Origin of the sequence: Kitasatospora sp. CB02891, assembly GCF_002803145.1 — a bacterium.
GTDB classification, from domain to species: Bacteria; Actinomycetota; Actinomycetes; order Streptomycetales; family Streptomycetaceae; genus Kitasatospora; species Kitasatospora griseola.
In genome coordinates this window covers 57,672-115,342 of the sequence record NZ_NNBO01000021.1, presented here as the reverse complement: position 1 = coordinate 115,342, position 57,671 = coordinate 57,672, and the positions used below count along the sequence as shown (strand labels likewise).

Below are 57,671 nucleotides of genomic sequence, written 5' to 3'. Positions count from 1 at the left end.
GCGCCGAGCACGTCGGCGGCCCGATCGCCCTGGTGTGCACCAACGGCCGACGCGACCGCTGCTGCGCACTGCTCGGCCGCCCGCTCGCCGCCGACCTGGCCTCCGCCGGCCACAGCGAGGTCTGGGAGGTCACCCACCTCGGCGGTCACCGCTTCTCCCCCACCATGCTGGTGCTGCCGCACGGCTACGCGTACGGCCGGCTCACCGCGGAGTCCGCCAAGGAAGTGCTGGCCGCCACCGCCGCCGGCCACACCACTCCCGCCCACTCGCGCGGCCGCTCGTACTGGCCCCGCCCGTCCCAGGCCGCCGAGCAGGCCGTCCGCGAACTGACCGGGGAGGCCGCCGCCGCTGCGCTGACCATGCGTCAGCTCCCGGACGGCGACGGCTGGACGGTCGAGGTGGCGCACACCGACGGCCGCCGCTGGCGGGCGACCGTGGCGGAGTCCGCGAGCGAGCCGCCCCGGCCCGAGAGCTGCGGCAAGGCCCCGGGCACCCCGTCCCGGATGGACGTCACCGCCCTTGAGGCCCTCGCCGGATGAACGCGGACGGGCCCCGCACCACCCGGTGCGGGGCCCGTCCTGCGACGCTCCGTCAGGCGGCTCCGGCGCCGGTCAGGGCGCGCACCTCCAGCTCGGCGTAGCCGTCCTCGTCGGCGGGCTCCCGGTCCAGCCAGGTGCCGATCGCGCCGGCCAGGAAGCCGAGCGGAATGGAGACCAGGCCGGGGTTCTCCAGCGGGAACCAGTGGAAGTCCATGCCGGGCAGCACCGAGGTCTTCGACCCGGAGACGACCGGCGAGAACAGCACCAGCACCACCGCCGGGATCAGGCCGCCGTACACCGACCAGACCGCGCCGCGGGTGGAGAAGCGCTTCCAGAACAGCGAGTACAGCAGCGTCGGCAGGTTCGCCGAGGCGGCCACCGCGAAGGCCAGGCCGACCAGGAACGCGACGTTCAGGCGCTGCGCGTACAGGCTGAGCACGATCGCGAGGCCGCCGATCACCACGGCGGAGACCCGGGCCGCGATCACCTCCTCGCGCTCGGACACCTGCCGGCCGCCCTCCCGCCGCCAGGCCCGGGCGTACAGGTCGTGGGCGAAGGCCGCGGAGGAGGCCAGGGTGAGTCCGGCGACCACCGCCAGGATGGTGGCGAACGCGATCGCCGAGATCACCGCGAACAGCAGCAGGCCCCAGGTGGAGCCGTCGCCGCCGCCGAGGTCCAGGGCGAGCAGCGGCACCGCCGTGTTGCCCGCCGAGTTGGACACCCGGAGGTCGTGCCCGCCGACCACCGCGCCCGCGCCGAGCCCGAGCACGATCGCCATCAGGTAGAAGGAGCCGATCAGGCCGATCGCCCACATCGTGGAGCGCCGGGCGGCCCGCGCGGTCGGCACCGTGTAGAACCGGCTGAGGATGTGCGGCAGGCCGCCGGTGCCGAGCACCAGCGCCAGACCGAGGCTGACGAAGTCCAGCCGGTCGAGGGCGCTGGAACCGTAGTTGAGGCCCGGCCGCAGGTAGGCCTCGCCCGCGCCGCTGCGCCGCGCGGCGGTCTCCATCAGCGCGCCCAGGTCGCCGTGGAAGCGGGCCACCACCAGCACCGTGAGCAGCACCGAGCCGCCCACCAGCAGGAAGGCCTTGACGATCTGGATCCAGGTGGTGGCGCGCATCCCGCCGACCGTCACGTAGACGATCATCAGGGCGCCGACCGCGATGATGGTCCACGCCTTGGCGGCCCCGCTGTTGGTGCCCAGCAGCAGGGCGACCAGGCTGCCCGCGCCGACCATCTGCGCGATCAGGTACATCAGCGTGACGACCATCGACGACAGGCCGGCCGCGGCCCGCACCGGCCGCTGGCGCATCCGCAGCGCCAGCACGTCGGCCAGCGTGTACCGGCCCGCGTTGCGAACCAGTTCGGACACCAGCATCAGCACGACCAGCCAGGCGACCAGGAAGCCGATGCTGTAGAGCACGCCGTCGTAGCCGTACAGCGCGATCAGGCCGGTCACGCCGAGGAAGGAGGCGGCCGACAGGTAGTCGCCGGACAGCGCGAAACCGTTCTGCAACGGGGAGAAGTCGCGTCCGCCGGCGAAGAAGTCCTCGGCGGCGTGGCCGCGGCGGCCGACCCAGACCGTGATGGTCAGCGTCACCGCGACGACGACGGCGAACAGGGCGACGGCGAGGCCGTGGTTGGGGTGGTGAGCAGTCATCGCAGCTGGTCCTGGGTGTCCCAGCGCAGTTCGAGGGCGGCTCGATCGCGCTTGGTGCGGGCATTACGGGCGTAGAGCCAGGTGAGCAGGAAGGTCGAGGCGAACTGGCCGAGGCCGAGCGCCCAGGCCACGTTCAGCGGCCCGGCGATCCGGCGGCCCAGCAGGTCGGGCATGAACGCCTCGGCCGTCACGAACAGCAGGTACCAGGCCAGGAACCCGGCGCAGGCCGGGAACACGAACGAGCGGTAGCCCCGCCGGATCTCCCGGAAGGCCTCGCTCTCCTGGACCTTCCGGTACACCGCGCCGCCGATCCGGTCCTCCGGCGGCGCCGCTTCCGCTTCCACGCTGCGCCGCGGCGCCACCACCCGGGGCTGGGGGGGCGCCCCGACCCACCAGTCGACTCTCTCCTGCTGCGCCACTTTGCCGACACCTCATCATTTCGGTCACTCCGACCGAACCATGATGGAGTGTCACAAACCACACAACGAAACCCGTGGAGAAACGTTCTCCCCAGCAATCAACAGTGCTGTACGTCTACCAACTTTCCGAAATTCCATGCTTGAAGGCGTATGCGACGGCTTGCGCCCGGTCCCTGACCGCCGTCTTGGCAAAGAGGTTGTTGATATGGGTTTTCACCGTGGCGGGGCTGACGAACAACCTCTCGGCGATCTCCGCGTTGGACAGCCCGGACGCGATCAGCGCCAGCACCTCGGCCTCCCGCTGGGTCAACCCGTCCGGCAGCGCCGCCCGAACCGGCCGCCCGGCCTCGGGCTTCGCGGGCGCGGCGGCCACCGCCGGCCCCGGTTCCGCGACGGGCTGCGCCGGCTCGGCGGCCGCCGGCGCGCCCGACAGCCGCTCCAGCAGCCGCAGTTGGACCTGCGGGGAGAGCCCGGCCGCACCCGAGCGGACGTCCGCCACCGCGCGGGCGATCTCCTCCGCGCCGGCGTCCTTCGTCAGGAAGCCCCGCGCCCCGGCCTGCAGCGCGGAGAACAGCGAGTCGTCGTCGGCGTACGTGGTGAGCACCACCACCTCGGTGCCCGGGTGCTCGGCACGGACCCGGCGGGTGGCCTCCACCCCGTCACAGCGCGGCATCCGCAGGTCCATCAGCACCACGTCAGGGGCGTGTTCGGCGACCAGCCGCACCGCCTCCTCGCCGTCCGCCGCCGAGCCGACCACCGTGATGCCCGGCAGCAGGCCGAGCAGCATCACGATGCCTTCGCGGACCACGGTCTGGTCGTCGGCGACCACCACCCGGATCGGCCCGCCCGTCATCTCCGAACCCGTCACGCCGGCACCCGCAGCAGCACGCGCCACCCTCCGTCCTCGGGGCCCGCCAGCAGTTCGCCGCCGAGCAACTCCGCGCGTTCGCGCATCCCGAGCAGACCGTACCCGCTTCCGCTGTCCCCCAGCATCGGGTCCGCCCCGCGCGGGGCGCCCGAGTTGCGCACCGTCAGCTCCACCGCGCCGTCCAGGTAGCCGAGCCGGACCGCGACCCGGCCGCCCGGCGCGTGCTTGCGGGCGTTGGTCAGCGCCTCCTGCGCGGTGCGGCGCACCGCCAGCCCGGCCTCCGCGGGCACCGGCCGGGGCACCCCGTCCACCGTCAGCTCGGCCCCGGACTGGGTGGCCAGCTCGGCCACGAACTCGGCGACGGGGGCGAACTCGCCGCGCAGCGCGGACAGCGCCTGCCGGGTCTCGGCCAGCCCGTCCTGGGCCATCCGCCGGGCGGCGACCACCCGTTCACGGATCTCGGCCCGCTCGGCGCCGGCGTCCAGCATCAGCCGGGCCGCCTCCAGGTGCACCAGCTGCGCAGACAGGCTGTGCGCCAGCACGTCGTGGATCTCCCGGGCGATCCTGGCCCGTTCGGCGAGCGCCGCGGACTCCGCCCGGGCCACCTGCGCGGCCCGCTCCTGCGCCAGCAGGGCGCGCTGCGCGGACCGGGCCTGGCTGTCCAGCCGCAGCAGGTAGCCGAGCAGCCCGAGGCCGCCCGCCACGGCCAGCATCACCAGCAGCGAGTCGCCCGACCGCAGGCCGTAACCGACCAGCGCCGCGGCGGCGGTGGCCAGGCCCGCGGCCAGCGGCAGCCGGATCACCGCGAGCACCGCGAGGCCGCACCAGATCACCGAGGCCAGGGTCCTGGCCCCGCCCTCGTCGGCCAGTTCGGCGAACACCAGCAGCCCGGCCGCGCACGCCAGTGCGGGCCACAGCCTCCTCGCCCGGCAGGTGACGTACCAGCCGGTGAACAGCCCGGCGGCGGAGGCGATCCAGAGGATCGGCGGCAGCAGCCGCCAGCCCGTGTAGTGCTGTTCGGCGAAGGTGCCGAAGGCCACCGTCGACAGCAGGGCGATCCGGCCGAACAGCCACAGCGCCATCCGGGCCCGCGAGCGGCTCTCCCGGATCGGGACGTCTCCGGCCGGCCAACGGGTCCAGCGTTCCAGGGTGCTCACCGGATGATCCTCTCTCAATGCCGGTGCCGCCGACACCCGGTGGGGTCGGCGGCACCGTGCTGACGCTCCGTCAGGCGGCCAGGGCGTGCTTGTCGTCCAGCCGGTGGGCCCGCCAGCCGACGACCGACGAGCGGACCAGCAGCAGCAGGCCGAGCGACAGCATCAGCACGCTGGTGGACTGGTGGACGTGCAGCGCGGTGCCCAGCGCGTACCAGCCGATCCGGATCGCGATCGCGCCGATCCAGGCGAACACGGTGGCGGTGGAACCCTGGGTCCACAGCGCGCCGTCACCGTCGCGCCAGATCCGCATGGTCCAGCCCCAGGCGCACCCCATGCCGAGCGTGGTGACCAGCGAACCGGCCAGGATCAGCGCGGCGGCGCCCTTGTGGGCCGGGTCGATCAGCACCGGGTCGCGCAGCGCCACCGCGGCGAGGATCACCGGCAGCAGCCAGAACCGACGCTCGGTGTCCAGCCGACGGGCCCGCAGCTGCCGGCCCACCACCAGGACGATCACGGCGACGGCGATCAGGACGTTGGACAGGGCGGTCATTTCGGGTGCCTCCTGGACGGGGTTCTTTCGACACCCCAAACGCTACGGAGAACCGGCCGCCGACTCCTCGGAGCAAGGGTGGAACCCGAAGCCGGAAGGGCTCTCCACCCGTGGGTGGAGAGCCCTTCCGTGCGGCTTCGCTCAGGCGTCGATCCGGGAGCGGTCCAGGGTGGCCGCCGAGTCCACGATGAACTCCCGCCGCGGCGCGACGTCGTTGCCCATCAGCAGGTCGAAGGTCTTCTCCGCGGACTCCAGGTCGCCCAGGTTGATCCGGCGCAGGATCCGGTGCCGCGGGTCCATGGTGGTCTCCGCCAACTGGTCGGCGTCCATCTCGCCGAGACCCTTGTAACGCTGGATCGGGTCCTTCCAGCGCAGCCCCTTGCCCTGGAACTCCAGCAGGGTGCGCCGCAGTTCGGCGTCCGAGTAGGTGTAGTGGTACTTCTCCTGGCCGCGCTTGGGGTTGGTCAGCTCGATCCGGTGCAGCGGCGGCACCGCGGCGAACACCCGGCCCTGCTCGACCATCGGCCGCATGTAGCGGTGGAACAGCGTCAGCAGCAGGGTGCGGATGTGCGAGCCGTCGACGTCGGCGTCGGCCATGAAGATGACCTTGCCGTACCGGGCCTGGTCGATGTCGAAGGTGCGGCCGGAGCCTGCTCCTATGACCTGGATGATCGCCGCGCACTCGGCGTTCTTGAGCATGTCGCTCACCGAGGCCTTCTGGACGTTCAGGATCTTGCCGCGGATCGGCAGCAGCGCCTGGAACTCGGAGTTTCGGGCCAGCTTGGCGGTGCCCAGCGCCGAGTCGCCCTCGACGATGAACAGTTCGCTGCGGTCCACGTCGTCGGTACGGCAGTCGGCCAGCTTGGCGGGCAGCGAGGAGGTCTCCAGCGCGGTCTTCCGGCGCTGCGCCTCCTTGTGCTGCCGGGCGGCGACCCGGGTCCGGGCGGCGGCGACGACCTTCTCCAGCACGGCCCGGGCCTGGAGCTTCTCGTCCTTCTTCGCGGAGGTCAGGAAGTTCTTCAACTCCTTGGCCACCACCGCCGCCACGATCCGGTTGGCCGCCGAGGTGCCCAGCACCTCCTTGGTCTGCCCCTCGAACTGCGGCTCGGCCAGCCGGACGGTGACCACCGCGGTCAGGCCCTCCAGCGCGTCGTCCTTGGTGATGTCGTCCTCGGCGACCCGCAGCAGCTTGCTGGACCGCAGCACCTCGTTGACGGTCTTGGCGAGCTGCCGCTCGAAGCCGTTGACGTGGGTGCCGCCCTTCGGGGTGGCGATGATGTTGACGAAGGACCGCAGCGTGCTGTCGTAACCGGCGCCCCAGCGCAGCGCGATGTCCACCCCGAGCTCCCGGGTGACCTCGGTCGGGGTCATGTGCCCGAGCTCGTCGAGCACCGGGACGGTCTCCTTGAAGGTGCCCTCGCCGCGCAGCCGCAGCACGTCGGAGACCGGGCGGTCGGGGGCGAGGAACTCGCAGAACTCGCTGATGCCGCCGTCGAAGCGGAAGGTGTCCTCCTGGACCTGCTCGCTCTCGGTCAGCCGCTCGTCACGGACCACGATGGTCAGGCCGGGCACCAGGAAGGCGGTCTGCCGGGCCCGGGCGTGCAGCGACTCCAGCGAGAGCTTGGCGTCCTTGAGGAAGATCTGCCGGTCCGCCCAGTAGCGGATCCGGGTGCCGGTGCGGGTCTTGGCGAACCGGCCCTTCTTGGTCAGGCCGCTGCCGGCCGTGAACTTCCCGTCCGGGCCGTCCTCGGCGAACGCGCCGGGGGTGCCGCGCCGGAAGCTGATCGCGTGCGTGGCGCCGGACCGGTCCACCTCGACGTCCAGCCGGGCGGACAGCGCGTTCACCACCGAGGCGCCGACGCCGTGCAGACCGCCGGAGGCCGCGTACGAGCCGCCGCCGAACTTGCCGCCCGCGTGCAGCTTGGTCATCACCACCTCGACGCCGGACAGCCCGGTCTTGGGCTCCACGTCCACCGGGATGCCGCGGCCGTTGTCCCGCACCTCGACCGAGCCGTCCTGGTGCAGCAGCACATCGATGTGGTCGCAGAAGCCGCCGAGGGCCTCGTCCACCGAGTTGTCGATGATCTCCCACAGGCAGTGCATCAGACCGCGACTGTCGGTCGACCCGATGTACATGCCCGGCCGCTTGCGGACCGCCTCCAGCCCCTCGAGGACGAGCAGATGCCGCGCGGTGTAGTCGGACCCGCCCTCACCGGTCACCAGAGAGGACGGGACGGTCTTTTCTCCACTCACGCTCTGCACTCCTCCATGATGTTGACGGACACCCCGCATGCTCTCAGCAACTGAGACTTCGGCCGCCGAGGCCCGCGCGCCTTGTACGCGCTGCGCGAACACGACTCCCACCGCGGACGCGGCCCCCACCCTGCCATCTCCTGCCGACACCACGGGTCCTGGCGGACCGGGGCGGCCGGAGAGGGCGGCGGAGCTGCTGTGATGCGGTCAAACGGGGTCCGGGACGGGGCTTATGCTCCAACCCAGCGGAGGATTATGCTACGCGGACCTCGCACCCCGGCCCGATCGGGCGTTCGAGGTGATTGGCAGACCATCGGAATCGGTACGCATGAACCACCGGTGCCCGGGGCACGCCCTCATCAACGAGACAGCAGAATCCTCAAAGAGAAAAGCCACGAGCGGGAACGAATTCGACCTGGTTGGATGTTGATCCTGGTACACAGCTCGTCGAGCTAGAGAAGAGGCGACGTGACTACTGTTCTGACCCCTGCGAGCCCGCTCACCGCGGCAGACCGCTGCGACCGTTGCGGCGCTCAGGCCTACCTGCGCGTCGTCCTTTCCAGCGGCGGAGAGCTGCTGTTCTGCGCCCACCACGGGCGTAAGTTCGAGCCCGAGCTCAAGAAGATCGCCGTGGAGATACACGACGAGAGCGACCGCCTCTCCGGCACCGCGGCAACGGCTGCCGAGAGCGAGCGCTGACGCTCCCGCTCGAACCCCGAGCTGCCTGAGCGGCCGGGCGGCCCACCCTCCGGGATGGGCCGCCCGGCCGTGGCGTTTTCCCGGCCGTCGCGGCAGGTCGTGTCGGGCACGTCACAGCACGTTCTGCACGGACTCCGCCACCGCCGAGATCCGGGTGTACACCCCGGGGTGCTCGGCCTCCGCGCAGCCCGCCCCCCAGGAGACCAGGCCGGCCAACCGCCCGCCCACCACCAGTGGGCCGCCGCTGTCGCCCTGGCAGGCGTCCCTGCCGCCGCGCTCCTCCCCCGCGCACACCATGCTGCGCGCGTCGTACGCGCTGTCCCGGCCGCCCGGGTAGGCGTGCCCGCAGCCGGCGTCCGAGATGATCGGCACCGTCACCTGCCGGAGCGTGTTCGAGTAGTTGCCGGTGCCCCGGGTGTCGCCCCAGCCGAACACCGTCGCCGGCGTGCCCTCCTCGTACGGCCGGCTCTCGCCCGGAGCCACCATCTCCAGCACCTGCCGGTCGTTCTGCGGCTCGGCCAGCGTGAGCACCGCCACATCGCGGCTGTTCGCGGCGAAGCTGTAGCTCGGCTCGATCCACACCCCGCTGACCGCCACCTCCCGCCCCGCGGTGCCCCGGAGGTCGTCCCGACCGACGATCACCCGCAGCGAGGGCCGCTGGGTCGGCCGACCGGTGCTCTCGTCGTAGAAGCAGTGCGCGGCCGTCACCACCTTGGTCGGAGTGACCAGTGCCCCACCGCAGAACTGCCCCGAACGGGCCGAGCCGAACTGCGGACGGCTGGACAGCGCCACCATCCACGGATGGTCACCGGTGCTCGCGCCCGTCCCCCCGACGATCCGCCGCTGCGCGACGGCCTGGCCGGCCGCACCCAGCGCGATCAGCGGGACGGGCAGGGCGGCCACGGCGACGAGCGCGACCGCCCGGCGGCGGAGCCGAGGCGCGGACGGGTCCAGGATGGGCACCGGTTCTCCAGGGGTTCGGCGGGCAGGCGTGGGACGTTGCACCGGTCGGAGTGCGACAACCTGCCCAGCGTAGTCATCCGATCACCCAACGTGCCGCGCATGCGCGCACCGGCCACTCCATCGGGCGACGCCCGGACATGCGAACGGGCCCCTCCGCCGGTGGCGGAGGGGCCCGTCCAGGTGACTCGGGCTGACGGAGGATCAGTCCAGGTAGTCGCGCAGCACCTGGGAACGCGACGGGTGGCGCAGCTTCGACATGGTCTTCGACTCGATCTGACGGATGCGCTCGCGCGTCACGCCGTAGACCTTGCCGATCTCGTCCAGCGTCTTCGGCTGACCGTCGGTCAGACCGAAGCGCATCGAGACCACGCCCGCCTCGCGCTCGGACAGGGTGTCCAGCACCGAGTGCAGCTGCTCCTGGAGCAGGGTGAAGGAGACCGCGTCGGCCGGGACGACCGCCTCGGAGTCCTCGATCAGGTCACCGAACTCGCTGTCGCCGTCCTCGCCGAGCGGGGTGTGCAGCGAGATCGGCTCGCGGCCGTACTTCTGGACCTCGATGACCTTCTCCGGGGTCATGTCGAGTTCCTTGGCCAGCTCCTCCGGGGTGGGCTCGCGGCCCAGGTCCTGGAGCATCTGGCGCTGCACGCGGGCGAGCTTGTTGATGACCTCGACCATGTGCACCGGGATGCGGATGGTGCGGGCCTGGTCGGCCATGGCGCGGGTGATCGCCTGCCGGATCCACCAGGTCGCGTAGGTGGAGAACTTGTAGCCCTTGGTGTAGTCGAACTTCTCGACCGCACGGATCAGACCGAGGTTGCCCTCCTGGATCAGGTCCAGGAACAGCATGCCGCGGCCGGTGTAGCGCTTGGCCAGCGAGACCACCAGGCGGAGGTTGGCCTCCAGCAGGTGGTTCTTGGCGCGGCGGCCGTCCTCCGCGATGATCTCCAGCTCGCGCTTGAGCTTCGGGGCGAGCTTGTCGGCCTGGCTCAGCTTGTCCTCGGCGAACAGGCCGGCCTCGATGCGCTTGGCGAGCTCGACCTCCTGCTCGGCGTTGAGCAGCGGGACCTTGCCGATCTGCTTCAGGTAGTCCTTGACCGGGTCGGCGGTGGCGCCGGCCACCGCGACCTGCTGCGCCGGGGCGTCGTCCTCGTCGTCGTCGGAGAGCACGAAGCCCTGGTCCGACTCCTCCTCGGGGCCCTCTTCCTTGCCGTCGCCGGGCAGGGCCACGTCTTCGAGGAGCTCCTCCTCGCCGACCATGTCCTCGTCGCCCTTGGCGCCGGGCTTGCCGGCCGCGGTCTTCTTGGCGGCGGTCTTCTTCGCGGGAGCGGCGGCCTTCTTGGCCACCGCCTTCTTCGCCGGAGCGGCCTTCTTGGCGGCCGTCCGGGCCTCGGCGAGACCGATGGTCTCGACGACGGTGACCTCACCGGTCGTCACGGCGGCGGCCACGGCCACCGACGGGGACACGGTCGCGTTGGGGGCGATCCGCACCGGGGGCTTGGTCTGGGCGACCGGCGTGCGGGTGGTGACCGCCTTGGTCGCAGTGCGCTTGGTGGTGCTCTTGGCCGCGACGCTCTTGCGCTTGGCGCCGGCCGGCTCGGCCGCGCTGACCATCAGCTCCACCCCCTCCTCAATCAGCACCTGGTTGAGGCTGCGCATGACGTTCTTCCACTTGGTGACCGGGATCTGGTCCGCCTCGAACGCGTGGCGCACGTCGTCACCGGCGATCTGCCCCTGGGCCTTGCCCCGCTCGATGAGCGCCAGCAGTGCCGCGGACTCGGCGATCTCGGGGGGAAGCGAACGGGATGTGCTGGCCGACACGAACAACCTCTCGGACGATGAGTGGACGATCCCGCACCGACCGCCCGAGGGACTCGGGTGGGTGGACGGTGACCGGGGTCTGCAGGACGGCAGCAGCGCCGCGCACCAACACAGCCGTCTGGCCTGTGGTGGTATTCCGGAGCTGCTTCCGCTCCGTACACATCGCTGCCGCCACTCAAGTGTTACGCATGCCCGTCGTGGCGCCCGTCACACCACCCGGCGGCCGGTACGGGCTGCCCCGGGCGGCCTATCGCCGACCGGCTCGCGGGCCGATCTGCCACCGGCCCGCCATCGGCCCGTCATCGGCCTTTCGGAGCCTCTGCGGCCGTTCACTAGCCGGTCCGCGCCCGGCCCGGGCGGGTCCGCTCGGGCCGGCTCGGGCCTCTCCGCTCGGGTCGGCTCGGGTCGGCTCGGGTGGGCGACGGGTGTGGCGCGGGCAACTGTGTGGGACGCGACACGCCGATGGCCCCCCGGCTGCGGGTGGAGCAGCAGAAGGGCCATCCGTTCGGAACGGGCTGGGCTGGACCGCTCAGTGCTCCCGCGGGGCGGGGACGGCGTGCTCGACGTCCGGGTGGACGGTGAGCAGGGCGCGGACGGCGGCCTCGGCGGCGGTGCCGTCACCGGTGCCGAGCGCGTCGACCAGCCGGGTGTGCAGGCCGACCGCCGACTCGGACGGGCGCTCGCAGGTGGTGCCGGAACCGCCGGACACCTGGAGCGCGCCGGCCACGATCCCGGACAGGTGCTCCAGCATCCGGTTCCCCGCCATCTGCAGCACCAGGCCGTGCAGCTCGGCGTCGGCGCGGGCGTAGCTGACCAGGTCGCCCTGGCTGCCGGCCTGGCTCATGATCTCGGTCAGCTCGACCAGCCGGTGCTGGACGTCCTCCCGGCCGTGGCCGGCGGCGAGACGGGCGGCCAGCGGCTCGATCGCCCAGCGCAGCTCGAACAGCTCGCGGCGCTGCTCGTCGCGCTGCGGGCCGAAGGCGCGCCACTCGATGATGTCCGGGTCCAGCAGGTTCCAGTCGCTGACCGGACGGACCCGGGTGCCGACGTTCGGCCGGGCCGAGACCAGGCCCTTGGCCTCCAGCACCCGGAGCGACTCGCGCACCACGGTGCGGGAGACCTCGAAGCGCTGGCCGATCTCCTCCGGCACCAGCGGGCGGTCGGCGCCCAGGTCGCCGGAGACGATCATCTGGCCGAGCTGCTGGACCAGCTGGCCGTGCAGGCCGCGGCCGCGGCTGCTGGTGGTCTTCCGACCGACCCGGGCGAGTTCGTTCTCCGCCCCCTCCCAACGGGGGGCGGGTGGCATCGGGCGGTCGGCGTACGGGAAGCGGTCCAGCTCGGAGGCGGAGATCGACTCGGCCTGGCGAGCGGCGGTCACGGTGGGGTGCGCAAGGGTACTCACGCCATCCTTTGTCGGCGATCGGCGGAGCCGTCTTGAGCATTCTCCTGAAAAGCACACGAAAGGGTGATCGGCAGTGTCTGGATAATTGACTTCTTATCAGCCACAAATGCGCATATCGGTCATCCCGGCTTCATCCCGACCCGAATTCGGCGACGGTTCGGGGCCTCGCTTCACGGCCCCGGCGTGAGGGTTGACGCCGGGTCGGCGGAGCTTGTCGCACCGTCAGCGCCGGTCACCGAATTCCGCGGTGTGCGAGGTTCCTGCGGGAGGTGCCTGCGGGAGGTGCCTGCGGTGTGTGAGGTCCTTGCGGTCCTTGCGGTCCTTGCGGTGCACAGGCACGCCGGGGCCGGGGCTGCGGGGATCACTACAGTGCGCGGCGGCGGAGCTGGGCCGCCAGCACGGCCAGCACCAACAGGGCGGCCGGGGCCAGCAAGGCGACGACGACCACTCTGTCCAGTGCCGCCGCCGTCCGGTCGGTCGCCTCGTGGACGAGGTTCAGGCCGTACTGGAAGGGCAGCAACTCCCCCACCCAGAGCGGCCAGTTCCGGCCGAAGTGGTGCAGCAGCAGACCGGCGGTGGGCTCCAGCAGAGCGGGCGTCGCGCAGGTGAGCAGGAACCCCACGACGGCACTGCGCACCAACGCCGCCAGCAGCAGGCCGGCCCAGCCGCCGGCCACCACCAGCGCCAGGTACGCCGGGAGCGGGCGACCGATCCCGCCCACCGCGAACGGACCCGTCGCCGGGGCGGGCGCCAGGCCCGGGAGGGCCGCCAGATCCGCGGGGCGCGGCTGTGCGAACACCGTCGAGGGGTCCACCGTGCCGGGCAGCGCGAACCGGACCAGCAGGGCGTTCACCACCAGCGTCAGCACCGCCAGCAGGACCGCTGCCGCCCCGACCACCACCAGCTTCGCGGCCAGCGCGCCGAGCCGGCGTCCCAGGCCCACCCGGGACGCGGCCAGGCCCGGCCAGCGCATCTCGTTGCTGTACGCCAGCGCGCCGAGCGCCGCCGCGGCCAGCGCGGTCAGCGGGAGCGGCAGCCACGGGACCACGCCGGCCATCGCGCGCATCGCCCCCGGCACCGCCAACCTCCCGGCCGGGAAACGCTGGACCGCCACCGCCGCCAGCGCCGCGTTCAGCAGCACCGCCGCCGCGACCACCACCCACGTGGAGCGCACCCCGCGCAGCCGACGCACCTCACAAACCACCAACCGCACGGTCTCACTCACTCCCGTTCTCGTCGCCGACGGCGCGCCTGCGCACCGCACTCGCCCCGCTCTCGCCCGCCACCACCTGCGTCCGACCTCCCGCCGGCCCGACCGGCCTGGCCTGGCCCGCCGAACGCAACTCCGCGGCATGGACCGGCCGGAGACGCACATGCGACCGCCCCTGCTCCGGCACCGGCTCCGGCTGCGCCTGCTGCTGCGGCTGCGCGGGTGTTCGTCCGGCGGCCCGTCCGGGAGCCGAGGCGTGACCAACTCCCGTGATCCGGGCGGGAGTCAGCAGCTCCGCGTCGGTCGGGTTGGCGGCCAGCTGCTCGGCGTCGAGCACGATCGGCGTGGGCGCGGCCGGCGTGGGCCCGGCGGGTGCGGCCGACTGCTCGGGGGGCACCCGGCGGAGTGGGGAGGCGCCCCGAGGCGTCCGGCGGATGAGGTCGACGGGGGCCTCGGCCGGAGCGGACGGGGCGGGTGGCGCGGGCGGGTCGGGGACGAGGGCGGCGGCAGCCCAGCGACCGGCCTGCAGGCCGCGGTGGTCGAGGGTGCGGTGCTCGCCGGTCCGGCGCTCGGCGTCGGGTACGGCGGCCGGACGGCCGACGGTGGCGGGCCTCGGGGTGTCGGAGGCCGGGGCCGGGGCTGCCGCCGGGCCTAGGGCGGGAACAGGACCGGCACCAGGGGCGGGGGCGATCCGGGGCCGCTCGCCGGTGTTCTGACGGACCGTCCGGATCACGACCTCTCCGGAGCGGCCCGAGCCGCTGGGCAGAGCGGCCGGGAACGAGATCGGGCGCTGCACAACCCGGTCGGCCAGCTCGTGCAGCAGGACGCCGTTGCGGTAGGCGAGTTCACCGATCTCGGTGCGGCCGATGCCGCTCACCGCGAGACCGGCTCCGCCCTCCCGCCGGACCTGTGCGCCCTGGGCGACCAGCAGGTCCGCGAGGCGGGCCATCTGCGGGCCGCGGACCAGGACTTCGGGGTGCAGCCGGGTACGGCGGAACTCCACGACGGGCTGGTCGGCGGCCAGTCGACCGGCGTCCAGGGTGACCACCCGGTCGGCGAGCGCTGCGGCCTCCTCCGGGCTGCGGGTGGACATCAGCACGGTGCCGCCCGTCAGCGCGAAGGACCTCAGGTAGCCGTGCAACCACTCCTCGCTGCGCGGCGAAAGGCCCTCGGTCGGAGCGTCCAGGAGCAGCGTCGCGGGGTCGCCGAGCAGGGCGGCGGCCAGGGCGAGCCGACGGTGCATGCCGGGCGAGAAGGTGCCGATCCGGTGGTCGGCGACGGGGGCCAGACGGACCTGCTCCAACAGGTCGTCGGCCCGCCCCACCGGGACGCCGACCGCCCCCGCCAACATCCGCAGGTGCGCCCGGGCCCGCTGGCCGGGATGCCCGGCCTCCGGCCTGCCGGACGGGACCAGGACGCCGATCTCCCGCTCCGGACGCCGGATCCGCCGGTAGGTGCGACCGCCGAACAGGGCCAGGCCGCGGCCGCGTTCGAGCTCCACCATCAGTCGGAAGGCAGTGGACTTGCCCGCCCCCTCGTCCCCCAGCAGCGTGGTGACCGTCCCCGGCCGGGCCTCGAAGGTCAGGTCCAGCACCGCCGGGGGATGGCCCCTTCGGTACGTCTTGGTCAGTCCGGTGATTTGGATCATCGCCGCCCGCTCCCTCGCCCGCCGACAGACCGGGGTTCGTCCGCCAGGCCTGAGCCTGCACAGTAGGACGCGGAAGCGTTGAAACCAGGCATTCCGGATGCATCGTGGACGGTGTTAGCGCCTAGCTCACCCGAACAGGGGACAGTGGTCTCACGCCACTGACGCCTCCCCCACGAGCCGTCGCCGTCCCGCCCGCACGGAACCGGCCCATCTCATCTCACGAGCAACTCGTCCTCGGCGACGGCGGGTACGGCCCCGCCGAACTCGGGCGTCAGGCCTCGGGGCGGAGCATCGGCGGGTTGAGCACCGTGGCCCCGCCGGCGGTGAACAGCTGGGCGGGACGGCCGCCCTGACGGGTCGTCGTGCCGCCGGAGGGCAGCAGGAAGCCCGGGGTGCCGGTGACCTTGCGATGGAAGTTCCGCGGGTCCAACACCACGCCCCAGACGGCCTCGTACACCCGGCGCAGCTCGCCGACGGTGAACTCCGGCGGGCAGAAGGCCGTCGCCAGCGAGGAGTACTCGATCTTCGACCTGGCCCGCTCCACGCCGTCCGCGAGGATCTGGCCGTGGTCGAACGCCAGCAGCTCGCCGTCGTTCCGGTCCACACCGAACAGCTCGCTGACCGGCGCCCACCGGGCACTGCTGGCGTCACCGCCCGCACGGGGCGAGGGCAGGTCCGGGGCGAGCACCAGGTACGCGACGCTCACCACCCGCATCCGGGGGTCACGCTGCGGGTGGCCGTACGTGGCCAGCTGTTCCAGGTGCGCACCGAACGGGTTCTGCCCGGCCAGCACTTGGCCCGGCGCGGACTGCGCCCGCAGCCCGGTCTCCTCCGCCAACTCCCGGGACGCCGCCTCGGCCAGACCCTCGTCCGGCCGCACGAACCCACCGGGCAGCGCCCAGTAGCCCTGGAACGGCGCCTCGCCACGCTTCACCAGCAGGGCGCACAGCTCATGGTCGCGCACCGTCAGCACCACCAGGTCAACCGTGACTGCGAACGGGGGGAAGGCCGACGGGTCATAACGCGACATGCCGCCGATCTTAGTCGTCTCTCTGACGATAAACACAGACCACGGCCCTGCTCCCGTCTCCTCCGGCGTTCCTTTCCGTCCCCGTTCCCGCCCACCGGACCGCCCACCGGACCGCCCGCAGGCCAGCCACAGACCGCTCGTGGACCGGCCACAGACCGCCCGTAGACCGTCCGCAGATCGTCAGCTGGCGGCCAGTTGCAGGAACGACGGAGCCTCCTCCACCACTGCGACACCGATCCGGCTGACCCGGACCGAGAACGGCTCGCCGGCCACCCGCAGGCCGGTCAGTTCCAGTGCGCCCAGGGGTGCGGTGCTCGCCGGGCGGGTGGCCACCCGCCCGGACGGGACGTCGGGCCGGACACCGGCCAGCGAGAGCACCAGGTGGACGGCGGCAGCCGCCGACATGGCGGCCGGACGGCAGGCCGCCGGGTGCGGCACCGGTGGGCAGTCGGCGACCTTCTGCTCACCCGCGTACATTTCCGGCAGCCGGTACTCGAAGTGCGCGGACGCCTCCAGCATGCCTTCCAGGAGGATCTCGGCCTCCCGCTCGAAGCCCGCGTCCACCAGCCCGCTCACCGCGAGCGCGGTCTCCTGCACCCGCACCACGCCGCTGCGGTGGCCGAGCGGGTTGAACCGTGGGGACTTCGCGCTCAACGTCCGCAGGCCCCACCCGCAGTCGAACTCGGGTGCCACCAGCCGCTGTGCGAGCAGCCTGGTCTGCTCCCGGTCGAGCAGGCCCTCGTGCAACTCGCCCTCGGCGGCCAGGCCGACGTCGAACAGGTGCACCAGGGTGGAGGCGAGGGCCGGCACCGGCCGGTCCGACGCCAGCAGCGCGGCTGCCGGGCGGCCTCCTGACAGGTCGTCGATCCAGAACTGCGCGCGGAACCGTTCCCTCAACTCGGCCGCCCAGGCCCGCCACTCCGCCGCTCCGGGACGGTCGAACGCCTCCAGCAGGTCCGCACCCTGAAGCGCCGCGCGGTGCGCCTGCGCCTGGACTTCGCACCTGGCCGGACCGGGCCGCGCGGCCCGCTCCTCCGCCGAACGGCCGAGGTCGGTGACGAACCCGACTGGTCCGTCCGGCCCCTCCGCCACTGCCGCGCGCAGCGCCCCGAGGGCGCGCTCCGCGGCCGGCAGCAGCTCGGCGACCTCGGCCCGGGGCAGTCCCCAACGCCAGGCCTCCGCCAGCACAGTGACGAACAGCAGGGTCGCCTCCGTGGCCGTGCAACTCGCCGGCAGCTCGGGACCGCCGTGCCGCAGCGGCCCAGGGATCACGCCGTCCATCGCCTGCGCCGCCGTACCGCTCTCCGCACCGGGAGCGGGCGAACTGCCCGCGCCCTGGGCCGAGCCGGGCTGCGCTGCCGAAGCGCCGCCCGAGCCGCTGGATGAACCACCGGCTCCCGCCGGGCTCCCGGCCGGGGACGGGCCGACCGGGGACGGACTTGACGCACCATCAGCGCCGGCGCTGCCCTCGGCCGTCCGGGCGGTGCCCGCCGGCTGCTGGGGTGCGAGGTGCTGGCGGCGGGCCGTTGCGCGGAGCGTTCCGGCGGCGAGCCGGGTGCCGAGCGGCAGCGTCATCCGGGCCGCCCAGAGCGCATCCGCGGCAGTGAGGCCGAAACGCCATGGTGCGCCCGAGGCGGTGTAGAGATCGGTCGGACGGTCCGCGTCCGCCAGCAGCAGCCCGCCCAGGGTGTCCAGGGCACGGCCGACCAGGCGGGCGGCGCGACGGTCGTCCGCCCGGACCTCGGGCTCCGACCAGGGCAGCGGCACACCCGGGCCGCGCCCCGTCGGTGGACGACCCGTCGACGGGCTCTCCAGCTCCACCTGCAGGTCCACGGACCAGCGGGCCCCGGGCTGAACCTCCAAGTCCCACCGGAGCACGCCCGCGCCGGCCAGCACCGCGTGCGGCGACGGGCGAGCGCTGACGGTGGCCGCGCGACCCTGCCCGGCCCAACGCAGGCCCGAGGACTGGACCTGGCCCGGCAGGTCGGCCGAACGTCGGCCCGCCGCGATGTCGGTGAGCTGGCCCAGGTCGGTGCCCAGGGCGATCTCCAGCGGGATCCGGGCCGGCCGGGCACCGGTGTTCCGAACCGTCACTGTCTCCGCACCGTCCGCGTGCCGCAGCCGTTCGACCGTCAGCGCCGGATCCGGGTCGAGGTCGCCCGGCACCCGGACCGAGCCGAGGAAGCGCGCCGCCGCCGCGGACGTCAAGGTGCCCTGGAGCGGAACCGGTTCCATGCCGCCGAGGCGCAGTTCCATCCTGGCCAGAGTCCGCACTCCGTGCCGGAAGAAGCCGTGGAGGCTCTGGCCCCGCAGCTGCCCGTCCGGCCCGGACGCCGCCATGCCCGGGGCGTTGACGCACAGGATGTCGTGCGCCGCCGAGGGCTGCGGCCGAGGCACCACCGCCGGAGCCGCTTGACGGGCCGTCACCGGCGCGGCCGCACCGGCCACCTGCTCCGACCGACCACCCGGCCCACCGGGCGACGCTCCGGGGGGAGCTGACGGGTGGTCGGCGCGTGGCGCTGCTCCGCCCCGCCCCGGAGCCGGTACCCCTGGGCCCGGCCTGGTCGGGGTTCCGTAGGGCGGCGTGGCAGTCCCGTACGGGGGGGTCGGGGTGCCGTACGGCGGAGTCGCGGCACCGTGGGACGGAGCAGCCCCTGGCGCATACGGCGTGGGGGTGGTGAGGGTGCCGTACGGCGGGGCGGCCCCCGGCGCGTACGGCGTGGGCGCGGTGGGCGTGCTGTACGGAGGTGTGCCGAGCAGCGTTCCCTGCGGCTGGGCAGCAGCGCCCGCAAGTGGTGTCCCGTACGCCGGGGTTCCGGGCCCATGGACGCCGGGGGCAGCGGCACCGGGAACCGCCGGGCCCGCACCGGGCGTCCCAGGGGCGTAGCCGGTGGGTGTCGGCGCACCGGTGGGAGTGCCGTACGGGGGCGTGGCCTGACGGGGATGCGGTGGACCGGCCGAGTGTGGGGGAACAGGGGGAGCCGATGCTCCGGCGGGTGCCGGAGTGCCGCCCGGTGCGGGCGGGTTGGTGGGCGGCAGCGGGTGGGACGCTGCGTGGGGTGGCCTTGAATCGGTCACCAGGCTCTCCTCCCCTCGGCCGACCGACGGCTGCGGGCCCGGCCGGCCGCGAGCGTGCTCGATCGCGGACTGTGCTGCTCTGCCGCCGGAACACGCGGCTCTGACCTGGGCAGGACCCGACTGCCGGTGCCCCGCCCCGGCCGGGGTGGTGTCCCGGCCCGGACGCCAAGGTCGCCCGTGGCCCGGTAGCGCCGGGTCGAGCGACACGTGACCGGTGCCCGACACGGTCGCCCTGGCCGCTACTGGCCCGGCGGTGCCGGTTCGAATGGCGGCGTTCCGCAAGTTGAACGCAGCACACCTGTCCCAGGTCACGCCTGTCCGGCGGACCTCCGGTCGAATGCGGCCACGCACCGCCGTCCCTTCGGCGGTCTGCGGCCGACACCCGGGGTGCCCGCTGTGTCGTGGCGCCGTTCGGGGTTCTCCGCATGTGACGGACGGCCCCCGGCGGCTCCTGTCCGCCGTCAGGATACGGTGCGAGCACGACGACGGAACCACCGGTGACCTCGGTGATCTGCGCCGCAACCAGCCTGTGACCAGCTCACACCTAGGAGTTGCATGTCCTCCCTCAGCCGCATCCCCGGGATCGTCACCACGGACCATGTCTTCCGGGTGCCGCTGGACCACGGCACTCCGAGTGGCGAGGCGATCAAGGTCTACGCCCGCGAGGTGGTCGCAGCCGGACGCGAGCACGACGACCTTCCGTGGCTGCTGTACCTGCAGGGCGGACCGGGCGGCAAGGCCAACCGGCCGCTCGGCCGGGACGGTTGGCTGGACCGGGCGCTCGACGACCACCGGGTGCTGCTGCTGGACCAGCGCGGCACCGGCCGCTCCACCCCCGCCAACCGGCAGACGCTGGCCCGACGCGGCGACGCCCGCCGGCAGGCCGACTACCTGGCGCACTTCCGCGCCGACTCGATCGTCCGGGACGCCGAGCTGATCCGCCGCCAACTGCTGGGCGAGGACGGCCGGTGGAGCCTGCTGGGACAGAGCTTCGGCGGCTTCTGCACTCTCACCTACCTCTCGCTGGCCCCGGAGGGCCTGCGCGAGGCGTTCGTCACCGGTGGCCTCGCCGGTCTCCGCCGCTCGGCGGACGAGGTCTACCGCGCGGCGTACCCGCGGGTCGCCCGCAAGAACGCCGGGCACTACGCGCGATTCCCCCAGGACGTGGCGGCGGTACGGCGAATCGCGGCGCACCTGATCGAGCAGCCCGCGCCCCTTCCGGACGGCGGGGCGCTCACCGTCCAGGCCTTCCAGGCGCTGGGCATGATGCTGGGCAGCGGCACCGGCTCCTACGTGCTGCACTACCTGCTGGAGGAAGCCTGGGTGGAGGGGCCGGACGGGGCGGAACTCTCCGACACCTTCCTGGCGGGGGCGCAGACGCACCTGTCCTTCGCCCAGGGGCCGCTGTACGCCGTGCTGCACGAGTCGATCTACGGGCAGCGCTCGGTCGATTCCGGCGCCACCGACTGGTCGGCGGAGCGGGTGCGCAAGGAGTTTCCCGAGTTCGACGCCGAGGCGGCGCTGGCCGCGGACCGCCCGGTGCTGCTCACCGGCGAGATGATCTACCCCTGGATGTTCGAGACCGACCCGTCGCTGCAGCCGCTGCGCGAGACGGCTCAGCTGCTGGCCGAGCGCACCGACTGGCCCGACCTGTACGACCCGCAGCGCCTGGCGACGAACCAGGTACCGGTGTACGCGGCGGTGTACCACGACGACATGTACGTGGACACGGCGCATTCGCTGGAGACCGCGGACGCGGTGGCCGGTGTGCGGACGTGGATCACCAACGAGTGGGAGCACGACGGGGTGCGGGTGAGCGGCCGCCGGGTGCTGGACCGTCTGATGCGAACGGCGCGGGGCGAGATCTAGCCGCTCGCCGCGCGGGCGGGGGATGAACGTACGCATGTCAGCCTCCGAGGAACTGCTGGTGTCGGGGTGCTCTGCTGCGGGGCCCGGGGATTCGTGGCGGTGCGGCCCCGAGCGCGCGCCGTCGGTGCTCACCGCCCGGTCGGCCGAAAGCGGCTGACGCTGCGTCGGGCGCGGAGGTCGGCTGACCGCCGCCTGGGCTGCCGTCCTCGCCGGGTTCGGAACTGCCCGGCCCGGGCTCGGAGCACTCCCGGCCCGGCCCGGGTTCGCCCGGCCCCGCCTCAGCGGCTCGCACCGGCTCGGTGCCGTCGCGGGGTGTGGGCTCGGGCCGGACGGCGGGTGCTCCCGAGGCGCCGCCGGGCCGTTCGGCTCCTGTCCGCCCGCCGGGCGGCGGGAGTTCGGGGGCCGACGGGAGCCCCGCCCCGCGCAACCGGGTGGTGCGTTCGCTCCGGACCACCCGGAGCAGGGCCTCCGGGGCGATTCCGGAGTTCAGCGATTCGTAGAGCAGCTGGGCCAGGGTGTAACCGGGATCCAGTTCCAGTGCTCTGGCCAGCACGACCCTTGCCGTGGCGGGGTCGCCGGCCAACCAGGACGTCCAAGCCAGCAACGTCATCGGTGGGGCGGCCAGGTGCTCGAACGGGTCGACGCAGCGTTGGATGAGATAGCGCCACAGCTTCTGAGCGGTGGCGAGTTCGTGCGGTTCGGCGTACTCGGCGGCGCGATCGCGGCCCAGTTTGTCCTGCAGGCCGATCAGGAGACGGGCCGTGCGCTTGGTGTCGAGCTCCCGGGCGCCGTTGCGGAACTCGGCCATCGCACTGGCCAGCAGCTCGTCCGTACGCTCGACCGCCGCATGGCGGCCGTCGGGGCCGGCCAGCTCACGGATGAACGGCGGCCCGGCGTCCTCCAAGGCGCGACGCTGCACCTCGCGGAGCGGCGGGCCCACCGGTGCCAGGCCGGCCACGATCGCCTTGCGGCTGCCCCGTGGGGCCAGGCCCGCGAAGGTGGCCGCGACGGCGAGCGAGCTGGGCTGGTGGGCAGCGCGGACCGGAGTGCCGTCCGGCGGACAGCAGTCGACTCCGGTGCACAGGAAGGACCACCAGCGGCTCGCGGACACGCACAGCGCCTCCTTGACGATCACCTGCTCGTTCTGGAAGGCCTGAGTGAGTGCGGCCGCCAGTGGGCGGAGCTCCGCCAGTACGGCCTGAGCGCCCTCGGGCGCGGGCGTGCCGTCGGCGGGATCCCGGCACAGGTAGAGCAGGACTTGGACGGGGCGGCGGTCGCGCTGTTCGGACAGCTCGACCAGTAGTCGGGCGGATTCCTCGGCGGTGCGCTCCCAGGACTCCGGATCGGCCGGAATGTCGATCCGGATCACCCCGCCCTGGTCGAGCGCGGGGCCCTGCAGGCCCACCGCGACGATGCTGTCGTCGGGGAAGAAGCCCAGCAGGTAGGGGAGCATCTCCGCCATGTCGGCGGGGCCGCGCAGCCGGACCGGGAGGTGGCCGGGGAGCGGGGAGTGCTTGGTGGTGCGGTCGTCTGCGGTCATGGCGAAAGCCTGGACCCGATTCCGCCACCACTGCGGATATTTCGTCTGCCCTGTGGATAAACCGGGGGGTTCAGCATCAGCTCCCCCGAATGGCGGACAATTCTGGCCCGAACAGTGCGATCCGGAGGCATATCACCGGATAAAAGCCAGGTTGTCCACAGCCTGGCATTCGCGGTCCGTCCGTGGAGCACGGTATCCATGACCTCATGCAGACGCGCGAACTCCACCCGACCACTCCAGCCGACCGCGACGCCGTCCGGGCCGCCGCGGAAGCGGTGCTGCACGACCTCGCCGGGCCCGCCGCGAGGCTGCGCGAGGACCAGTGGAAGGCGATCGAGGCCCTGGTGGTGGACAGTCGCCGCGCCCTGGTGGTGCAGCGCACCGGCTGGGGCAAGTCCGCCGTCTACTTCATCGCCACGGCGCTGCTCCGCGCGCGCGGCGCCGGCTCGACGGTGATCGTCTCGCCCCTGTTGGCGCTGATGCGCAACCAGGTCGAATCGGCCGCCCGGGCGGGCATCCGCGCCCGGACGATCAACTCGGCCAACCCGGAGGAGTGGGAGGAGATCCAGCAGGAGGTCGCCGACAGCCGCGTCGATGTCCTGCTGGTCAGCCCGGAGCGGCTCAACAACCCCGACTTCCGCGACCATGTGCTGCCCAAACTGGCTGCCTCCACCGGCCTGCTGGTGGTGGACGAGGCGCACTGCATCTCCGACTGGGGCCACGACTTCCGGCCCGACTACCGACGGCTGCGCACCATGCTCGCCGAGCTCTCCCCCGGCGTCCCGGTGCTGGCGACCACAGCGACCGCGAACGCCCGGGTAACCGCCGACGTCGCGGAGCAGCTCGGCACCGGCGTCGGCGACGCGCAGGCCCTGGTGCTGCGCGGCCCGCTGGACCGGGAGAGCCTCAGCCTCTCGGTGCTGTCGCTGCCCGACCCGGCGCAGCGCCTGGCCTGGCTGGCCGACCACCTGGCCGATCTCCCCGGCTCCGGCATCATCTACACCCTGACGGTCGCCGCCGCCGAGGAGGTCACCGAGTTCCTGCGCGAGCGCGGCTATCCGGTCGCCTCCTACTCCGGCCGGACCGAGGACGCCGAACGCCGCGAGGCCGAGGCCGCCCTGCTGGCCAACCGGGTCAAGGCCCTGGTCGCCACCTCCGCGCTCGGCATGGGCTTCGACAAGCCGGATCTCGGCTTCGTGGTCCACCTCGGCTCGCCGAGCTCCCCGATCGCCTACTACCAGCAGGTTGGCCGTGCCGGCCGTGGCGTCGACCGCGCCGAGGTGCTGCTGCTCCCGGGCCGGGAGGACGAGGCGATCTGGCGGTACTTCGCCTCGGTCGGCTTCCCCGCCGAGGAGCAGGTCCGTCGCACTCTGACCGCACTGGCCGAGGCCGGCCGCCCGCTCTCCACGGCGGCGCTGGAGACCTCGGTCGACCTCCGCCGCACCCGGCTGGAGACCATGCTCAAGGTGCTCGACGTGGACGGCGCCGTCCGCCGGGTGCGCGGCGGCTGGGAGTCCACCGGCCAGCCATGGCGGTACGACGCCGAGCGGTACGCCAAGGTCGCCCGGGCCCGCGAGGCCGAGCAGCAGGCGATGCGGGAGTACGTCGCGACCGAGGGCTGCCGGATGGAGTTCCTGCGCCGCCAGCTCGACGACCCGGAGGCGGGCCCGTGCGGCCGTTGCGACCGGTGCACCCATGCCCGGCACTCGACCGAGGTGTCGGCCGAAGCCACCGGCGCGGCCCGCGCCGCCCTCGGCCGCCCCGGAGTCTCCTTCGAGACCAGGCGGATGTGGCCGACCGGCATGGAGTCCCTCGGCATCCCGCTGCGGGGACGCATCCCTGCCACCCAGCAGGCCGAGCCGGGGCGCGCGTTGGGCCGGCTCTCCGACATCGGCTGGGGCAGCCGGCTGCGCACCCTCCTCGACGAACGCTCCCCGGACGGCCCGCTGCCGCGCGAGGTGCTGGACGCCGTGGTCGGCGTGATGGCGGACTGGGCACGCGGCCCGGGCGGCTGGGCCGGGCCGGCCGGTCCGGACGGCGCCCGGTTGGAGCGCCCGGTCGGCGTGGTCGCCCTCGAGTCCTCCACCCGCCCACAGCTGCTGTCCGACCTCGCCGGCGGCCTCGCCTCGATCGGCCGGATGCCGCTGCTCGGCCGGGTCCAGTACGCCACCGGGGAGCCCCCGCACGGGCCGCGCAGCAACAGCGCCCAGCGACTGCGTTCGGTCGCCGGTGCGCTCGTACTCTCCCCAGGGCTGGCCGACGCGCTGGCCGCGGCCCCCGGCCCGGTCCTCCTGGTCGACGACCTGGTGGATTCGGGCTGGACGCTGACGGTCGCGGCCCACCTGCTCCGCCAGGCCGGTGCCACCGCCGTGCTCCCCCTCGTCCTGGCCGTCCGGGGGTGAGGGCGATTCGGTCGAGCTCAGTGCCAGGCGCGGCGCACAAGCGGGCCTGGACGCCAGGCCCCGTTCACCGGACGATTTCTGCCCGTACACGCCACGTCCACCGCATGGTCAGCCGGATGGCTCCATCTCAAGGTCGGGACATATCCGGCAGTTAGGCGGGTTCCGGGCGGCGTTTGTCATTTCATCATTGCCGCTCGGCCGCTCGCGCCCGAGAATTGGAAGGTATCCAGCGCCCGGTCCGTCGGACCCGGCCTTCGGCGTACGCCCGCACACCTTCGGGAGCGCGGGCACGGGAAGGAGGATCGTGATCAACGGCATCGACCGAGGTCCTTCCCACTACGACGGCCACCGGACCATCACGTTGCAGGAGTGGGAGCGCCTCGGCGTACCCCTCCTTCGCACACCGCGAGAGTTCGTCACCGAACTTCACCAGCGGCACCTCCCGCAACCGGGCACCACTGTGGTCGCGGTGCTCGACCCCGAGCACCGGGTGGTGGCTTCCGCCTCCTTCGGCGTCCGCCCGCAGTTCAGCGACGGCTGGGACCACCGCAACGCCCTGCTCGGCCACCTCCGCCGGGTCACCCCGCACGACCTGAAGCGCATATCGCCGAGTCGCACCGCCGTCCTGCTGCGCTGCCGGGAGGGCGGGCCGGACTGGACCGAACAGGACGGGGCCTGGATGTGGGCCCTGCGCGCCGCCGCCGAACTGCACGGGCTGCGCTGCGGCTCCTACCTGACGCTGACTCCCGCCGGTTGGCGGTCCCTCGGCGACGGCCGACGCGGGCGCAACCCGCACTCCGGGTCGTGGGCGCTCGGCCCGGTCCACACCATCACCGAACTGCCGCCGCGCGTCCCGTCCGACACCGAGTCCGAGTCCGAACGATCCGCATCGTCACTCGCGGCGATACCGTCAGGGCCATCGGCACCGTCGGAGCCGCCGGTCGCCCCGGTCACGTCGCTGGAGGCGATCCGCGCTCTGGAGGCCGCCCGCGACAACCGGGCGATCCGCCGAACCGCCGCCCGCTGAGCAGTCGTTCGTCCACAGCGACCGCTCGCCGAACCGGACGGCCGGGCCTCCAGGCCCGCGACACGAACACCCCAACGCCCCGTAGACGCCAAGGCACTCCGACGCCGCGACACGACGACATCAGGACATGGCTACGCCCCGGCCCCGCCCGTAGGCGGAGCCGGACCGGTACGACGGACGGACGGTCAGGCGAACAGCGGGGCGACGGTGTCCGTCTCGCCGCAGACCACCAGCAGCTTCGCGGCCCGCTCCAGCGCCTTGCGCGCCGCAGCGGTCACCCGCCCTGTGTGGTTCTCGTTGACCACCAGGACCACCACGTCCCGGCGCAGCGTCCGGGTGGTGGCGGCGTCGGCGTAGAACACGTCTCCGCTGTCGGCGAGTTGAGCCCAGTAGCTCTCCTCGCCGAAGCTCAGCTCGTGTTCCTGCCAGGGGTGCGCGGCACCGACCGTCAGGACCAGCACGTCGCCGGGGCGGCGGCCGGACTCGAGCAGCGCGTCGACCGCTTCGTCGGCACGGTCCAGTGCCTCGGTCGCGGCGACGGACAGGAGTTGGACGGTCGGCCGGCCCGGGCGCGACGCGGGGCCGGGCTTGGGTCGGGGTGCGGGCCGCTGACCGGGAATCGGGCGGTCCGCACGGGGCGGCGTGGGGCGCGGCGGACCGGGGCGAGGGCCCGGGACCGGAGCGGCGACGGTGGTGGAGGAAGGCATACGGGGGGCAGGTGCGTCCGACTTGTGGGGAAGGGGAACGCCGGGGCCCGGGATCGTCTCGTGAATCTCCGGCTCCTCGGGGAAGACAGGCATACCCGGATTCCTATCAAATGCCGGTCGGATGCGCACGGGCACCCCACCACTTGGAAGTCTGGCCGTCCGCACGCGGGCACACGACAACGTTCGAGTGACGGATGGATGAATGTTGACGAACCGTCAGAAACTGCAGAGGCGGCTACTCCCACGACCCCCAGGAGGCCCGTGGGGGACTCCCAAGAATCACGGCGAACCATCGGATTGTTCGACCGCGCGAGGGCGCGTTGGGCCGCCGGAGTGCACGGCGCGCAGAGACGCCCGGGCCGCAGCACGAGGCCGATGGTGCAGCCGCGAAGCCGAGGGCGCGCCGCGAGCGACGCCGAAAGCGGTCAGAAGCCGAGCGAGAGCTGCTCGCCGGCATCGACCGGGACCCGCTGCCGCTTGAGGTGGCTCCAGCGCGGCAGGGCATCCATGTAGGCCCAGGAGAGGCGGTGGTGCTCGGTGGGACCGAGCTCCTCCAGTGCGGCACGGTGGGTCGGCGAGGGGTAGCCGGCGTTCTCCTCAAACGCGAAGGCCGGGTGGTCCACCCCGAGTTCGGCCATCAGCGCGTCCCGCCGGACCTTGGCCAGCACCGAGGCGGCTGACACGCAGACGCACGACTGGTCGCCCTTGATCACCGTGCGAACCCGCCACGGGCCGCCCAGGTAGTCGTGCTTGCCGTCCAGGATCACCGCGTCGGGCTGCACCGGCAGCGCCTCCAGGGCGCGGACGGCGGCCAGCCGCAGCGCGGCCGTCATGCCGAGGTCGTCGCACTCCCGGGACGAGGCCGCGCCGATCGCGTAAGCGGTCACCCAGTCCTCCAGGACCGGGACGAGCGCCTCCCGACGCCGCTCGGTGAGCAGCTTGGAGTCGGTGAGCCCCTCCGGCGGGCGGCGCAGCCCGGTGACGGCGGCACCGACCATGACCGGCCCGGCCCAGGCACCACGGCCCACCTCGTCCAGCCCGACGACCAGGTTGGCTCCGGCCCGGCGCAGGGAACGCTCGACCGAGTGCGTCGGAGGGTCGTACGGCATCGAAGGTTCCTTCACTGGACAGATCGACAGCCGGGCCCGCGCACGAGCACGCCCCGACTGCTTTCAGCCTACGCCGCCGCCCGGACAGCCCGACCCGCCCCGACCTGCCCGAGCGGGGCCCACGCACGGCCCGCGAAGGGCCAGAACGCGCAGGACCCGAGCCACACGCCCGAGCAGGGCCCGCGCAAGCCCAGCACAGGCCCCAGAGCCGGTGCCGACCGACCCGAGGCTCGCCGCCCGGCCGCGCCCGCGCCGCGCCACCCCGTGCGCGCTACGGCCTGACCATCGGCAGCAGAACCTGCCCGAGCAGCTCCTCGCCGAACTCCTCGTCGCACACCCCGCCACAGAACTTGGCCCGGTACAGCAGCATCGCCGGCATCACGTCGGCGACCGTCGACACCGCGGCGCCCTTGCGGACATCGCCCCGGGCCTCGCCGCGGCGCAGGATGCCGAGGATGCCTGCGGCGGTCGGTTCGACCACCCGCTCGTGCAGGAAGCCCTTGAAGAACTCGGCGCGCTCGTGGTCGAGTTCACCCATCAGGGTGCGAACGGCCGCACCGAGTCGGGAGTTCAGCACCACGATGTAGCCCTGGACGACGTGCCGCAGCTCGGCCTCCGCGGAGCCGAGATCGGGGATGCCGGTGGGGGGCGGCATGGCGGCGACCAGCGCGTCCATCACCAAGTCCGCCTTGGAGGCCCAGCGCCGGTAGAGCGCGGCCTTGCCGGTCTGCGCGGCGCCGGCCACCCCTTCCATGGTCATCCGGGCGAACCCGCCGGACGTGAGCTGGTCGAGCGCGGCCTCGAAGATCGCGGTCTCCAGCGCCTTGCCGCGCCTGCGCAGCGGAGCTCCCCCTGCGGGGCCGTCGGCCGACTGTCGCCGGTCCGGCTGATCCATCGTCATCCACCCTAAAAGACGGTTGCGTTCACTATCGGTGCCGACTAATGTCCCCCGCAGTGAACGAGACCGTTCACTATCTGCATCGCCGAGCACCTTACCGAAACAGCAACCGATAGCAGTAGCCAGCAGGGGGCACAACAGTGGCTATCTCCGACACGCTCAGCAAGTCGGCTCCGCCGGGGGCCGGTCGCGATCAACGCAAGGGCATCACGCTCACGGTCATCGCGGCCACTCAGCTCATGGTCGTCCTCGACGCGACCATCGTGAACATCGCGCTTCCCCACATCCAGGACGCGCTGAAGTTCTCCACCACGAACCTGTCCTGGGTGATCAACGCCTACACGCTGACGTTCGGCGGCCTGCTGCTGCTCGGCGGCCGGGCCGGCGACATCCTCGGCCGTCGGCGGGTGTTCGTCGTGGGCGTGGTGCTGTTCGGCCTGGCCTCGCTGCTCGGCGGTTTCGCGCAGAACGGCGGCATGTTGCTGGCCGCCCGCGCACTGCAGGGCATCGGCGGTGCGATCTGTTCACCCACGGCGTTCGCGCTGATCGCCACCAACTTCAAGGAGGGGCCGGAGCGGAACCGAGCCTTCGGCGTCTTCTCGGCGGTGGCCGGTTCGGGCGCCGCGATAGGTCTACTGGCCGGCGGCGTGCTCACGGAGTACATGAACTGGCGCTGGGTGTTCTTCGTGAACGTGCCGATCGCCGTGCTGATCGCCATCGCCGCACCGCGCTACATCAACGAGTCCGAGCGGCACCCGGGCACGTTCGACCTGCCCGGCGCCCTCACCTCCACCCTCGGCCTGGTCAGCCTGGTCTACGGGTTCATCCACGCCGCGGACCCGAAGGCCGGCTGGGGTGACAGCGTGACGATCGGCTCGTTCGCCGTCGGCGCGGTCCTGCTGGTCGCGTTCACGGTGATCGAACAGCGCACCGCCCAACCGATCACCCCACTGCGGCTGCTGCGGAACCGGAACCGCACCGGCGGCCTGATCATGATGCTCTGCCTGGCCGCGGCCATGTTCGGCATCTTCTTCTACGTCACGCTCTTCGTTCAGCGCGTCCTCGGCTACAGCGCGCTCAAGGCGGGTGTGGCCTTCCTCCCGATCAGCGTCGCGATCATCGTCGCCGCGCAACTCGCCTCGGTCTTCCAGGCGAGGCTCGGGCCCAAGCCGTTCCTGGCCACCGGCAGCATTCTGGTGACGATCGGGCTGAGCTGGCTGACGCAGACCGACGTGAACAGCAGCTACCCGCTCGGTGTCCTCGGCCCGACGGTCACTTTCGGCTTCGGCATGGGCCTGATCTTCGTCCCGGTGATGCTGATGGCGGTCTCCGGAGTCGCCGCCCACGAGACGGGCGCCGCCTCGGGTCTGCTCAACTCGGTGCAGCAGATCGGCGGTTCGGTCGGCCTGTCGATACTCACCACGGTCTTCGCCAAGGCCGCCACCTCCGAGGGCAACCGCCAACAGCCGGACTTCCTCGCCCACGCCACCCCGACCGACCTGCAGTACGCCCAGCAGCACCAGACCTTCCCGCCCGGCAGCAAGTGGGCCAACGAAGTGCTGGCCTACGCCGTCTCGCACGCCTTCGTGGTGGGTGTGGCGTTCGCAGCCGTCGCGCTGCTGTCCGCGCTGTTCGTGGTCAAGGCGAAGGCCTCCGACCTGCCCGCCGAAACCCCGGCCGGAATAGCGATATGACGCCGCGCCGATCAGGCTGACGCCCCGGAGGGCGGGGGCGGAGCTCAGCCCCTCCCCCGCCCTCGCTCGGCACCCGCAACCGCACCCGGCACCAGCAGTCAGCACCCGCCAAGCAGCGGCCACCAACCGCGAAGCCGAGCCAGCCAACCAACCGGCCAACCGGCCCTCCCGCCGCCACCGACCGTCAGCGGTACTCGCTCCCCGCCTCGACCAGCCCGACCCGTCGGCACGCCTGGCCGCGGTCCCAGACCACGGGGTGCGCCGCGAGGATCTCGCGGGCGCGGGCCTCGGCCCGGCTCATGGCGTACCAGGAGGGCGCGGGCTCGTCGGCCAGCTCGGCGGCGATCGGCTGGAGCGCACAGGTGCGCAGGTCGTCGGGCAGTTGGTCCAGCACGGGCACGGCATCGACGGAGAGGCCGCGCAGGTAGGCGAGGTCGAGGCGGGCCGCCGAGGTGCGGTAGCGGTCGACGTTCTGCTCGGCGATCAGGCCGTCGGTCCGCAGCAGGCCGAACAGCGCCACGGCCAGCGCCGCGCTGAGCACGACCGCACGGGGCAGCCAACGGCGGGAGGAGAGCACCGAGCCGCACAGCACCATCAGGAAGACCAGACCGAGCCAGATCTCCACCGCGGCGACGTTCACCCGCAGTCGGGTGAGTCCGAAGGCGTCCATGTACAGGCTCATCCGGACCAGCGCGGTGCCGACCACGACCAGGGTGAGCGTGCAGAGCAGTCCGAGCATCACCTTGACCAGCCGCCGGTCGCCCGCGTTGCTGCGCGGCGCCCAGTACTTGGCGAGCGCGACCACCACGAGGGTGAGCACGGCGATCCAGAGCAGCTGCCAGAAACCCTGGCGGGCGTAGGCGGCAGGGGTCATCCCGGTGCGGCGCATGATCGAGCCGTAGCCGCCGATCAGGACCACCAGCTGCACCACCACGAAGGTGCCGAACAGCAGGTTCATCACCGCCAGCGGCATCGCCCACTCCAGCCGTCCGCGTTCCTTGCCGGCGCGGATCTCGGTCCGGTCCCAGCGGCGCGGGGCGGCGGCGGCGCGCGCGGCGCCCAGGGCCAGCAGCACTCCGCCGGTGAAGAACACGAAGCGCAGCGGGGTCTCCCCGGGCTCCACCGAGGGGACGAGGTGCGCGAGCAGGTCGGCGACGGTGGAGTCGGCGCCGGCGAACAGCGTGCCGAAGACCACCAGCAGCAGCAGCGAGACGCCGACGGCCTTGGCCACCTGCCCGACGCGGGCCCTGGCCGGGAAGCGGCGCTCCTTCAGCGTCCGGAGTCCCCAGGCGAGCCCGGGCATGAAGTGCGCCCAGAGTCCGATGGATCCCATCGCCACCCCGATCCAGCGGGCGCCGCCGTGCAGGGTGAGCGAGCCGAGGCAGATCGCGGCGAGCACGGCGAGCATCACCGCCCCGTCCGCACCGCTGACGGCCGGCACCACGCAGAGCAGCAGCGCCGCCACGGCGAACACCAGGTGCCACGGCTTGATCCGCCGTCCGGTGCCCAGTGCGGTCATCCCGGCGCCGGCCGCGCCCGCCACGGCGCAGAGCAGCAGGTTGATGCCGAGTCCGTCGCCGAGCACCAGCGCGCTGACCAGACCGGACACCGCGGCCGCGATCAGTACCCGCAGGCGGGCGGGCGCGGCGGCCCGGGGCTTGCTGGGCCGCAGCCACTCCGGTTCGGGCAGCGGATCCACCGGCCGGTACTGGTACGGGTTGCCACCTGTCGCAGGCCCGGCAGCTGCGCCGACCGGCGCTCCCTTCGCGAACGCCCCGGGCCGCGGCACTGCCCCCACTCCAGCCGTCGGGGGCGGCGCGAACGGGTCGGACGGCCGCGGCCCCCCGCTCGCCCCCGCCCCGGACTGCGGCCGGCCACCGGAACTGCCAGAGCCACCGACGCCGGCGGAACCACCGGAGCTGCCGACAGCGGCAGAGCCACCGGAGCCGCCGGCACCGGCAGTGCCGCCAGGGCCACCAGCGTCGGCCGTGCCGCCCGATCCTCCGGAACCGGTGCTGTCGCTGGAGTCGGACGACTGCGACATGAAACCCCCTCAGAATGCGGGCGCGCGCCGACTTTCGGCCAGCCGCACGCCTGTTCGTGCCGGTGACTCTAGGACCCGGGCGCCACTTCTGAACAGGTTCAAAAAGCCGCCGGAGCGGCTTGGTCACAGAGTTGTGACACAAACCGCCCCGGCGGCGGGAGCACAGACAGGAACAACGGTCCCGCTCAGCAGGTCCCGATCAGCAAGTGCCGATCAACAGGTCCCGATCAGCGAGTGCCGATCAACAGCTGCCGATCAGTAGGTGCCGTACAGCGAGTACACGAGGTTGTCCTTCACGGCGGTTCCGAAGCTCGCCGGGAAGGTCCCGAACGGGACGCTCGCGCTGCTGTAGACGCCGGACCCGGCGGGGCCGGAGCTGTAGTGCATGTTGTTGACGGTGGAGCTGGTGCCGTTGGAGTTGTAGACCAGCCAGTAGGTCGTGTTGGCGGCCAGGGTGTAGCTGATGGTCGCGCTGTTCCAGGCGTTGGAGCTCAGCACGCCGACCGAACTGGTGGCCAGCAGGACGTCCGGCGAGCCGCCGTTGTCGCTGTAGACGGCGATCTGGAACTGGTTGTTGGGCGAGGCGCTGGTCTGGCCGATGTGCGCGTTCAGCGAGGTGAGCGCGATCGGCGCGGCGCCGGTGGTGATCTTCGAGCCGTTGAGGTGGTTGGAGTTGGTGTCGTCGAGCTGGGTGCCGACGGCGTTGTTGCCGATGGTCTGCGGCGGGGCGCCGGCGGTGGTGAAGGCCGCGGAGTAGGCGGCGGCCTGGGTGTTGCCCGCCAGGTCCTTCACGTTGGCGATGCCCAGCGTGTAGCCGGTGTTGAGCGCGAGGGCCGCGGTCGGGGTGAAGGTGACGGTGTTGGTCGCGGCGTCCAGCGCGACGGTGCCGGCCACCGCGGTACCACCGGTGGTGGTCTTCAGGGTGACGTTGGCGGAGGTGACGGTCGCGGCCTGGACCGGCTCGCTGAAGGAGGCCTTCACCGGGGCGGTGGCGGCGACGCCGGTCGCGCCGTTGGCCGGGACGGAGCCGGTGACCGTCGGCGGGACGGTGTCGGTGCCGTAGGTCGCGGTGTAGGAGCCCACGTTGCCGTCGAAGAAGGCGTACGTGATGCCGTGGATGGTCTCGATCCGGTAGTTGACGGCCGTGGTGCCCTGCTTGATGCCGGTGAGGGTGCCGCCCGCCGAGTTGACCGGGACCATGGCCCGCAGGCCGTTCGCGCCGCCGGTGATGCTGAAGCTCAGCGTGTTCGCGTTCCACGCCATCCCGGAGAACGCGGAGCCGTTGCGGAAGTCCAGCCAGTTCAGCAGCTGCCGGCCGGAGACCACGGGGGTGCCGTGCGCCTTGGCCGAGGCGATGACCTGGTCGGACGCGGTGGAGGCGGCGTAGTCGGTGTGGATGTTGGCGGTCAGGACGGTGTAGTAGCCCTTGGCGTTGTAGGCGTTGTCCAGCAGCGTGTTGACGGTGCCCGGCATGGACTGCCCGGACTCGTCGGTGAGCTGGGTGGTGGCCTGGTACTCGTTGATGGTGGCGCCGTTGGTGTCCGCGTACTTCATCGGCAGGCCGGTGCCGTTGAAGTAACCGGGCCGGTCCTGCACGAAGCTGCCCGGGTAGTAGTAGTAATCGGTGTCCAGCCGGATGCCGTTGGCGAGCTTGGTCTTGGCCTGGCTGGCCCAGTCGTCCCACTCGACGCAGTGGGTGCGGGTGCTGTCCGGGTTGGGCAGCGAGGGGAACTTGGCCTTCCAGGCGGCGATCTGGGTGGTGTAGACGTTCGCCAGGTCGGTGGGCGTGCCCCACGGGGTGCAGCTGGTGGTGATGTGGGTGCCGATCTCGAAGCCCTGGTCGGAGTAGGCCTTGGCCTGGGCGTCGGTCATCGGTCCGCTGGCGTAGACGTTGGACGAGGCCCGCACGCACTCCCAGTTGGCGACGTTGCAGCCGACCGGGCTCTGCGCGATGTAGCCGTCGAAGCGTCCGGTGGTGCCGCCGATGCCGTGGTCGTCACCGGTCATCACCACGACGGCCTTGACGTCGCGGGGGAAGTACCAGAACTTCGGCAGCGGCTTCTTGGCGGCGTCCATGGTGGTGATCAGGTTGGCGAGCAGGCGCTGCTGCTCGTCGGCGATCGGGATCTGCGCCTTGTCGAGGTTGTTCCAGTTGAGCTGTCCCCCGGTGCCGAAGAACATCTCGCTGGCCTCGATGCCGTCCACGTTGTCGCGCTGCTGGCCGCCCCAGGCGATGTTGCCCTGGCGGGTCTGCACCACGGACTTGGCGAGGTCGAAGGTGAACGCGGCGGCCTGGCCGGTGCCGGCGGTGCGCAGCGTGACGGCCGGGTTGGTGGTGGCCACGGCAACGTCGCTGTACAGGGTGGCGACGGCGGTGGCGCCGTTCAGCGTGTACTTGTCGGCGGTGCCGTGGTAGCCGATGGTGTCGGAGGTCAGTCCGAGGCCGGGCGCGGCGGTGGTGTCGATCTTCAGGTAGGAGTCGGCCAGCGTGTCGGTGGTGGCGGTGAGGCCGAGCAGCCCGGCGAGCTGCTTGTCGGGCCGCATCGCGACCAGCCGTCCGCCGCCGTTCACCCAGGTGGTGAACATGGTGGTCTGGGCGGCCGTCAGCTGGTTCTCCGCCAGCAGCACCACGTCGTAGGAGGCGAGGGTGGCGGCGGTGACGGTGCCGATGTCGGCGGTCTTGTAGTAGTTCAGGCCCTCGGCCTTGAGGATCTCGCCGTAGTACGAGGTGTACGGGTTGGCGGGGTCGGTGACCAGCAGGATCGGGCCCTCGTTGCCGGGGCCGCTGCCGGGCGTGGTGCTGCCGCCGCCGGACGGGGTGTAGGTGGCGTAGATCGAGTAGTTGAGGTTGCCGGTGGAGACGGCGCCGAAGCTGCTGGGCCAGGTTCCGAAGGCCTGGCCGCCGGTGGAGTAGCCGCTCTGGCCGCCGGTGGCGTAGTTGAGGTTGTTGACCGCGGCGGAGACGCCGTTGGAGTTGTACGCCAGCCAGTAGGGCGTGTTGGGCGCCAGCGTGGCGGCGACCGGCAGGGTGTTCCAGGTGTGCGCGGTGAGCGTGCCGGAGGTGGAGGCGCCGAGCAGCGGGCCGGGCTTGCCGGCGACGTCGCCGTACACCGCGACCTGGTACTGGTCGCTCGGCGTGGCGCCGACGGCGCCCACGTACACGCTGACGCTGTTGACCGTTCCGCCGCTGGCGCCGGTCACGAAGCGCGAGGTGTTGATGTAGTTGGAATCGCCGGAGTCGGTGGCGGTGCCGGTGGTGTTGTTGCCGAGGACGGCGGTGGTGTCCGCGTGTGCCGCGGGCCCCGCCATCAGTCCGGTGGATGCGAGCAGGGCCACGAGCAGCCCGGCGAGCCGTTTTCTGAACCTCACGCCAACCCCCCAAGGTCGGATGACCGGATGAACGGCAGAAGTGCCGTCCTCCGTCCTATCGGCTCCGACCCCGGCGCGTCCGCAGAACCCTCACATCACAGCCACGACTTCCGGCCAACTCGAACGCGAACGCTCCGCATCCGACCAGTGTGTCTGCACACCTTCAACACAGCTCGATGTGTTCAACACCTGAATGAACGGCTCAGCCCTTCACCGACCCGGCCAGCAGCCCGCGGACGAAGTAGCGCTGGAGCGCGAAGAACACCGCCAGCGGCACCACCATCGACAGGAAGGCGCCCGCCGACAGCAGTTCCCAGCGGCTGCCGTTCGAGCCGGACAGCTGGGCCAGCCGGGAGGTCATCGGCGCGACGGTCGGATTGCCGCCGGCGAAGGTGAGCGCCACCAGCAGGTCGTTCCACACCCACAGGAACTGGAAGATGGCGAACGAGGCCAGCGCGGGGGCGCTCAGCGGCAGCACGATCGAGCGGAAGATCTTGAAGTGCGAGGCCCCGTCCACCACGGCGGCCTCCATCAGGTCGCGGGGCAGCTGGGCGATGAAGTTGTGCAGCAGGAAGATCGCCAGCGGCAGCGCGAACATCGTGTGGGTCAGCCACACCGGCAGGTAGGTGTCCTTCAGGTTGAGCGCCGGGATCACCGTCACCGACCCGAGGTGGGCGCCGCCGGAGAACAGCCGCAGCAGCGGGATCAGCGCCATCTGCAGCGGCACGATCTGCAGCGCGAAGATCACGAAGAACAGGGCGTCGCTCCCCTTGAACCGCACCCAGGCCAGCGCGTACGCCGCCATCGCGGCCAGCACCAGCGGGAAGACGGTGGCGGGGACGCTGATCGCCACCGAGTTGACCAGGTACGGCATCAGGCCGCCGGAGGTGCCGAAGGAGTTGTCGAACAGCACCGACCGGTAGTTCTCCAGGCCGAGGTCGGGGTGGACGAACGCCTCCCACCAGCCGGTGGCGGCGACGTCGCCCTTGGGCCGCAGCGAGGTGACCAGCAGGCCGACGGTCGGGATGGTCCACAGGGCGGTCACGGCGACCACCAGCGCGCTCGCCAGCGGGCTGCTGAAGGACCGTCGGACGGCCTTCACGGGCGGCAGTTCGGGCTTCGCGGCCTCGGTGGGGGCCAGGGTGGGCTGGGCGCTCATCTGGTCGCACGCTCCTTGCGCAGCAGGGCGATGTTGTAGACCACCAGCGGGGCCACCGCGAGGAAGAGGATCACCGCGAGGGCGCTGCCGCGGCCGTAGTTGTACTGCTCGAAGCTCTGCGAGTACATCTCGTTGGCGAGCACCTGGGTGCCGAAGTTGCCGCCGGTCATGGTGCGGACGATGTCGAAGGCCTTCAGCGTGATGATCATGATGGTGGTGAGCACCACCACCAGCGTGGTGCGGATCATCGGCACGGTGACGTGCCGGAACAGCCGCAGCCCGGTGGCCCCGTCGAGCCGGGCGGCCTCGGTGATCTCGTCCGGGATGGCCTTGATCGCGGCGGACAGCACCACCATGGCGAAGCCGGTCTGCACCCAGACCAGGACGGCCATCAGCAGGAAGTTGTTCAGCGGCTGGGACAGGATCCAGTTCGGCGGGTCGTCCCAGCCGAGCGCGACGGCGAGTCGGCTGAGCAGGCCGACCTGGTTCTGGCCGGCGCCGCGCGACTCGTACACCAGCTTGAAGACGATCGAGGCGGCCACCAGGGAGACCGCCATCGGCATGAAGATCAGCGACTTGTAGATCGCCTGCCCGCGCATCCGGTCCACCATCAGGGCCAGCGCGAGGCCGAGCCCGGTGGCCGCGAGGGGGGCGATCACCAGCCACAGCAGGGTGTTCAGCAGCACCCCGTGGATGGGTGAACTGGTCAGCGCCCAGCCGTAGTTCTTCCCGCCGACGAACTTGGCGCTGTCGGCGTCCAGGAAGCTCAGCGCGACGGTGCGCAGCAGCGGCACCACCAGGCCGGTGAGCAGCAGCACGATCGCCGGGCCGAGCATCAGCACGATCGCCAGCGGCCGGGAGAACCGTCCGGTGGCGCGGCCGGCGGCGAAGAAGACGGCCAGCAGGAGGCCGACGAAGCCCAGTACGGCGCCGGCGGTGTTGCCGAACTTGACTGCCGCGTCCTGCCAGAGCGAGTCCGCGAGGTGGAGCGCCGGCCCGGCGAGCCGGGTGTCGGTGGGCATGCGCGGGGTCCTTCCTCAAGACCTGGTGATCTCAGGGCGTTCGGGTGGCCGCAGGGCATGGGGAGGGCAGCGCGGGCGGACGGCTCCGCCCGCGCTGTCCGGGGTTCCCGGCCTACTGCGGCCAGGCGGCGTCGATGTCGGCGGCCGTCTTCTGGATCGACTGGCCCTCGGCGAACCAGGCGGTGAGCGCCTTCCACTCGGCGCCGGCGCCGATGGCGGCGGGCATCAGGTCGGAGGCGTCGAAGCGGAAGGTGGCCGCCGGGTCGGTGAGCGCGTCGGCGGACAGCTTGTCGATCGGGTCGGTGTAGAGGCTCTTGTCGACGCCCTGGTTGGCGGACACCCATCCGGGCGAGACCTTCACCCGGCTGCTCGCCCAGTCGGAGCTGGACAGGTAGTTCTGCACGGCCTGCACCTCGGGCCGGTCGGAGAACGCGGCGGCGAACTCTCCGCCGCCCTCGACCGGGCTGGTGACCTGCGGGTTCACCGCGGGCAGGCGGAAGGCGAAGATGTCGCCGTCGGGGCCGATGTCGGTGCCCTTGGGCCACTGCGCCCGGTAGAAGGACGCCTGCTGGAGCATCCCGCACTTGTTCTGCAGGATCGGGGTGCCGGCGTCCTGGAAGGTGGTGGTGGCGATCGACTTGACGTCGCCGAAGCCGGCGTTGACCCAGGCCGGGTTCTGCATCCAGTCGGCGACGGTCTTCATCGCGGTGGTGATCTTCTCGTCGGAGAACTTCACCTTGTGGCTGACCCACTGGTCGTAGACGTCGCCGCCGTAGCTGCCGAGGACGACCTCCTCCAGCCAGTCGGTGGCCGGCCAGCCGGTGGCGGTGCCGGAGCCGATGCCGCCGCACCAGGGCTTCATGGCCCCGGCCTTGGCGATCTTGTCGCTGAGCGCCATCAGGTCGGCCCAGGTCTTCGGGACCTCGTACCCGGCGGCCTTGAACGCCTTCGGGGAGTACCAGACCAGGGACTTCATGTTGGCGCTCATCGGCGCCGCGTAGAACGTGCCGTTGACCGACCCGTAGGTCTTCCAGATCGGCGACCACTTGTTCTCCTGGTCGACGGTCTGCTGCGGGGGCTTGACCACCTTGCCGCTCTTCACCATCTGGGCGAGCAGTCCGGGCTGCGGGATGATCGCCAGGTCGGGGGCGTTGCCGCCGGCCACCCGGACCGGCAGCTGCGACTCGAAGTCGTTGGAGCCCTCGTAGACGATCTTGATGCCGGTGCACGAGCTGAAGTCGGCCCAGGACTTCTCCAGCGAGTCCGACTCCGGCGCCAGGATCGACGCGTACATCGACACCTTGGTGCCCGAATGGCCCGCGTACGCCTGGTACTTGGCGCAGTCACCGGTGAGCGCGGCGGCCGACGAACCGCTCCCGCCGCCGGACGAGGAGCTGTTGGAGCAGGCGGCTGTCAGTGCCAGTGCCAGAACGGCCGGGACAGCCAGTAGCCGCCGGCGTCCAGTGGTCACAGGGGTGGTCAATGCGGTCCTCCTTGCCAGGGCATGGACATGCCAGCCGTAAGACGAACACAACACTGCGCTGTACCGGAGATGTGGGTGTACCCAGCTGATCGCTGGCTCAAAGACGTTAACCCACGGGTCACCCCACGCCAAGGAGCGCGTTCGACCTTCATCGACCGGCGCCCCACTTGTGACCGCGCTGTGCTACGAGGCCTCGGCCCGTCCGTCCGCCGCCATCGCCTCGGCCTCCCGCTCCAGGTCCGCCAGGTCCACACCCCGCTCGCGCAGCAGCCGCACGGCCGTGCCGCCGCCCTCGCGGATCAGGCCGAGCAGCAGATGGCCGGTCTCGATCCGCCGCACCCGCCCGTCGGCCGCGGCCCGCAGCGACAGCGCCATCACCCGCTTGGCCCGGTCGGTGAACCGCGGCCCGCTCCACCGCGAGCGCCCGCCGGCCGGCGGGGCGTCCAGCGCGCCCGGGCCGAACGTCGACTCGACGGCCTCGCGCACCGCCGCCAGGTCGATGCCGATCGTCGCCAGCGCGGCGCCGTCGCGCTCGGGGTCCGGGCCGCCCAGCGCGCGGGCCACCGCGAGCCGGCCGGCGCCCAGGTCCAGGCCGAAGCGGCCGAGCAGCCGGGCGGTCGGATCCTGCGGCTGGGCCAGCAGGCCGAGCAGCAGGTGCTCGGTGCCCAGGTGGCGGTGGCCCAGCCGCTGCGCCTCGTCGCCCGCCAGCGTCACCGTGCGACGGGCCTCCGTCGCGAACCGTTCGAACATCTCAGTCCCCTCCCCGTTCCGTCGTCCGCTTGGCGTACTTCTTGTGCACTGCCTGCCGGGTGACGCCCAGGCAGACCGCGATGTCGTGCCAGGACCAGCCCTTGCCGCGGGCGTTGCCGACCTGGAGTTCCTCCAGCCGGTCGGCCAGGTCGCGCAGGGCCCGGACGGCGCGCAGGCCGATCGCCGGGTCGCCGCTGCTCGCGTCGGCCGCGAGCTGTCTCGTCTCGCTCATGGTGTCAACATAGGTTGACACCGGTCGGCGCGTCAACCCTGGTTGACAGAAATCAGTACCGCTCCGCCAGGTACTCCGCGAAGGTGATCCGCCCGTCCGCGTGCTCCGGCACCAGGTTCCCGCCCGCCCGCAGCGCCTTCACCGCCCCGCCCGGCATCGGCACCCGCAGCACCGGCCGCCGACGCCCCCTGGCCTGCAGGAACTCCTCCGCCAGCGACTCCACCGGACGCACCTGCGGGCCGCCGAAGTCCGCCACCCGCCCGGCCGGGGCGGCCTCCGCCAGGTCCGCCAGCCGCTCGGCGACGTCCCGCACGTCCACCGGCTGGAACGCCACGCCGCGCGGCAGCAGCAGCACCGGCGCCTTCGACAGCCCGTCCAGCATCCGCACCAGCAGGTCGTGGAACTGGGTGGCGCGCAGCACCGTCCAGCCGAGACCGGACTCGGCGACCAGCCGCTCGCACTCCGCCTTCGCCCGGTAGTAGCCGAGCGGCACCGCGTCCACACCGACGATCGACACGTACACCAGGTGCGGGACGCCGGCCTCGCGGGCGGCCCGGACCAGCCGCCGGGTGGCGTCCACGTCCCGCCTGCCGTTGGTGGTCGCGCAGTGCACCACCGTGCCGGCGCCCGTCAGCGCCGCGCCCAGCCCGCGCCCGGTCACCAGGTCGGCGACCGCCCAGCCGTGCTCCCCCGGCGTGTGCGCCTGCCGGCTCACCACCCGCACCGGGCACCCGCGCGCCAGCAGCCGGCGCACCAGGACCCGGCCCAGCGTCCCCGTCCCGCCCGTCACCACGATCTGCCGCATCGCGTCACCCCTCTCCGCCCCCAGCCTGCCCGCGCCACCCGCCTCCGGCAGCCCGGCCCACGCACCCGGGGGAACGGGGTCGGACCCGGGCGGCCCGCGCCGGCTCCCCGCACCTCCGGGCACCCGAGCGGCGGCGGCAGGTGCAGGACCGCGAACTGGTCGTCCCGGCAGGCGAGTTCGCCCCGGCAAGGACGACGACGGCGCTGTGGGCGCGACCGCACAGAGTGCCGCCGGTACGGCCGAGCAGCTGCGGAAGGACTCCCATGGCCAGAACCACTCCGCCCCGCCCGGTCGACATCGCGGCCCTGTTCCCGGAGTTGGCGCCGCCGGCCCGGCAGGCGGTGCGCCTGCACCCGCGGCCGGGCGAGCCGGGCGTCCACGAGGGTTCGGTGGGCGGCCCGCTGCTGTGGCCGGCCGACGAACAGTGGCCGATCTGCACGCGGCCGCACGACCACTGGAGCCCGCCCGTCTCGCTCGACGACGTCCGCCGGAGCCGGGCGCTGCTGGGGGCGCGGTGGCTGCGCCCGCGCGAGGCCGGGGAGAACCTGCTCGACCCGGCGCAGCGGGACCTGCTCGACCGGCTCCAGGCCGGGCACCCGGCCCACGCCGGGCCCAATCCGCTGCTTCCCGTCGCCCAGTTGTACCTGCGCGATGTCCCCGGGCTCACCGGCCCCGAGGGGGCGGACCTGCTGCAGGTGCTGTGGTGCCCGCTGGACCACGACGACGCGCTGCCCGCCGCCCACCTGGTCTGGCGCGACTCCGCGGGCGTCGGCGCGCTGCTCGCCGATCCGCCGGCGCCCCTGGACGTCGACCACTACGGCCACTACGTGCCCGAGCCGTGCGCGCTGCCTGTACGCGTGGGGCGAGGCCGCGCAGCACCCGGAGGGCGACCGGGGCCCGGACGACGCGTACTACCCAGTACGAGCTGTCGGTCACGCCGGGCTGGAAGGTCGGCGGCTGGGCCCGTGGAGTTTCTGCGACCCCTGGCCGATGGAGTGCGCGGACTGCGGGGCCGCGTACCGGCCGCTGTTCACCGTCGACTCCCGGGAGTGGGACGGTGGGAGCGGCAGCTGGATCCCGCTGGAGGACCGCCGGCCCCCGCCGGGTCCGGTCGGGCACCGCCGGCCGTCGGACCCGCCGATGGTGCAGATCGGCCGCGGCTACACCCTGTCTGCCCCACCTCGTTCGACCACCCGCGCTGCGCCGCCGTGCAGTGAGCGGTCCACCGCAGCACGAACAGGGCGCCCCTCCGGAGGATCCGGGGGGACGCCCTGTCAGGTCAGCTGCTCAGGAGGGTTCCTGAGCGACCGTCAGCTGCAGCCGCTGGTGGAGCCGCAGCCCTCGCAGAGGTAGCAGCTGCCGGCGCGGCGCATCTTGGTGCCGCAGGAGAAGCAGAGCGGCGCGTCGGCGTTCAGGCCGAGGCGGATCTCGGCGAGCTCCGTGGAGTTGTGCGCGGCGGGCGCCGGCTTGGGCTGCTCGACGACCGGGAGGGCGACGTGCGGCTTCTCGGCGGAGAGCGGCGCGGACTGGGCGAGCGACTCGACGTCGAGCTCCTCCTCGATCGGCTCGTAGGAGCCGGTCTCCAGGTGCCGGGTGCGCTCCTCGACGGAGTGGATGCCGAGCGCGGAGCGGGTCTCGAACGGCAGGAAGTCGAGGGCCAGGCGGCGGAAGATGTAGTCCACGATGGACTGCGCCATCCGCACGTCCGGGTCGTCGGTCAGGCCGGCCGGCTCGAAGCGCATGTTGGTGAACTTGGCGACGTACGTCTCCAGCGGGACGCCGTACTGCAGGCCGACCGAGACGGCGATGGAGAAGGCGTCCATCATGCCCGCGAGGGTCGAACCCTGCTTGGACATCTTCAGGAAGACCTCGCCGAGACCGTCGTCCGGGTAGGAGTTGGCGGTCATGTAGCCCTCGGCGCCACCGACCGTGAACGAGGTCGTGATGCCGGGACGGCCCTTGGGCAGGCGCTTGCGGGTCGGTCGGTACTCGACGACCTTCTCGACCGCGGGGGCCGCGGCCGGGGCCGGGGTGGCGACCGCCGCCGGGGCCTTGGTCTTGGCCGAGAGCGGCTGGCCGACCTTGCAGTTGTCGCGGTAGATGGCGAGCGCCTTGACGCCGAGCTTCCAGGCCTGGAAGTAGATCTCCTCGACCTCCTCGACGGTGGCGTTCTCCGGCATGTTGACGGTCTTGGAGATCGCGCCGGAGATCCACGGCTGGATCGCGGCCATCATCCGCACGTGGCCCATCGGGGAGATCGACCGCTCGCCCATGGCGCAGTCGAACACCTCGTAGTGGGCGGCCTTCAGGCCGGGCGCGTCGATGACGTTCCCGGTCTCGGCGATGTGCGCGACGATCGCCTCGATCTGCTCGTCCTGGTAGCCGAGGCGCTTCAGGGCGCGCGGGACGGTGCCGTTGACGATCTGCATCGAGCCGCCGCCGACCAGCTTCTTGAACTTGACCAGGGCCAGGTCGGGTTCGACGCCGGTGGTGTCGCAGTCCATCATCAGGCCGATGGTGCCGGTCGGGGCGAGCACCGAGGCCTGCGCGTTGCGGAAGCCGTTCTGCGCGCCGAGCCGGACCACGTCGGCCCAGGCGGTGTTGGCGGCGGCCCACACCGGCGCGTCCAGGTCGTCCAGCGGGGCGACCGCGACGGAGGCGTCCGCGTGCTGCTTCATCACCCGCTGGTGCGGGGCGGCGTTGCGGGCGTAGCCGTCGTACGGGCCGACCACGCCGGCCAGTTCGGCGGAGCGGCGGTAGGCGGTGCCGGTCATCAGCGAGGTGACGGCGCCGGCCAGCGCGCGGCCGCCCTCGGAGTCGTAGGCGTGGCCGGTGGCCATCAGCAGCGCGCCGAGGTTGGCGTAGCCGATGCCGAGCTGGCGGTAGGCGCGGGTGGTCTCGCCGATCTTCTCGGTCGGGAAGTCGGCGAAGCAGATGGAGATGTCCATCGCGGTGATGACCAGCTCGACGACCTTGGCGAAGGTCTGCGCGTCGAAGCTGTCGTCGTCGCGGAGGAACTTCATCAGGTTCAGCGAGGCCAGGTTGCAGCTGGAGTTGTCCAGGTGCATGTACTCGGAACACGGGTTGGAGGCGTTGATCCGGCCCGACTCGGGGCAGGTGTGCCAGTGGTTGATCACCGAGTCGTACTGGATGCCCGGGTCGGCGCAGGCCCACGCGGCCTCGGCCATCTTGCGGAACAGGCCCTTGGCGTCGACGGTCTCGATGACCTCGCCGGTCATCCGGCCGCGCAGGCCGAAGCCTGTGCCGTTCTCGACCGCGGTCATGAACTCGTCGTTCACCCGGACCGAGTTGTTGGCGTTCTGGTACTGGACGGAGGCGATGTCGTCGCCGCCGAGGTCCATGTCGAACCCGGCGTCGCGCAGGGCGCGGATCTTCTCCTCCTCCTTCACCTTGGTCTCGATGAAGGCCTCGACGTCCGGGTGGTCGACGTCCAGCACGACCATCTTGGCGGCCCGGCGGGTCGCGCCGCCGGACTTGATGGTGCCGGCCGAGGCGTCGGCGCCGCGCATGAAGGAGACCGGGCCGGAGGCGTTGCCGCCGGAGGAGAGCAGTTCCTTGGAGGAGCGGATCCGGGACAGGTTCAGGCCGGCGCCCGAGCCGCCCTTGAAGATCATGCCCTCTTCCTTGTACCAGTCGAGGATCGACTCCATGGAGTCGTCGACGGACAGGATGAAGCAGGCGGAGACCTGCTGCGGCTGCTGGGTGCCGACGTTGAACCAGACCGGCGAGTTGAAGCTGAACACCTGGTGGAGGAGGGCGTGCGTCAGCTCGTGCTCGAAGATCTCGGCGTCGTCCGGGGACGCGAAGTAGCCGTGCTTCTCGCCGGCGGCGCGGTAGGTGAGCACCACCCGGTCGATGATCTGCTTCAGACTCCACTCGCGCTGCGGAGTGCCGACCGCGCCGCGGAAGTACTTGCTGGTGACGATGTTCACGGCGTTCACCGACCAGAAGTCGGGGAACTCGACGCCGCGCTGCTCGAAGTTGATGGACCCGTCGCGCCAGTTGGTCATCACGACGTCACGGCGCTCCCAGGTGACCGCGTCGTACGGGTGGACCCCAGGGGTGGTGTAGATCCGCTCCAGCCGCAGACCGGTCTTGGGGGCCTTGGCGCCCTTCCCGGCCTTCTCCGACTTCGACCCGCGCGCGGAACCGCTCGTGGTGTCTGTCATGCCTTGCTCCTCCTCCTGGGCAAACGCCCGAAGTGCCCTGAAAAGTCCGGGCACGACTGGTTCGTTCTCCTGGTGCGCGGGCAGGCGGAAGCCCGGCCACGGCACACGGGTACTGCGGTGACTTGAATGAAAAAAAGCGAAAGGGACCCGACCGTTACGGCACGGGCACCGGAACCGGGGCCGCGGGCCGCTCGGAGCGCAGCTCCGCGATCGCGGCCTCGAAGTCCTCAAGGTTGTCGAACGCCCGGTAGACGGAGGCGAACCTCAGGTACGCCACCACGTCCAGTTCCTTCAGCGGGCCGAGTATCGCCAGGCCCACGTCGTGGGTGGAGAGCTCGGCGCTGCCGCTGGCCCGCACGCACTCCTCGACCCGCTGCCCGAGCTGGGCCAGCGCGTCCTCGGTGACCGGGCGGCCCTGGCAGGCCTTGCGGACGCCGGAGATCACCTTCTCGCGGGAGAAGGGCTCGGTGACGCCACTGCGCTTGATCACCATCAGAGTGGCGGTCTCGACGGTGGTGAACCGGCGACTGCAGTCCGGGCACTGCCGGCGACGGCGGATCGAGCAACCGTCGTCACTGGCCCGACTGTCCACGACTCGGCTGTCCGGATGCCGGCAGAAGGGGCAGTGCACCTGGAACTCCCTCCCTGCGACCGACGGCGAACGACTCGAACCACTCTACCCGACTCGAAACACAAGACCTGTGCCCGATCGAGGACACTAGCCACTAGATCTAGTGGCGGACGCCGCGCCACGCCGGGCGAACGGGTGAGAGCCGAGGACATCGCAGGCCGGGACCCCATAGACTGTTCGAGTCGAACATGCAATCGACTTACACCCGGAGGCTTGATCACGTCCGGCAACCTCGAATAAATTCACTCGAACGTGTGTTTGGCGCAACCTTTCGATAGAGGCGCCAGTTGAGCTGGACAGTTGGAGCACCAGTCGAGAGGGTCGCCCGCGATGTCCACCCCCAGCACCGCAAGCGTCATGCACACCGTAGAAGCCAAGACCGCCATCCCGGTGCAGGAGCGTTCCGCGCGCACCACTGACCAGGAGAGCATGGATCAGACCATGAGCCGTAGTCAGCCGATCGAGGAGTCCCCGCTCGGTGTGCCCACCCCCGTCGTCCGCGCCCTCCCCGGCCGACCGCCAGGCATCCGCACCGACGAAGCCGGTCTGACGGAGCGCCAGCGCCGCGTCATCGAGGTCATCCGCGATTCCGTGCAGCGCCGCGGCTACCCGCCGTCCATGCGCGAGATCGGCCAGGCCGTCGGCCTGTCCTCCACCTCCTCGGTCGCCCACCAGCTGATGGCCCTGGAACGCAAGGGCTTCCTGCGCCGCGACCCGCACCGCCCGCGCGCCTACGAGGTCCGCGGCGTCGAGGTCGCCCGCCCCGCCGCGGCCGAGACCTCCGGTCGGCCCTCCACCTCCTACGTGCCGCTGGTCGGCCGGATCGCCGCCGGCGGCCCGATCCTCGCCGAACAGACCGTCGAGGACGTCTTCCCGCTGCCCCGTCAGCTGGTCGGCGAGGGCGAGCTGTTCGCCCTGACGGTCAAGGGCGACTCGATGATCGACGCCGCGATCTGCGACGGCGACTGGGTGACGGTCCGCCGGCAGCCGGTCGCCGAGAACGGGGACATCGTCGCGGCGATGATCGACGGCGAGGCGACGGTGAAGCGCCTGAAGCGCGAGGACGGAAAGATCTGGCTGATGCCGCACAACGTGGCGTACGAGCCGATTCCCGGTGACAACGCCACCATCCTCGGCAAGGTCGTGGCGGTCCTGCGCCGGCTGTAGGACGAAGGCAGGCGAGCGCGAAACCGGGGGCGCGAGCAAGGCGACGCACAGCAAGGTCCGGCTGAAGACGGGAGTCCCGTCCTCGGCCGGACCTTGCTGTTGGATGCCCGCTGCCTACCGGGGACGGACCGGCGGCGCCGACTCGTCGATCGCGGCGAGGGACCGGCGGACCTGGTTGCGGTCGGTGGTGTACCAGAAGTCCGGCATGGAGGAGCGGAAGAAGCTCCCGTACCGGGCGGTCGAGAGTCGCGGGTCGAGGACGGCGACGATGCCGCGGTCGTCCGCCGCGCGGACCAGGCGGCCGGCGCCCTGGGCCATCAGGAGGGCGGCGTGGGTCGCTGCGACCGCCATGAAGCCGTTGCCGCCGCGGGATTCGACGTCCTTCTGGCGGGCGCTCATCAGCGGGTCGTCGGGGCGCGGGAACGGGATCCGGTCCATGACTACGAGCTGGCAGGCCGAGCCGGGGACGTCGACGCCCTGCCAGAGCGAGAGCGTGCCGAACAGGCAGGTCTTCGCGTCGGAGGCGAACGCGCGGATGAGCTCGCCGAGGGTGTCCTCGCCCTGGAGCAGGATCGGCACGTCCAGGCGCTCGCGCAGCGCCTCCGCCGCGGCCTGCGCCGCCCGCATCGAGGAGAACAGGCCGAGGGTGCGGCCGCCGGCGGCGCCGATCAGCTCGGTGAGTTCGTCGAGCATCTCCGGCCGGTCGGGTTCCCGGCCGGGCGGCGGCAGGTGCTTGGCGACGTAGAGGATGCCCTGCTTGGGGTAGGTGAACGGGGAGCCGACGTCCAGGCCGCGCCAGTACGGCGGCGCGTCCTCGCCGGTCTCGGCACTCGGCCCGTCGGGCGTGCGGTGGTCGGGCAGCCTGGTCTCGCCGGGCAGGCCGAGGGACGCGGCGACGCCGTTGAAGTCCCCGCCGAGTTTGAGCGTGGCGGAGGTGAGGACGACCGAGCGGTCCTTGTACAGGTTCTCCCGCAGCAGCCCGGAGACGGACAGCGGGGCGACCCGCAGCGATGCGGTGCCCAGGCCGAAGCGGTCGCTGCGCTCGATCCAGACGACGTCGTACTCGGAGCCGGTGAGCAGCCGGTCCGCCGTCTCGTGCAGGGTCTCCGCGGAGGCCATCGCCTGCTTGCGGACCGCGTCCTCGTCGCTGAGGCCCTTGTCGCGGGTCTCGCCGAGCGAGGTGATGACCTGGCGGCAGGCGTCCCGGATGCCGGCCACGGCGTAGCCCAGGTACTCGGGGAGCTCCTCGACCTGGCCGGGCTGCGCGGTCTCCATCAGGCCGTGGAAGTTCTCCGCGGCGGCCTGCAGTGCGTCCACCGCCTTCTCGTTGGCGAGTTTCGCCGCCCGCTTGACGGCCCGGTTGACGGCGCCGACGGTGAGTTCGGCGGTGGCGGCGCCGGTGACCCGGTTCACCAGCTCGTGCGCCTCGTCGATGATCAGCAGGCCGTGTTCGGGGAGGACGGGCGCGCCCTCGATCGCGTCGATCGCCAGCATCGCGTGGTTGGTGACCACCACGTCCGCCAACTTGGCGCGCTCGCGGGCCTGTTCGGCGAAGCACTCCTGGCCGTAGGCGCACCGGGAGGCGCCCAGGCACTCCTTGGAGGTGACGGAGAGCTGGGCCCAGGCCTTGTCGGAGACGCCGGGGGTGAGGTCGTCGCGGTCGCCGGTCTCGGTCTCGTCGGCCCAGTCGCGCAGCCGCAGCACGTCCTGGCCGAGCTTGCCGGTGGGGCCGCCGAGCGCGTCGACCGGGTCGAACAGGCCCTCGCCCTCGTCGCTCGGGGTGCCCTCGTTGGCGCGGTGCAGGCACAGGTAGTTGGAGCGGCCCTTGAGCATCGCGTACAGCGGGCGGCGGCGCAGCGTCGGGTGCAGGGCGTCGACGGTGCGCGGCAGGTCGCGTTCGACGAGCTGGCGCTGGAGGGCGAGCGTCGCGGTGGCGATCACCACGTTGTCGCCGTGGGCGAGGGCGGGCACCAGGTAGGCGAGGGACTTTCCGGTGCCGGTGCCGGCCTGGACGAGGAGGTGTTCGCCCTCGTCGACGGCGGAGGCGACCGCCTCGGCCATCCGGACCTGCCCGGGCCGCTCCACGCCGCCGACGGCGTCGACGGCGGCGTGCAGCAGTTCCGGGATACGGGAGGCGGGGACGGGCGGCGCCGACGCGTCCGGGCCGCCGGGCAGGGGTGCGGTGTCGTTCGTCATGACATTCCCAGCCTACGGGGCCGGGGTGACAATCCGGTGCTGTCGGGTCGGGAGGTGCGCGGTGCTGTGCAGCGGATTGTCGACCTGGCCGTGGACGGCGGCGTGCGGCCGGTCCGGGCGGTCGCGGTAGCCGTCGAGCAGCAGCCGGTTGCGGTTCAGGCAGAGCCGGTCGATCCGCGGCGTGAACAGGTCGAACAGCCGGTGCCGGTCGGCGAGTTCCGGGAAGCGCCGCTGGCAGTCCCGGATCCGCTCGGCCAGCAGGTCCCAGAACTCGGTCTCGGGGAGGCCGAGTTGCTCCTCCAGCAGGGGCGCCAGGTAGCGGTAGACGCCGATGAACAGCCCGGAGTGCAGGAACTGGCACAGGTAGTCGGGGTTCTCCCGCAGCAGCACCTCGCCGATCCCGTCGGGCAGGTCGGCGAGTTCCGGCAGCGGCCGGTCGCTGATGTTGACGTCGTCGACGAAGTCCTTGACGGCGAGCCGGACCGGGACGTCCCGCTGGTCGAAGACGATGATCGCGTTCTCGCCGTGCGGGGAGAACACCAGGCCGTAGCGGTACAGGAAGTGCAGCAGCGGCGGCAGCATCACCGCGAACAGCCGGTCGACCCAGCTGCGGACGTCCAGCCCGGAGCGGGCGACCAGCTCGGCGGCCAGCGCGCGGCCGTCGGATCCGGTCTGCAGCAGCGCGGCCAGGGTGCGGCCGCGTTCGCCGTCGTCGAGGTGCCGGCCGAGGGGTTCGCGCCAGATCGCGCCGAGCAGTTCCTTGTACTGGTAGGGAGCGTCGGGCAGGTCCCGGTACAGCGGGTGTTCGACGGTGACGGAGGCGATCTCGCCGAGCAGGATCACCCGGCACTCGTCGCGCAGGTACGGGTCCTGGTCGCGCAGCCGCTGGATCCAGGCGGTGACGGCGGGCGCGGCGAGCGCGCGTTCGGTGGGCAGGCCGCGCCAGACCAGGGTGTTGAGGATGGCGAGCGGCAGTTTGACGGTGCACCGGTCGGGTCTGCTCAGGTTGAAGAACGACCGGATGGACTGCTGGGGCAGCCGCAGGTCGCCGTCGCTGGGCAGCGGAATGATCTCGCCACTGGCGATCCACGGCGCGAACAGGCCGACCACGGTCTCGTCCCACTGCCAGGGGTGCACCGGCAGCAGCCAGAACTCGTCGGCGCGCTCGCCGAGTTGGGCGCGGAACGCGGGGTCGAGCTCGGTTTCGTAGATGGTCTCGTCGCCGCGAAAGGCGGCCAGGTTCTTGTGCACGGCGAGCCACGGCAGGGTGCGCGGCAGCCGGGCCTCGGGGGCCCAGCCGGCCGCGTCGGTGGCGGAGAAGCCGAGCCGGCCCTTGTTGGCCACGATCCACGGGTGGCCGGTCTGTCTGCCCTCCAGCGCGACGTGGTCGAGGTCGGCGAGTTCGGCGGCGCTCAGCGCGGTGGCCCGCAGGTGGGTGTCGGCGATCAGCGTGGCGGTGAGCTCGCGGACCAGGTGGCCGGTGGTGTCGCCGTTCAACTTCAGGGTGTGCCGGGCCTGTTGGAGGAACCGCAGCGGATCGTCGCCGCCCGCTATCGACCCCGGGTCGACCCGCCAGCTGCCGTAGGCGCCCCGGCGGGCGGTGAACCGGTAGTCGGCGTCCGGGAGTTCGAGCAGGTAGTGGTCACCCTCCGGCCGGGGGTGCAGCAGTTCCTCGTAGGCGAACTCGCCGAGCAGTTTGGCCAGCATGGCGCGTGCGGCGGCCCGCCAGTGCCCGGTGGTGAGCTGGGGCGGCAGGTGGAGTGCGGTGTCAACGGCCGGCTGCGGCACGCTCGTTCCCTTCCTGGGGTCGCGGGAGCACCGGGGCCGTGGCGGGCTCCGGGGCGAAGGTGGTCCAGGCGGTGCGGTGGGGCAGCGGGTGCAGGGTCTTGCCCGCGACGGCGTTCAGGATCACGGCGGCGCGGTGCGCACCGAGCCCGAGGTCCGGGGTGCCGACTCCGTGAGTGTGCAACTCGGCGTTCTGGACGTACAGCCCCCCGGTGAGTTCCGGCCGGGTGGCGACCCGGTGGTCGAGGTCGACCCGGAAGCGGCCCTGTTCGTCCCAGTCGATCAGCTCGGCGATCGGGTCGAGCAGCGCGGGCCGGACCGCCCGGTAGCCGGTGGCGAGCACCACGGCGTCGGTGCGGACCGAGAGGCGGCGGCCGGAGTCGGCGTGCCGGCAGTGCAGTTCGATGCCGCCGCCGGGGCCGGGGGCGGTCTCGGTGACGGCGGTGCCGGGGAGGATCTCGACCGGTTCGGCGTCGATCGGGCGGCCCACGGTGCGCTCGTACAGGTGGTCGTGGATCTCGGCGAGGGTCTCCGCGCTGGCCGCCTTGTGCAGCTGCCACTGCGCGGGCACCAGGGCGTCCCGGACCGGCTCGGGCAGGCCGTGGAAGTAGCGGGTGTAGTCGGGGGTGAACTGCTCCAGGCCGAGCTTGGAGTACTCCATCGGGGCGAGCGCCCTGGTCCGGGTGAGCCAGCGCACCCGGGTGCCGTCGCCGGCGTGCCGCCGCAGCAGGTCGAGGAACACCTCGGCGCCGGACTGGCCGGATCCGACCACGGTGATGTCCCGTGCCCCGTCGAGCTTCTGCCGCAGCGTCAGGTAGTCGGCCGAGTGCAGCACCGCCGGGTGGTCGCGCAGCGCCGCGAACGCCGCGGGGCGGGCCGGTTCGGTGCCGACGCCGAGCACCAGGTTCCGGGCCGGGTACGTCCGGCCGGCCGCGTGCACCCGGTACTGCCGCCGGCCGGCGTCCCAGTGGACGGCGTCGACGGGGCTGTCGAAGCGGCAGTTGGGGAGCCGGTCGGCGGCCCAGCGGCAGTAGTGCTCGTACTCGCGCCGCGGGAGCTGGAAGCGTTCGCTGAAGTAGAACGGGAACAGCCGCTGCTGCTCGCGCAGGTAGTTGAGGAACGACCACGGGTTGGTGGGGTCGACCAACGAGACCAGGTCGGCGAGGAACGGGACCTGCATGCGGGCGCCGTCCACGAGCATGCCGGGGTGCCAGCGGAACTCGGGGCGGGCGTCGAGGAACAGCGCGCCGACGGTGTCGGCCCGGTCGGCGAGCGCGGCCAGCGACAGGTTGAACGGGCCGATGCCGACGCCGATCAGGTCGTACGGCTCGGGCTGCCGGCCTGTCGTGTCGTCGTGGGAAGTCATGGCGTCCTAGGTCTCGGGCCGCGGGCGGATCATCAGGGCGGCGCGCTTGTCGGGGAGGTCGAGATCGGCGGCACGGGTGAATCCGGCGGCGGTGAACGCCCGGACGGAGGGCGTGTTGCGGACGTCGGGTTCGGCGAGCACCCGGGTGCAGCGGGGTTCGTCCCGCAGCAGCCGGGCGGCGATCGCGTCGAGCAGCAGGGCGGCCAGCCCCCGGCCGCGGGCGGCGGGGGCGAGCAGCAGGTGCACGCCCAGGTCGTGCGGGCGGGCGGGGTAGTGCGCGGCCAGCGGGTCGAGGTCGGCGCGGTAGAGCTCGAAGTAGCCGGTGGGTTCGCCGTCGAGCAGCGCGAGGACGGGGCGGCTGCGGCCGTCGCCGTCGAGTTGCCCGGCGAGGTGCGCGGCGGTGGTCTCCGGCGGGCCCGCGAGGGCCCACCAGCGGTCGGTCTCCGGGTCGTTCATCCAGTCGGTGAGCAGCTCCAGGTCGGTGCTGGGCCGGACGGTGCGCAGCACGAGTCCGCCGGCCGCCGTGGGGATGCGGAGCTCGGGTGTCACGCCCCGGCCACCGGGTTGGCGATCTCCACGTACACCGACTGGGTCTCCACCGGCCCGACCAGCTCGTCCAGGCCGTGCAGCCGGGTCAGCAGGTTGGCCTTGCACCGCAGGGTGGGGGTGTCCAGCAGGAGGGCGGGCAGCGCGGAGCCGGTGGCGGTCGCGGCGGGGCCGGCCAGGAAGCGCCGCAGGGCGGCCAGCAGCAGCTGTTCGTCGGCGAGCTGCTGGGAGCCGAAGGCGCCGATCAGGCCGAGCACGTGGTTGATGCCGAGGTAGTAGGCGAAGCGCTCGTCGGCGACCGCGTCGGGGACGAAGGTGTCGCTGTGCGCCCCGAGTCCGGGCAGCATCCGGTGCAGCCGGTCGGCGTGCGAGGTGCGGAAGTAGTAGCCCTGGTTGTCGCGGTAGCGGCCGCCGGTGGGCCAGCCCTGCGCGTCGAGCAGGACCAGGCTGTTCTGCTGGTGGGCCTCCAGCGCGATGCCGGCCTGCCCGTCCAGCCAGAGGGTCGGCAGCACCACGGCGTCCAGGTAGCGCAGGAACCACTCGGTGGCGACGGTCGCCGCGGGGCGGCCGGTGCGGGCGGCGAGTTCGCCGAGCACCTGGGCGAGTTGCGAGCCCGCCGGGTCGACGGGCTGTTCGGCGACCAGGCCGGCCACGCACAGCGCCCGGTCGGCGGGGCCGAACGGCAGCTGCCGGAGCACGGTGTCCAGGCCGTTCGGGTCGCCCAGCGCGGGGTGGTCGACGCCGATCCAGGCCGGGTCGCGGACGATGTCGAAGCCGGGGTGGGCGGCCTGCCACCGCCGGGCCAGCCCCGCCTCCAGCAGGCGGTGCACCTCGACGCCGCGGTGGAGCTCCTTGCGCAGGTTCTCCCGGCGGGAGTTGGTGATCCGCAGGCCCAGCGACAGTTTGAGCATCCACGGGGTGCCGGGCCGGCAGACGGTGCGCACCGAGCTGGTGGGGTGCCAGGGATCGCCGTGCTGGCCGAGGTCGGTGAGCAGGCCCCGCTCCAGCAGCTCGGCGACGGCCGGACGGAGCGTCAGCTCCCGGGCCTGCCAAGGGTGCAGCGGCAGCGCGGCGGCGCCGTCGGGCAGCGGGCGGCCGTACAGCTCGGCGGTGAGCCGTTCGGCGGGGGCGCCGACGGCGGAGTCCGCGGCGAGCAGGCTGCGGTCGACGGCCCACCAGTGCAGCCGGAACGAGCCGTGCAGTTCGGGCGAGTAGGCGGCGGACTGGGCGGGGCCGAGGCCGTCGCGGCTCTTCGGGGTGGGGTGCAGCGGGTGGCCGAGCAGCAGCGACTGCTCGGCGCGCAGGAACGGGTCGCTGGGGGCCGCGGGGGTCCGGCGGCGGTGCGCGAGGATCTCCGCGGTGCGGCCGACCGAGTCGGCCACCCGGGAGGTGAGGTCGGCGAGTTGGCCGGGCTCGGGGCGGCCGGTGGCGCCGGCCACCAGGGCGGCGACCGTGACGGCGTCCACCGGGTGCTCGGCGGCGCCGGTGGAGACGGTGGCGGGGCCGAACCGGTGCCAGCCGCAGGCCGACCAGTGGCGGACCGGCGCGGAGAGCTGGGCGGCGCCGCCGAGCACCGGGATGCGCAGCAGGTCGCCGTCGGGGCGTGCGGCGGCGGTCTCCCGGGCCCAGCAGCGCAACAGGCTCTCGGTGGCGGCGTGTTCGGCGGCGACGGCCGGGTCGGGGTGGAGCAGCGGGTCCGTACTGAGGTGTCCGGCCGACGGCCGGGCGACCGGGAGAACGTCGGTGAGGATGGTGGCCAAATCCGCTCCTTGAGCCGCGCGATTGCCTTCGGGTAAGGGTTACCTATCCCTTCGGTGCGGACACAAGATCGGCTCACTCGTTCCGGTGAGCTTCTGCTGATCGTCCCCGTACCGGCGGGCCGACTGGGATCCTGACGGACCGTCACCATCACGGTTCGATGACCGGACGCCAACAGGACCGCACCGCCCGCCGGTGGCCCGGGCCCGGATGAAAGACTGTCCCCCGGGGGGAACGGACTGTTTCAGGGGGGGTTGAGGGTGAGGGCACGGGGGGTACTGGCCGCGCTGACCGCGGCCGTGCTGCTGGGCGGGGTGTCCGCCTGCGGGTCGACCGGCGACCCGGGCGGGGACGGGAACCCGCACAGCTTCGCCGAGTTGAAGTACTGGGGGTTCGCCGAGTGGGACCGCTGGGCGAAGCGGCACGACTTCCGCAATCCCGCGGTGGCGGGCGTGTGGAGCGCCGAGACGATGGACCAGGCGCCGCCGCAGCAGCCCGCGCCGGCGCCCGACTCGTCGTCGTCGGCGTCGACACCGGCCGCGCCGTCGCCGGTCGCCGGTGAGCCGTCCGCGAGCGGCGCACCGTCCACCACCAGCGCTCCGCCCGCGGTGGCCGCACAGCCGGTGCCGCGTCCGTACACCAGCTATCCGGCGTCCGGGAAGGTCTTCATGACCGCCCCGAACGGCGGTACCGGCCAGTGCTCGGCCACCGTGGTCGCCGACCCGGCGAACCCGGGCCGCAGCAACCTGGTGTGGACGGCCGCGCACTGCGTCCACGAGGGCAAGGGCGGCGACTGGTACAAGAACCTGGTCTTCGTGCCCGCGTACAACAGCTCGGGCGCGGCCAGCGACCACCAGCGGGCGAAGCTCGCCGAGGTCGCCCCGCTCGGGCAGTGGTGGGCGGACAGGGTGATCACCTCGCCGCTGTGGACCACCGAGGGCACTAGGGGCGGGGACGCCGCGAACCAGTACGACTTCGCGGTGATCAAGGTGCGCGGCCCGGAGGGCGAGAGCCGCTCGCTGGAAGAGGTGATCGGCACCGCCGTGCCGGTCTGGTTCGACGCGCCGCGCGAGCAGCTCGCGATCCAGGCGTGGGGCTATCCGGCCGTCGCGCCGTTCGACGGGCAGGAGTTGGAGCGCTGCGACTCCGGCCGCCCGGGCTCCCGGAGCTTCGACGCGGCCCGCCCGTCGATGCTGGTGATCGGCTGCACCATGACGGCCGGCGCCTCCGGCGGCGGCTGGTTCGCGGACGGCCCGGACGGCCGCCAGCGGCTGGTCAGCAACACCTCGATCGGCACCCAGGCGCACACCGCCCTGAACGGGCCCTACCTGGAGGGCGTGGCCCGCCAGGCCCTCGACTACATCTCGCGGAAGTGACCGCCCGTCACCTCCCGCGACTCTCCATTCGACCGACGACCACGGGGGAACTGCCCATGACCACCCAGCACCGGACGGCGCGCCGCGTACGCTCCGCCGCCGCGGCCGCCCTGGTGACGGTGCTCGCCGTCACCACCGCCGCCTGCCAGAGCCAGAGCCCGAAGCCGAACCCGGCGCCGCCGGGCAGCAGCGGCGCCGCGAAGCCGGGCGTGGACGTGAAGGACATCCAGAGCGCGCTCGCCAAGGTCTCCAGCTGGACCGCCGACGACTGGGCCGACTGGGCCGAGAAGAACGGCTTCAAGCCGGAGGACCTGCAGGCGATCAAGGCGTTCTGGGACCGGGGCAGGCTCTCCGGCGCGAAGGGCGTCGACATCGAGAAGCCGGACACCAAGAAGTGGCCGTCGATGGCGGACGTGAACTTCCCGAAGGCCATCGCGGCCAAGCCCCAGCCGCACCCGTACTCCGCGGACACCGCGGTGGTCGGCAAGATCTTCATCCAGACCCCGGAGGGCGAGGGCCAGTGCTCGGGCACCGTGGTGAGCGACCCGGCCCACCCCGGTAAGAGCAACCTGGTGTGGACGGCCGCGCACTGCGCCCACGGGGGCAAGGGCAAGGACTACTTCCAGAAGATGGCGTTCGTCCCCGCCTACAACAAGAGCGGCGCGTCCAGCAAGGGCAAGGACGCCACCCTCGAACAGGTCGCGCCGCTCGGCGTCTGGGCGGCCCGCGGGATGCTGGTGATGCCGCAGTGGCTCCAGAAGGAGGGCGAGCACGGCAGCTCGGCCAGCCAGTTCGACTTCGCGGTGGTCCGGGTGGCCGCGTCGGACGGCTCCAAGCGTTCGCTGGAGGAGACCGTCGGCGGGTCGATGCCGATCTGGTTCGGCGCCCAGCCGGGCGACATCACCTCGCCCTCCTCGTACGGCTACCCGGCCGCGGATCCGTTCGACGGCGAGGAGCTGGAGCACTGCGACTCCGCCCTGAAGCCGACCCCGTTCGTCTTCGACGCCTCCCGGCCGCCGATGCTCGCCATCGGGTGCACCATGACCGGCGGTTCCTCCGGCGGCGGCTGGTTCACCAAGCACGACGGCAAGACCGTGCTGTTCTCCGACAACTCGATCGGCAACGACTCCTGGATGGCCGGCCCCAACCTCGGCCCGGACGCCAAGCGGATGTTCGACGCCTTCGTCCAGGGCAAGGGCGGGCAGCAGTAGTCCGGACGTGCGAACGGCCCGAGGAGGTCTCCCTCCTCGGG

Annotated in this window: 42 protein-coding genes (1 of these 42 only partly in view); 10 read left to right on the top strand and 32 right to left on the bottom strand. The window is 72.4% G+C overall.

What is annotated here, in order from left to right:
• Window positions 1-539 carry the 3' portion of a sucrase ferredoxin gene (locus CG736_RS33090; RefSeq protein WP_100589809.1) on the top strand. Its footprint begins 367 nt before the window's first position, so only the last 539 of its 906 coding nucleotides appear in the window; its start codon lies beyond the left edge, outside the window; its stop codon occupies window positions 537-539.
• Window positions 540-591: 52 nt separating this feature from the next.
• Here the strand turns inward: CG736_RS33090 and CG736_RS33085 are convergent, their stop codons facing one another.
• From CG736_RS33085 to CG736_RS33060, 6 genes are all read right to left on the bottom strand, one after another.
• Window positions 592-2,199 carry a cation acetate symporter gene (locus CG736_RS33085; RefSeq protein WP_100589808.1) on the bottom strand — a complete coding sequence of 536 codons (1,608 nt, stop codon included), beginning with the start codon at window positions 2,197-2,199 and terminating at the stop codon, window positions 592-594.
• Window positions 2,196-2,618, bottom strand: coding sequence for a DUF485 domain-containing protein (locus tag CG736_RS33080; RefSeq protein ID WP_043909852.1), 423 nt, complete (start codon window positions 2,616-2,618; stop codon window positions 2,196-2,198). The genes CG736_RS33085 and CG736_RS33080 overlap by 4 nt, the downstream gene beginning before the upstream one ends.
• Window positions 2,619-2,733: 115 nt before the next feature.
• Window positions 2,734-3,471 carry a response regulator transcription factor gene (locus tag CG736_RS33075; protein WP_100589839.1) on the bottom strand — a complete coding sequence of 246 codons (738 nt, stop codon included), beginning with the start codon at window positions 3,469-3,471 and terminating at the stop codon, window positions 2,734-2,736.
• 11 nt (window positions 3,472-3,482) lie between these two features.
• On the bottom strand, window positions 3,483-4,643 hold the full coding sequence (locus CG736_RS33070) for a sensor histidine kinase (RefSeq protein ID WP_232734345.1): 1,161 nt from the start codon (window positions 4,641-4,643) through the stop codon (window positions 3,483-3,485).
• Between the two features lie 70 nt (window positions 4,644-4,713).
• Complete coding sequence (locus CG736_RS33065) at window positions 4,714-5,193, bottom strand: CcdC protein domain-containing protein (protein WP_100589807.1); 480 nt, start codon at window positions 5,191-5,193, stop codon at window positions 4,714-4,716.
• A 141-nt stretch (window positions 5,194-5,334) separates the two neighbouring features.
• Window positions 5,335-7,485: a type IIA DNA topoisomerase subunit B gene (locus CG736_RS33060; protein ID WP_369880798.1), complete on the bottom strand. Its 2,151-nt coding sequence runs from the start codon at window positions 7,483-7,485 to the stop codon at window positions 5,335-5,337.
• A gap of 429 nt (window positions 7,486-7,914) precedes the next feature.
• On the opposite strand from CG736_RS33060, the gene CG736_RS33055 reads away from it, so the two are divergent.
• On the top strand, window positions 7,915-8,145 hold the full coding sequence (locus CG736_RS33055; protein WP_100589805.1) for a hypothetical protein: 231 nt from the start codon (window positions 7,915-7,917) through the stop codon (window positions 8,143-8,145).
• A 111-nt stretch (window positions 8,146-8,256) separates the two neighbouring features.
• Here CG736_RS33055 and CG736_RS33050 read toward each other — a convergent pair whose 3' ends face one another.
• The 7 genes from CG736_RS33050 to CG736_RS33020 all read right to left on the bottom strand — a co-directional run bounded on the left by CG736_RS33050 (window position 8,257) and on the right by CG736_RS33020 (window position 18,643).
• The gene (locus CG736_RS33050; RefSeq protein ID WP_100589804.1) at window positions 8,257-9,108 is read right to left on the bottom strand and encodes a trypsin-like serine protease; all 852 of its coding nucleotides are present in this window, start codon (window positions 9,106-9,108) and stop codon (window positions 8,257-8,259) included.
• 201 nt (window positions 9,109-9,309) lie between these two features.
• A complete protein-coding gene (locus CG736_RS33045) occupies window positions 9,310-10,932 on the bottom strand; it encodes an RNA polymerase sigma factor (RefSeq protein ID WP_083462151.1) in 1,623 nt (540 codons plus the stop codon).
• Between the two features lie 523 nt (window positions 10,933-11,455).
• Window positions 11,456-12,328: a FadR/GntR family transcriptional regulator gene (locus CG736_RS33040; RefSeq protein WP_100589803.1), complete on the bottom strand. Its 873-nt coding sequence runs from the start codon at window positions 12,326-12,328 to the stop codon at window positions 11,456-11,458.
• A gap of 364 nt (window positions 12,329-12,692) precedes the next feature.
• Window positions 12,693-13,502: a hypothetical protein gene (locus CG736_RS33035; protein ID WP_100589802.1), complete on the bottom strand. Its 810-nt coding sequence runs from the start codon at window positions 13,500-13,502 to the stop codon at window positions 12,693-12,695.
• A 43-nt stretch (window positions 13,503-13,545) separates the two neighbouring features.
• A complete protein-coding gene (locus tag CG736_RS33030) occupies window positions 13,546-15,186 on the bottom strand; it encodes an ATP-binding cassette domain-containing protein (protein WP_100589801.1) in 1,641 nt (546 codons plus the stop codon).
• A 271-nt stretch (window positions 15,187-15,457) separates the two neighbouring features.
• The gene (locus tag CG736_RS33025) at window positions 15,458-16,216 is read right to left on the bottom strand and encodes an NUDIX domain-containing protein (RefSeq protein ID WP_100589800.1); all 759 of its coding nucleotides are present in this window, start codon (window positions 16,214-16,216) and stop codon (window positions 15,458-15,460) included.
• A 180-nt stretch (window positions 16,217-16,396) separates the two neighbouring features.
• Complete coding sequence (locus CG736_RS33020) at window positions 16,397-18,643, bottom strand: glycogen debranching N-terminal domain-containing protein (RefSeq protein ID WP_232734344.1); 2,247 nt, start codon at window positions 18,641-18,643, stop codon at window positions 16,397-16,399.
• 1,206 nt (window positions 18,644-19,849) lie between these two features.
• Here CG736_RS33020 and CG736_RS33015 point away from each other — a divergent pair.
• A complete protein-coding gene (locus CG736_RS33015; protein ID WP_100589798.1) occupies window positions 19,850-21,163 on the top strand; it encodes an alpha/beta fold hydrolase in 1,314 nt (437 codons plus the stop codon).
• Window positions 21,164-21,200: 37 nt separating this feature from the next.
• Here CG736_RS33015 and CG736_RS33010 read toward each other — a convergent pair whose 3' ends face one another.
• Window positions 21,201-22,703 (bottom strand): DUF4192 domain-containing protein, encoded by a 1,503-nt coding sequence (locus CG736_RS33010; RefSeq protein ID WP_100589797.1) that lies wholly within the window; start codon window positions 22,701-22,703, stop codon window positions 21,201-21,203.
• A 206-nt stretch (window positions 22,704-22,909) separates the two neighbouring features.
• Between CG736_RS33010 and CG736_RS33005 the strand changes: the two genes are divergently transcribed.
• Entirely contained in the window at window positions 22,910-25,105 is a 2,196-nt protein-coding gene (locus CG736_RS33005; protein ID WP_100589796.1) for a RecQ family ATP-dependent DNA helicase, read from the top strand.
• A gap of 304 nt (window positions 25,106-25,409) precedes the next feature.
• Window positions 25,410-26,132 (top strand): hypothetical protein, encoded by a 723-nt coding sequence (locus tag CG736_RS33000; RefSeq protein ID WP_100589795.1) that lies wholly within the window; start codon window positions 25,410-25,412, stop codon window positions 26,130-26,132.
• Window positions 26,133-26,317: 185 nt separating this feature from the next.
• Here CG736_RS33000 and CG736_RS32995 read toward each other — a convergent pair whose 3' ends face one another.
• The 3 genes from CG736_RS32995 to CG736_RS32985 all read right to left on the bottom strand — a co-directional run bounded on the left by CG736_RS32995 (window position 26,318) and on the right by CG736_RS32985 (window position 28,849).
• Window positions 26,318-26,839, bottom strand: coding sequence for a hypothetical protein (locus CG736_RS32995; protein WP_232734343.1), 522 nt, complete (start codon window positions 26,837-26,839; stop codon window positions 26,318-26,320).
• A gap of 425 nt (window positions 26,840-27,264) precedes the next feature.
• Complete coding sequence (locus CG736_RS32990) at window positions 27,265-27,948, bottom strand: ribonuclease HII (RefSeq protein WP_100589793.1); 684 nt, start codon at window positions 27,946-27,948, stop codon at window positions 27,265-27,267.
• A 271-nt stretch (window positions 27,949-28,219) separates the two neighbouring features.
• On the bottom strand, window positions 28,220-28,849 hold the full coding sequence (locus tag CG736_RS32985) for a TetR/AcrR family transcriptional regulator (RefSeq protein ID WP_100589792.1): 630 nt from the start codon (window positions 28,847-28,849) through the stop codon (window positions 28,220-28,222).
• A gap of 137 nt (window positions 28,850-28,986) precedes the next feature.
• Between CG736_RS32985 and CG736_RS32980 the strand changes: the two genes are divergently transcribed.
• Complete coding sequence (locus CG736_RS32980) at window positions 28,987-30,540, top strand: MFS transporter (RefSeq protein WP_369880797.1); 1,554 nt, start codon at window positions 28,987-28,989, stop codon at window positions 30,538-30,540.
• 184 nt (window positions 30,541-30,724) lie between these two features.
• Here CG736_RS32980 and CG736_RS32975 read toward each other — a convergent pair whose 3' ends face one another.
• The 8 genes from CG736_RS32975 to CG736_RS32940 form a co-directional block, all read right to left on the bottom strand.
• Window positions 30,725-32,239, bottom strand: a complete 1,515-nt coding sequence (locus CG736_RS32975; RefSeq protein ID WP_100589790.1) for a DUF4153 domain-containing protein — start codon at window positions 32,237-32,239, stop codon at window positions 30,725-30,727.
• A gap of 600 nt (window positions 32,240-32,839) precedes the next feature.
• On the bottom strand, window positions 32,840-35,953 hold the full coding sequence (locus tag CG736_RS32970) for an Ig-like domain-containing protein (protein ID WP_157815826.1): 3,114 nt from the start codon (window positions 35,951-35,953) through the stop codon (window positions 32,840-32,842).
• Between the two features lie 202 nt (window positions 35,954-36,155).
• Complete coding sequence (locus tag CG736_RS32965; RefSeq protein ID WP_232734342.1) at window positions 36,156-37,112, bottom strand: carbohydrate ABC transporter permease; 957 nt, start codon at window positions 37,110-37,112, stop codon at window positions 36,156-36,158.
• A complete protein-coding gene (locus tag CG736_RS32960; RefSeq protein WP_100589788.1) occupies window positions 37,109-38,134 on the bottom strand; it encodes a carbohydrate ABC transporter permease in 1,026 nt (341 codons plus the stop codon). Before CG736_RS32960 ends, CG736_RS32965 begins: the two co-directional genes overlap by 4 nt.
• 112 nt (window positions 38,135-38,246) lie before the next feature.
• On the bottom strand, window positions 38,247-39,617 hold the full coding sequence (locus CG736_RS32955; RefSeq protein ID WP_100589787.1) for an ABC transporter substrate-binding protein: 1,371 nt from the start codon (window positions 39,615-39,617) through the stop codon (window positions 38,247-38,249).
• 183 nt (window positions 39,618-39,800) lie between these two features.
• Window positions 39,801-40,367, bottom strand: coding sequence for a Clp protease N-terminal domain-containing protein (locus CG736_RS32950; protein ID WP_100589786.1), 567 nt, complete (start codon window positions 40,365-40,367; stop codon window positions 39,801-39,803).
• 1 nt (window position 40,368) lies between these two features.
• The gene (locus CG736_RS32945; RefSeq protein ID WP_043909817.1) at window positions 40,369-40,599 is read right to left on the bottom strand and encodes a hypothetical protein; all 231 of its coding nucleotides are present in this window, start codon (window positions 40,597-40,599) and stop codon (window positions 40,369-40,371) included.
• Between the two features lie 52 nt (window positions 40,600-40,651).
• Window positions 40,652-41,404, bottom strand: a complete 753-nt coding sequence (locus tag CG736_RS32940) for an SDR family oxidoreductase (protein ID WP_100589785.1) — start codon at window positions 41,402-41,404, stop codon at window positions 40,652-40,654.
• 263 nt (window positions 41,405-41,667) lie between these two features.
• Here CG736_RS32940 and CG736_RS32935 point away from each other — a divergent pair, with 263 nt between their 5' ends.
• On the top strand, window positions 41,668-42,621 hold the full coding sequence (locus tag CG736_RS32935) for a hypothetical protein (protein ID WP_232734341.1): 954 nt from the start codon (window positions 41,668-41,670) through the stop codon (window positions 42,619-42,621).
• A 93-nt stretch (window positions 42,622-42,714) separates the two neighbouring features.
• On the opposite strand, the gene CG736_RS32930 is transcribed toward CG736_RS32935, so the two are convergent.
• Both CG736_RS32930 and nrdR read right to left on the bottom strand, forming a co-directional pair.
• Entirely contained in the window at window positions 42,715-45,594 is a 2,880-nt protein-coding gene (locus CG736_RS32930) for a vitamin B12-dependent ribonucleotide reductase (RefSeq protein ID WP_100589784.1), read from the bottom strand.
• Between the two features lie 154 nt (window positions 45,595-45,748).
• Window positions 45,749-46,225, bottom strand: a complete 477-nt coding sequence (nrdR, locus tag CG736_RS32925) for a transcriptional regulator NrdR (RefSeq protein WP_043909810.1) — start codon at window positions 46,223-46,225, stop codon at window positions 45,749-45,751.
• A 441-nt stretch (window positions 46,226-46,666) separates the two neighbouring features.
• Here nrdR and lexA point away from each other — a divergent pair, with 441 nt between their 5' ends.
• Window positions 46,667-47,392 carry a transcriptional repressor LexA gene (gene lexA / locus CG736_RS32920; protein WP_198520699.1) on the top strand — a complete coding sequence of 242 codons (726 nt, stop codon included), beginning with the start codon at window positions 46,667-46,669 and terminating at the stop codon, window positions 47,390-47,392.
• Window positions 47,393-47,506: 114 nt separating this feature from the next.
• On the opposite strand, the gene CG736_RS32915 is transcribed toward lexA, so the two are convergent.
• From CG736_RS32915 to CG736_RS32895, 5 genes are read right to left on the bottom strand one after another with little or no spacing between them, the layout of a single operon-like run.
• Window positions 47,507-49,588 (bottom strand): ATP-dependent DNA helicase, encoded by a 2,082-nt coding sequence (locus CG736_RS32915; protein WP_232734340.1) that lies wholly within the window; start codon window positions 49,586-49,588, stop codon window positions 47,507-47,509.
• Window positions 49,589-49,600: 12 nt separating this feature from the next.
• Window positions 49,601-51,376, bottom strand: a complete 1,776-nt coding sequence (locus tag CG736_RS32910) for an IucA/IucC family siderophore biosynthesis protein (protein WP_369880796.1) — start codon at window positions 51,374-51,376, stop codon at window positions 49,601-49,603.
• The gene (locus CG736_RS32905; RefSeq protein ID WP_100589782.1) at window positions 51,357-52,739 is read right to left on the bottom strand and encodes a lysine N(6)-hydroxylase/L-ornithine N(5)-oxygenase family protein; all 1,383 of its coding nucleotides are present in this window, start codon (window positions 52,737-52,739) and stop codon (window positions 51,357-51,359) included. The genes CG736_RS32910 and CG736_RS32905 overlap by 20 nt, the downstream gene beginning before the upstream one ends.
• A 6-nt stretch (window positions 52,740-52,745) precedes the next feature.
• Complete coding sequence (locus CG736_RS32900; protein ID WP_100589781.1) at window positions 52,746-53,288, bottom strand: GNAT family N-acetyltransferase; 543 nt, start codon at window positions 53,286-53,288, stop codon at window positions 52,746-52,748.
• On the bottom strand, window positions 53,285-55,045 hold the full coding sequence (locus CG736_RS32895; protein ID WP_100589780.1) for an IucA/IucC family siderophore biosynthesis protein: 1,761 nt from the start codon (window positions 55,043-55,045) through the stop codon (window positions 53,285-53,287). Before CG736_RS32895 ends, CG736_RS32900 begins: the two co-directional genes overlap by 4 nt.
• Window positions 55,046-55,303: 258 nt before the next feature.
• Between CG736_RS32895 and CG736_RS36690 the strand changes: the two genes are divergently transcribed.
• Window positions 55,304-56,419, top strand: coding sequence for a serine protease (locus CG736_RS36690; protein WP_157815825.1), 1,116 nt, complete (start codon window positions 55,304-55,306; stop codon window positions 56,417-56,419).
• Between the two features lie 56 nt (window positions 56,420-56,475).
• The gene (locus tag CG736_RS32880; protein ID WP_043909803.1) at window positions 56,476-57,630 is read left to right on the top strand and encodes a serine protease; all 1,155 of its coding nucleotides are present in this window, start codon (window positions 56,476-56,478) and stop codon (window positions 57,628-57,630) included.
• Window positions 57,631-57,671 lie beyond the last annotated feature (41 nt).

Coding starts and splice junctions, on each gene's coding strand:
- CG736_RS32985 (WP_100589792.1), bottom strand. CDS start 28,849: ATGACGATGGATCAGCCGGACCGGCGACAGTCGGCCGACGGCCCCGCA.
- CG736_RS32905 (WP_100589782.1), bottom strand. CDS start 52,739: ATGACTTCCCACGACGACACGACAGGCCGGCAGCCCGAGCCGTACGAC.
- CG736_RS32960 (WP_100589788.1), bottom strand. CDS start 38,134: ATGCCCACCGACACCCGGCTCGCCGGGCCGGCGCTCCACCTCGCGGAC.
- CG736_RS32940 (WP_100589785.1), bottom strand. CDS start 41,404: ATGCGGCAGATCGTGGTGACGGGCGGGACGGGGACGCTGGGCCGGGTC.
- lexA (WP_198520699.1), top strand. CDS start 46,667: ATGAGCCGTAGTCAGCCGATCGAGGAGTCCCCGCTCGGTGTGCCCACC.
- CG736_RS33085 (WP_100589808.1), bottom strand. CDS start 2,199: ATGACTGCTCACCACCCCAACCACGGCCTCGCCGTCGCCCTGTTCGCC.
- CG736_RS32915 (WP_232734340.1), bottom strand. CDS start 49,588: ATGACGAACGACACCGCACCCCTGCCCGGCGGCCCGGACGCGTCGGCG.
- CG736_RS32990 (WP_100589793.1), bottom strand. CDS start 27,948: ATGCCGTACGACCCTCCGACGCACTCGGTCGAGCGTTCCCTGCGCCGG.
- CG736_RS32995 (WP_232734343.1), bottom strand. CDS start 26,839: ATGCCTTCCTCCACCACCGTCGCCGCTCCGGTCCCGGGCCCTCGCCCC.
- CG736_RS32880 (WP_043909803.1), top strand. CDS start 56,476: ATGACCACCCAGCACCGGACGGCGCGCCGCGTACGCTCCGCCGCCGCG.
- CG736_RS33005 (WP_100589796.1), top strand. CDS start 22,910: ATGCAGACGCGCGAACTCCACCCGACCACTCCAGCCGACCGCGACGCC.
- CG736_RS33010 (WP_100589797.1), bottom strand. CDS start 22,703: ATGACCGCAGACGACCGCACCACCAAGCACTCCCCGCTCCCCGGCCAC.
- CG736_RS33065 (WP_100589807.1), bottom strand. CDS start 5,193: ATGACCGCCCTGTCCAACGTCCTGATCGCCGTCGCCGTGATCGTCCTG.
- CG736_RS32950 (WP_100589786.1), bottom strand. CDS start 40,367: ATGTTCGAACGGTTCGCGACGGAGGCCCGTCGCACGGTGACGCTGGCG.
- CG736_RS32945 (WP_043909817.1), bottom strand. CDS start 40,599: ATGAGCGAGACGAGACAGCTCGCGGCCGACGCGAGCAGCGGCGACCCG.
- CG736_RS33075 (WP_100589839.1), bottom strand. CDS start 3,471: ATGACGGGCGGGCCGATCCGGGTGGTGGTCGCCGACGACCAGACCGTG.
- CG736_RS33025 (WP_100589800.1), bottom strand. CDS start 16,216: ATGTCGCGTTATGACCCGTCGGCCTTCCCCCCGTTCGCAGTCACGGTT.
- CG736_RS33030 (WP_100589801.1), bottom strand. CDS start 15,186: ATGATCCAAATCACCGGACTGACCAAGACGTACCGAAGGGGCCATCCC.
- CG736_RS32930 (WP_100589784.1), bottom strand. CDS start 45,594: ATGACAGACACCACGAGCGGTTCCGCGCGCGGGTCGAAGTCGGAGAAG.
- CG736_RS33015 (WP_100589798.1), top strand. CDS start 19,850: ATGTCCTCCCTCAGCCGCATCCCCGGGATCGTCACCACGGACCATGTC.
- CG736_RS32935 (WP_232734341.1), top strand. CDS start 41,668: ATGGCCAGAACCACTCCGCCCCGCCCGGTCGACATCGCGGCCCTGTTC.
- CG736_RS33060 (WP_369880798.1), bottom strand. CDS start 7,485: ATGCGGGGTGTCCGTCAACATCATGGAGGAGTGCAGAGCGTGAGTGGA.
- CG736_RS32965 (WP_232734342.1), bottom strand. CDS start 37,112: ATGAGCGCCCAGCCCACCCTGGCCCCCACCGAGGCCGCGAAGCCCGAA.